Annotated in this window: 47 protein-coding genes, 3 tRNA genes and 1 other RNA gene (2 of these 51 running past the window's edge); 37 read left to right on the top strand and 14 right to left on the bottom strand. The window is 70.5% G+C overall.

Annotated elements, in window-relative coordinates:
* A protein-coding gene (locus ASF75_RS09210) for an amino acid permease (protein WP_056070694.1) crosses the window boundary here: on the bottom strand, positions 1-749 show its 5' portion. The gene continues 676 nt to the left of window position 1, outside the view; the window shows 749 of its 1,425 coding nt (coding positions 1-749); the start codon lies at positions 747-749; its stop codon lies off the left edge, out of view.
* 126 nt (positions 750-875) lie between these two features.
* Between ASF75_RS09210 and ASF75_RS09215 the strand changes: the two genes are divergently transcribed.
* The 5 genes from ASF75_RS09215 to ASF75_RS09235 all read left to right on the top strand — a co-directional run bounded on the left by ASF75_RS09215 (position 876) and on the right by ASF75_RS09235 (position 7,654).
* Positions 876-2,750 (top strand): ABC transporter ATP-binding protein, encoded by a 1,875-nt coding sequence (locus tag ASF75_RS09215; protein WP_056070697.1) that lies wholly within the window; start codon positions 876-878, stop codon positions 2,748-2,750.
* A 174-nt stretch (positions 2,751-2,924) separates the two neighbouring features.
* On the top strand, positions 2,925-4,289 hold the full coding sequence (locus tag ASF75_RS09220; RefSeq protein ID WP_056070705.1) for a cystathionine beta-synthase: 1,365 nt from the start codon (positions 2,925-2,927) through the stop codon (positions 4,287-4,289).
* A 13-nt stretch (positions 4,290-4,302) separates the two neighbouring features.
* Positions 4,303-5,448, top strand: a complete 1,146-nt coding sequence (locus ASF75_RS09225; RefSeq protein WP_056070707.1) for a cystathionine gamma-synthase — start codon at positions 4,303-4,305, stop codon at positions 5,446-5,448.
* Positions 5,449-5,620: 172 nt separating this feature from the next.
* Positions 5,621-7,051: an MFS transporter gene (locus tag ASF75_RS09230; protein WP_056070710.1), complete on the top strand. Its 1,431-nt coding sequence runs from the start codon at positions 5,621-5,623 to the stop codon at positions 7,049-7,051.
* 30 nt (positions 7,052-7,081) lie between these two features.
* Entirely contained in the window at positions 7,082-7,654 is a 573-nt protein-coding gene (locus ASF75_RS09235; RefSeq protein ID WP_042541130.1) for a substrate-binding domain-containing protein, read from the top strand.
* 11 nt (positions 7,655-7,665) lie between these two features.
* On the opposite strand, the gene ASF75_RS09240 is transcribed toward ASF75_RS09235, so the two are convergent.
* Positions 7,666-8,247, bottom strand: coding sequence for a TetR/AcrR family transcriptional regulator (locus ASF75_RS09240; RefSeq protein WP_152427349.1), 582 nt, complete (start codon positions 8,245-8,247; stop codon positions 7,666-7,668).
* Positions 8,248-8,474: 227 nt separating this feature from the next.
* Here ASF75_RS09240 and ASF75_RS09245 point away from each other — a divergent pair, with 227 nt between their 5' ends.
* Together ASF75_RS09245 and ASF75_RS09250 are read left to right on the top strand one after the other, a co-directional pair.
* Positions 8,475-9,731 carry a multidrug effflux MFS transporter gene (locus tag ASF75_RS09245; protein WP_017888673.1) on the top strand — a complete coding sequence of 419 codons (1,257 nt, stop codon included), beginning with the start codon at positions 8,475-8,477 and terminating at the stop codon, positions 9,729-9,731.
* Positions 9,732-9,770: 39 nt separating this feature from the next.
* Positions 9,771-11,783 (top strand): helicase HerA-like domain-containing protein, encoded by a 2,013-nt coding sequence (locus tag ASF75_RS09250; RefSeq protein WP_056070712.1) that lies wholly within the window; start codon positions 9,771-9,773, stop codon positions 11,781-11,783.
* A 19-nt stretch (positions 11,784-11,802) separates the two neighbouring features.
* Here ASF75_RS09250 and ASF75_RS09255 read toward each other — a convergent pair whose 3' ends face one another.
* Both ASF75_RS09255 and ASF75_RS09260 read right to left on the bottom strand, forming a co-directional pair.
* Positions 11,803-12,447: a hypothetical protein gene (locus tag ASF75_RS09255; protein WP_042541123.1), complete on the bottom strand. Its 645-nt coding sequence runs from the start codon at positions 12,445-12,447 to the stop codon at positions 11,803-11,805.
* A 299-nt stretch (positions 12,448-12,746) separates the two neighbouring features.
* Positions 12,747-12,831 (bottom strand) — tRNA-Ser (locus ASF75_RS09260).
* A 121-nt stretch (positions 12,832-12,952) separates the two neighbouring features.
* On the opposite strand from ASF75_RS09260, the gene pta reads away from it, so the two are divergent.
* Together pta and ASF75_RS09270 are read left to right on the top strand one after the other, a co-directional pair.
* A complete protein-coding gene (pta, locus tag ASF75_RS09265; RefSeq protein ID WP_056070714.1) occupies positions 12,953-15,061 on the top strand; it encodes a phosphate acetyltransferase in 2,109 nt (702 codons plus the stop codon).
* 49 nt (positions 15,062-15,110) lie between these two features.
* Positions 15,111-16,307, top strand: coding sequence for an acetate/propionate family kinase (locus tag ASF75_RS09270; RefSeq protein ID WP_056070717.1), 1,197 nt, complete (start codon positions 15,111-15,113; stop codon positions 16,305-16,307).
* Positions 16,308-17,072: 765 nt separating this feature from the next.
* On the opposite strand, the gene ASF75_RS09275 is transcribed toward ASF75_RS09270, so the two are convergent.
* A complete protein-coding gene (locus ASF75_RS09275) occupies positions 17,073-17,747 on the bottom strand; it encodes an SDR family oxidoreductase (RefSeq protein ID WP_017888678.1) in 675 nt (224 codons plus the stop codon).
* Positions 17,748-17,784: 37 nt separating this feature from the next.
* On the opposite strand from ASF75_RS09275, the gene ffs reads away from it, so the two are divergent.
* The 12 genes from ffs (at position 17,785) to ASF75_RS09330 (ending at position 32,222) form a co-directional block, all read left to right on the top strand.
* An RNA gene (gene ffs / locus ASF75_RS17345) (signal recognition particle sRNA small type) lies at positions 17,785-17,881 on the top strand.
* A 185-nt stretch (positions 17,882-18,066) separates the two neighbouring features.
* A complete protein-coding gene (locus tag ASF75_RS09280) occupies positions 18,067-20,892 on the top strand; it encodes a DNA polymerase III subunit gamma and tau (protein WP_056070720.1) in 2,826 nt (941 codons plus the stop codon).
* Positions 20,892-21,491, top strand: a complete 600-nt coding sequence (recR, locus tag ASF75_RS09285) for a recombination mediator RecR (RefSeq protein WP_017888680.1) — start codon at positions 20,892-20,894, stop codon at positions 21,489-21,491. The genes ASF75_RS09280 and recR overlap by 1 nt, the downstream gene beginning before the upstream one ends.
* 116 nt (positions 21,492-21,607) lie before the next feature.
* Complete coding sequence (locus tag ASF75_RS09290) at positions 21,608-22,873, top strand: aspartate kinase (RefSeq protein WP_017888681.1); 1,266 nt, start codon at positions 21,608-21,610, stop codon at positions 22,871-22,873.
* 43 nt (positions 22,874-22,916) lie between these two features.
* Positions 22,917-23,969, top strand: coding sequence for an aspartate-semialdehyde dehydrogenase (locus ASF75_RS09295; RefSeq protein ID WP_017888682.1), 1,053 nt, complete (start codon positions 22,917-22,919; stop codon positions 23,967-23,969).
* Positions 23,970-24,067: 98 nt separating this feature from the next.
* Positions 24,068-25,555 carry a malate:quinone oxidoreductase gene (locus ASF75_RS09300; protein ID WP_017888683.1) on the top strand — a complete coding sequence of 496 codons (1,488 nt, stop codon included), beginning with the start codon at positions 24,068-24,070 and terminating at the stop codon, positions 25,553-25,555.
* Positions 25,556-25,613: 58 nt separating this feature from the next.
* Complete coding sequence (locus ASF75_RS09305) at positions 25,614-26,744, top strand: Rv2578c family radical SAM protein (protein WP_056070722.1); 1,131 nt, start codon at positions 25,614-25,616, stop codon at positions 26,742-26,744.
* Positions 26,745-26,914: 170 nt separating this feature from the next.
* Complete coding sequence (locus ASF75_RS17655; RefSeq protein ID WP_056070725.1) at positions 26,915-28,135, top strand: sensor histidine kinase; 1,221 nt, start codon at positions 26,915-26,917, stop codon at positions 28,133-28,135.
* Positions 28,132-29,397, top strand: coding sequence for a hypothetical protein (locus ASF75_RS09315; protein WP_056070726.1), 1,266 nt, complete (start codon positions 28,132-28,134; stop codon positions 29,395-29,397). The genes ASF75_RS17655 and ASF75_RS09315 overlap by 4 nt, the downstream gene beginning before the upstream one ends.
* Positions 29,398-29,458: 61 nt before the next feature.
* Entirely contained in the window at positions 29,459-30,085 is a 627-nt protein-coding gene (locus tag ASF75_RS09320; protein ID WP_017888687.1) for a response regulator, read from the top strand.
* The gene (locus ASF75_RS09325) at positions 30,085-30,711 is read left to right on the top strand and encodes a thymidine kinase (RefSeq protein WP_056070729.1); all 627 of its coding nucleotides are present in this window, start codon (positions 30,085-30,087) and stop codon (positions 30,709-30,711) included. Before ASF75_RS09320 ends, ASF75_RS09325 begins: the two co-directional genes overlap by 1 nt.
* 449 nt (positions 30,712-31,160) lie before the next feature.
* Positions 31,161-32,222, top strand: a complete 1,062-nt coding sequence (locus tag ASF75_RS09330) for an LLM class flavin-dependent oxidoreductase (RefSeq protein WP_056070732.1) — start codon at positions 31,161-31,163, stop codon at positions 32,220-32,222.
* A gap of 86 nt (positions 32,223-32,308) precedes the next feature.
* Here the strand turns inward: ASF75_RS09330 and ASF75_RS09335 are convergent, their stop codons facing one another.
* From ASF75_RS09335 to ASF75_RS09355, 5 genes are all read right to left on the bottom strand, one after another.
* Positions 32,309-32,926 carry a response regulator gene (locus ASF75_RS09335; RefSeq protein ID WP_017888690.1) on the bottom strand — a complete coding sequence of 206 codons (618 nt, stop codon included), beginning with the start codon at positions 32,924-32,926 and terminating at the stop codon, positions 32,309-32,311.
* Positions 32,923-33,948 carry a sensor histidine kinase gene (locus ASF75_RS09340; RefSeq protein WP_056070735.1) on the bottom strand — a complete coding sequence of 342 codons (1,026 nt, stop codon included), beginning with the start codon at positions 33,946-33,948 and terminating at the stop codon, positions 32,923-32,925. The genes ASF75_RS09335 and ASF75_RS09340 overlap by 4 nt, the downstream gene beginning before the upstream one ends.
* Before the next feature lie 96 nt (positions 33,949-34,044).
* Positions 34,045-34,275, bottom strand: a complete 231-nt coding sequence (locus ASF75_RS09345) for a hypothetical protein (protein WP_056070737.1) — start codon at positions 34,273-34,275, stop codon at positions 34,045-34,047.
* A 268-nt stretch (positions 34,276-34,543) separates the two neighbouring features.
* Positions 34,544-34,942, bottom strand: a complete 399-nt coding sequence (locus ASF75_RS09350) for a hypothetical protein (RefSeq protein WP_017888693.1) — start codon at positions 34,940-34,942, stop codon at positions 34,544-34,546.
* 98 nt (positions 34,943-35,040) lie between these two features.
* Positions 35,041-38,988 carry an SGNH/GDSL hydrolase family protein gene (locus tag ASF75_RS09355; RefSeq protein ID WP_156463833.1) on the bottom strand — a complete coding sequence of 1,316 codons (3,948 nt, stop codon included), beginning with the start codon at positions 38,986-38,988 and terminating at the stop codon, positions 35,041-35,043.
* A gap of 423 nt (positions 38,989-39,411) precedes the next feature.
* Between ASF75_RS09355 and ASF75_RS09360 the strand changes: the two genes are divergently transcribed.
* Complete coding sequence (locus ASF75_RS09360) at positions 39,412-39,951, top strand: hypothetical protein (RefSeq protein ID WP_156463834.1); 540 nt, start codon at positions 39,412-39,414, stop codon at positions 39,949-39,951.
* A gap of 177 nt (positions 39,952-40,128) precedes the next feature.
* Complete coding sequence (locus tag ASF75_RS09365) at positions 40,129-40,578, top strand: hypothetical protein (protein ID WP_152427353.1); 450 nt, start codon at positions 40,129-40,131, stop codon at positions 40,576-40,578.
* Positions 40,579-40,841: 263 nt separating this feature from the next.
* On the opposite strand, the gene ASF75_RS09370 is transcribed toward ASF75_RS09365, so the two are convergent.
* From ASF75_RS09370 to ASF75_RS09380, 3 genes are all read right to left on the bottom strand, one after another.
* A tRNA-Pro gene (locus ASF75_RS09370) sits at positions 40,842-40,915 on the bottom strand.
* A gap of 93 nt (positions 40,916-41,008) precedes the next feature.
* Positions 41,009-41,965 carry a metallophosphoesterase gene (locus ASF75_RS09375; protein WP_056070742.1) on the bottom strand — a complete coding sequence of 319 codons (957 nt, stop codon included), beginning with the start codon at positions 41,963-41,965 and terminating at the stop codon, positions 41,009-41,011.
* Positions 41,962-44,523: a transglycosylase domain-containing protein gene (locus ASF75_RS09380; RefSeq protein ID WP_052481775.1), complete on the bottom strand. Its 2,562-nt coding sequence runs from the start codon at positions 44,521-44,523 to the stop codon at positions 41,962-41,964. The genes ASF75_RS09375 and ASF75_RS09380 overlap by 4 nt, the downstream gene beginning before the upstream one ends.
* A 50-nt stretch (positions 44,524-44,573) precedes the next feature.
* Between ASF75_RS09380 and ASF75_RS17660 the strand changes: the two genes are divergently transcribed.
* Complete coding sequence (locus ASF75_RS17660; RefSeq protein ID WP_017888699.1) at positions 44,574-44,732, top strand: DUF4177 domain-containing protein; 159 nt, start codon at positions 44,574-44,576, stop codon at positions 44,730-44,732.
* Positions 44,729-45,190: a RidA family protein gene (locus ASF75_RS09385; RefSeq protein ID WP_056070744.1), complete on the top strand. Its 462-nt coding sequence runs from the start codon at positions 44,729-44,731 to the stop codon at positions 45,188-45,190. Before ASF75_RS17660 ends, ASF75_RS09385 begins: the two co-directional genes overlap by 4 nt.
* A gap of 79 nt (positions 45,191-45,269) precedes the next feature.
* On the opposite strand, the gene acs is transcribed toward ASF75_RS09385, so the two are convergent.
* Positions 45,270-47,222 carry an acetate--CoA ligase gene (gene acs / locus ASF75_RS09390; protein ID WP_056070749.1) on the bottom strand — a complete coding sequence of 651 codons (1,953 nt, stop codon included), beginning with the start codon at positions 47,220-47,222 and terminating at the stop codon, positions 45,270-45,272.
* A gap of 760 nt (positions 47,223-47,982) precedes the next feature.
* On the opposite strand from acs, the gene ASF75_RS09395 reads away from it, so the two are divergent.
* From ASF75_RS09395 to ASF75_RS09450, 12 genes are all read left to right on the top strand, one after another.
* Positions 47,983-48,912, top strand: coding sequence for a CpaF family protein (locus ASF75_RS09395; protein WP_056070752.1), 930 nt, complete (start codon positions 47,983-47,985; stop codon positions 48,910-48,912).
* Positions 48,909-49,742, top strand: a complete 834-nt coding sequence (locus ASF75_RS09400; protein ID WP_082509584.1) for a type II secretion system F family protein — start codon at positions 48,909-48,911, stop codon at positions 49,740-49,742. The genes ASF75_RS09395 and ASF75_RS09400 overlap by 4 nt, the downstream gene beginning before the upstream one ends.
* Positions 49,743-49,826: 84 nt before the next feature.
* Positions 49,827-50,066 carry a DUF4244 domain-containing protein gene (locus ASF75_RS09405; RefSeq protein WP_071251849.1) on the top strand — a complete coding sequence of 80 codons (240 nt, stop codon included), beginning with the start codon at positions 49,827-49,829 and terminating at the stop codon, positions 50,064-50,066.
* Between the two features lie 10 nt (positions 50,067-50,076).
* A complete protein-coding gene (locus ASF75_RS09410; RefSeq protein WP_052481773.1) occupies positions 50,077-50,382 on the top strand; it encodes a TadE family type IV pilus minor pilin in 306 nt (101 codons plus the stop codon).
* A gap of 1 nt (position 50,383) precedes the next feature.
* Entirely contained in the window at positions 50,384-50,863 is a 480-nt protein-coding gene (locus ASF75_RS09415; protein WP_056070758.1) for an Rv3654c family TadE-like protein, read from the top strand.
* Entirely contained in the window at positions 50,839-53,655 is a 2,817-nt protein-coding gene (topA, locus tag ASF75_RS09420) for a type I DNA topoisomerase (RefSeq protein WP_056070761.1), read from the top strand. Before ASF75_RS09415 ends, topA begins: the two co-directional genes overlap by 25 nt.
* Complete coding sequence (tmk, locus tag ASF75_RS09425; protein ID WP_056070764.1) at positions 53,652-54,287, top strand: dTMP kinase; 636 nt, start codon at positions 53,652-53,654, stop codon at positions 54,285-54,287. Before topA ends, tmk begins: the two co-directional genes overlap by 4 nt.
* 25 nt (positions 54,288-54,312) lie before the next feature.
* Positions 54,313-55,455, top strand: a complete 1,143-nt coding sequence (locus tag ASF75_RS09430; protein ID WP_017888709.1) for a DNA polymerase III subunit delta' — start codon at positions 54,313-54,315, stop codon at positions 55,453-55,455.
* A gap of 24 nt (positions 55,456-55,479) precedes the next feature.
* Positions 55,480-56,115, top strand: coding sequence for a TetR/AcrR family transcriptional regulator (locus ASF75_RS09435; protein WP_017888710.1), 636 nt, complete (start codon positions 55,480-55,482; stop codon positions 56,113-56,115).
* A gap of 44 nt (positions 56,116-56,159) precedes the next feature.
* Positions 56,160-56,232 (top strand) — tRNA-Thr (locus ASF75_RS09440).
* A 181-nt stretch (positions 56,233-56,413) separates the two neighbouring features.
* Positions 56,414-57,211: a glycoside hydrolase family 16 protein gene (locus ASF75_RS09445; RefSeq protein ID WP_017888711.1), complete on the top strand. Its 798-nt coding sequence runs from the start codon at positions 56,414-56,416 to the stop codon at positions 57,209-57,211.
* A gap of 188 nt (positions 57,212-57,399) precedes the next feature.
* Positions 57,400-57,671, top strand: partial view of a BLUF domain-containing protein gene (locus ASF75_RS09450; RefSeq protein ID WP_071251891.1) — the 5' portion only. Its footprint extends 169 nt past the window's final position; the window shows 272 of its 441 coding nt (coding positions 1-272); the start codon lies at positions 57,400-57,402; its stop codon lies beyond the right edge, outside the window.

Raw genomic sequence — 57,671 nt, forward strand, 5'->3', positions numbered from 1 at the left:
GCCGCGTCGAAGCCGATGTACGAGAAGAACAGCCGTGACGCCGCTGCGGTGACCCCGGCGGCGCCCATCGGTGCGAGCGGCTCGAAGTTCTGCGCCCGGAACGCCGTGAACGCCACGACGACGAAGAAGACCAGCAGGGCGATCTTCACGACCACCATTACCGTGTTCACCCAGGCGCTCTCGCGGGCTCCTGGCAGCAGCACGACGGTGGCGAGCAGGACCAGGACCGCGGCGGGCAGGTTGACCACGCCGCCGTCGACCGGGGGAGCGGCGAGCGCGGTGGGCAGGTGCAGCCCGAACACGCGGAGGGTCTCGTCGACGTACTCGCTGGCACCCACGGCGACCGCGGCCACCGAGACGGCGTACTCGAGCACCAGGCACCAGCCGCAGATCCAGGCGATGCCCTCGCCCATCGTGGCGTAGGTGTACGAGTAGCTGGACCCCGAGGTCGGGACGGCACCGGCCATCTCGGCGTACGACAGCGCCGAGAGCAGCGCGGCGATCCCCGCGACGACGAACGAGATCCAGACCGCGGGACCGGCGAGCGGGACCGCGGTACCGAGGACGACCAGGATGCCGGTGCCGAGCGTGGCCCCGACGCTGATCATCGTCAGCTGCCAGACCCCGAGCGACCGACGGAGCGGTTCACCGTTCACCCCGCGGGAGGCTTCGGCCTGCAGCTGCTCGATCGGCTTGCGGCGGGCGAGCTGCGCCCCCAGGGACGTGGGACGTGACGGCGCGGACGACATGGGACCTCGGTGGTGCGGGGACGGGGACGGCACATGCTCGCACGCCCCCTGAACGGGGTCAAATACTGCGGTGCTGTGGAGAGGACGGTCGATGTCCGAGCGCGGGGCTACGGTGGCTCCATGAGCATGGGACACAGCGGGCGGGGTGGTGGTCCGCGCGGGAGCGGACGCATCTCGAGCGGTGACTTCCGCGCGCAGAAGGCCGCCAACGCCGAGGCGCCGAAGATCCCGCACCTGGTCCGTCGCATCGCCGCGCTCTTCGAGCCGCACCGCCGGGCGATCGGGCTCACGATCGTCCTCGTGCTGGTCGGCGCGGCCATCTCGGTCGTGCCACCGCTGCTCACCCAGCAGGCGTTCGACCGCGGGCTGTTCCCGCCGTCCGGCCGCCCCGACGTCCCGGTGCTGGTCGAGCTCGTGTCCGCCATGGTCCTGCTCTGGATCGCGAGCGCCGGGGTCGGCGTGTGGCAGACGTACCTGACCGCGACCGTCGGCAACAAGGTCATGGGTGCGATGCGGATGCGCCTGTTCGCGCACCTGCAGCGGATGGAACTCGCGTTCTTCACCCGCACCAAGACCGGCGTCATCCAGTCGCGCCTGCAGAACGACGTCGGCGGTGTGGCGAGCGTGCTGAACAACACGATCTCGTCGGTGCTCGGCAACACCGTGACCGTGATCGCCGCCGTGGTCGCGATGCTGCTGCTGAGCTGGCAGATGACGCTTGTCGCGGTGGTCTTGCTCCCGCTGCTCGTCATCGCGCAGCGGCGGGTCGGGCAGGTGCGGGCGCGGATCGCCGGGCAGACGCAGGAATCGCTGTCCGACATGACGGCCATCACGCAAGAGGCCCTGAGCGTCTCCGGCATCCTGCTCGCGAAGAGCTTCAACCAGCAGGCCAGCGAGACCCGCCGCTACGGGGACGAGAACCGCAACCAGATCACCCTGCAGGTTCGGCAGCAGATGTCGGGGCAGTGGTTCTTCGCCATCGTGCAGATCTTCCTGTCGATCATCCCGGCGATCATCTACGTCGTCGCCGCGTACCTGATCCTCGGCGACGTCCCGATCACGGCCGGCACGATCGTCGCGTTCACGACGGTGCAGTCCCGCCTGCTGTTCCCGACGGTCGGGCTGTTGCGCGTGGTCCTCGACCTGCAGACCTCCGGTGCGCTCTTCGCCCGCATCTTCGAGTACTTCGACCTCGAGCCGGCCATCACGGACTCGCCGACCGCGCAGCCCGTGGACGAGTCGAAGGTCGGCCACGTCGCCTTCGAGGACGTCGTCTTCACCTACCCCGACGGTGAAGCCGACAAGCCGACCCTGCGCGGGGTGTCGTTCGAGCTCCACCCCGGGCAGTTCGCCGCCTTCGTCGGGCCCTCCGGCGCCGGCAAGACGACGGTGTCCTACCTGGTGCCCCGGCTGTACGAGGCCACCGAGGGGTCCGTGCGGTTCGCCGGCCAGGACGTCCGCGACCTGGTGCACGAGGACCTCATGCGGCACGTCGGCATCGTCAGCCAGGAGACGTACCTGTTCCACGCCACGATCGGCGAGAACCTGCGGTACGCCAAGCCCGACGCCACCGACGACGAGCTCGAGCGAGCGGCCCGCGCGGCGAACATCCACGACACGATCGCGTCGTTCCCGGACGGCTACGACACCGTCGTGGGGGAGCGCGGCTACCGGCTGTCCGGTGGCGAGAAGCAGCGCATCGCCATCGCCCGGGTCATGCTCAAGGACCCGCCGGTGCTCGTCCTCGACGAGGCCACCAGTGCGCTCGACTCCATCTCCGAACACGTCGTGCAGACGGCCCTCGACACCGCGGCGGCCGGTCGGACCACCATCTCGATCGCGCACCGGCTCTCCACGATCCGCGACGCCGACGTCATCTTCGTCCTCGACCACGGCCGGATCGTCGAGCAGGGCACACACGACGAACTCCTGGCCCTCGACGGCACGTACGCGCAGCTGCACCGGCAGCAGAACACGACGGCGGACGTCGTCCGCCCCTGACGGCGGCGGTCCGGACCGGGGGCCGGACAGGAGGCCCGGGGAGGCGTCCGCACGGGCCTCCCGTCCGCCGCGCAGCGCGACCAGGGCGGGGCAACCGGCGGGGCGATCAGGATGCGTTTTCCGCGCACGACACATCCCAGCGCGACGCGGGGACCGCGTCCTAGACTCCATGCCGTGCGTTACGCGAACTCCGTCGTCGACCTGGTCGGCGACACCCCGCTCGTCAAGCTCAACCGGGTGACCGAGGGGGTGCGGGCGACCATCCTTGTGAAGGTCGAGTACCTGAACCCCGGTGGGTCGTCGAAGGACCGCATCGCCACCCGGATCATCGACGCGGCCGAGGCCTCCGGCGACCTGCGTCCCGGCGGCACCATCGTCGAACCGACCTCCGGCAACACCGGCGTCGGCCTGGCCCTGGTCGCACAGCAGCGCGGCTACCGGTGCGTGTTCGTGCTGCCCGACAAGGTCGGCGAGGACAAGCGCAACGTCCTGACGGCGTACGGCGCCGAGATCGTCGTCACCCCGACCGCGGTCGCGCCCGAGGACCCCGAGTCCTACTACTCGGTGTCGGACCGGCTCGTGCAGGAGATCCCGGGCGCCTACAAGCCGAACCAGTACGCCAACCCGAACGGCCCCCGCAGCCACTACGAGACCACCGGTCCGGAGATCTGGCGCGACACCGAGGGGCAGATCACCCACTTCGTCGCGGGCGTCGGTACCGGCGGCACGATCTCGGGCACCGGACGGTACCTGAAGGAGGCGTCCGGCGGCGGCGTCCGCATCGTCGGGGCCGACCCCGAGGGCTCCGTGTACTCCGGCGGCACCGGTCGTCCGTACCTGGTCGAGGGCGTCGGCGAGGACTTCTGGCCGAGCGCCTACGACGCCGGCGTGCCGGACGAGATCATCGCCGTGTCGGACGGCGACTCCTTCGCGATGACCCGTCGTCTGGCGCGCGAAGAAGGACTGCTCGTCGGCGGGTCGAGCGGCATGGCCGTCGTCGCGGCACTCCGCGCGGCCCGTGACCTGACCGAGGACGACGTCGTGGTGGTGCTGCTGCCGGACGGCGGACGTGGGTACCTCGGCAAGATCTTCAACGACCGGTGGATGCGCTCGTACGGGTTCGCCGAGACCGACGACGAGCGCACCGTCGGCTCGCTCATCGCCGGCAAGGACGGCCGCCTGCCCGACCTGGTGCACGCGCACCCGACGGACACCGTGCGCGACGTCGTCGACATCATGACCACGTACGGCGTCTCGCAGATGCCCGTGCTCAACGCGGAGCCGCCGGTCGTCATCGGCGAGGTCGTCGGTGCCGTCGAGGAGAAGGCACTGCTCGAGCAGGTCTTCACCGGTACCGCGAAGATGTCGGACGCCCTGTCGGACTTCGTCGGCGACCCACTGCCGCTCATCGGCGTCGGCGAGTCGGTGTCAGCGGCTCGCCGTGCGCTCGAGTCGGCCGACGCGTTCCTCGTCGTCGCGGACGGCAAACCCGTCACCGTGCTGACCCGGCACGACCTCCTCACCTACCTCTCCGAGTAAGGAACCACCGAGCATGACCGAGTTCAGCACCCGGGCCGTCCACGCCGGCCAGGAGCCCGACGAGACCACCGGCGCCGTCATCCCGCCGATCCACCTGACGTCGACCTACGTGCAGGACGGCGTCGGTGGCATGCGCAACGGCTACGAGTACTCCCGCGCCGGCAACCCGACGCGTGACTCGCTGCAGGTGCTCCTGGCCGATCTGGACGGTGGCGTCGCGGCGTCGTCGTTCGCGTCCGGACTCGCCGCCGAGGACGCCCTGCTCCGCGCCGCGCTGGTCCCCGGTGGCCGCGTCGTGATGGGCAACGACGTGTACGGCGGCACCCACCGCCTGGTGAGCCGGCTGCACGTGCCGTGGGGCGTCGAACTCGTCGTCGTCGACATGAGCGACCTCGACCAGGTCCGGGCAGCGCTGCAGGGCGCACCGGCCACCACCGTGCTCTGGGTCGAGACGCCGACGAACCCGCTCATGAAGATCGCCGACATCGCCGCGCTCGCGACCCTCGGGCACGAGTCGGGCGCGCTGGTGGTCGTCGACAACACCTTCGCGTCGCCGTACCTGCAGCAGCCGCTGTCGCTCGGCGCCGACGTCGTCGTGTACTCGACCACGAAGTACCTCGGCGGACACTCCGACGTCGTCGGCGGCGCCGTCGTGCTCGCGGACGAGGAGCTCGCGGCGAAGGTGCAGTTCCTGCAGTTCGGCGCCGGTGCGATCTCGTCGCCGTTCGACGCCTACCTGACCACCCGTGGCATCAAGACGCTCGCCGTGCGGATGGAGCGGCACTCGCGGAACGCGCAGGCCGTCGCCGAGGCCCTCGTCGTCGCGCCGGGTGTCGAGCGCGTCTACTACCCGGGCCTGCCCGACCACCCGGGGCACGACGTCGCCGCCCGTCAGATGCGCGGGTTCGGCGGGATGCTCTCGGTCGCCCTGTCCGGTGGTGCCGAGGCCGCCAAGCGGTTCGCGGAGTCGACGGAGCTGTTCGCCCTGGCCGAGTCGCTCGGCGGTGTGGAGTCGCTCATCGGGTACCCGAGCGAGATGACCCACGCGTCGGTGAAGGGCACCGAACTGGCCGTGCCGGAGAACGTCGTGCGGCTGTCGGTGGGCATCGAGGACGCCGGCGACCTGGTGGCAGACCTGGAGCAGGCGCTGGCGCGCTGACGCTGACGCTGACGCTGACGCTGACGCTGACGCTGACGCTGACGCGCTGACGCTGACGCTGACGCGCTGACGCGGGGCCTGCTGCCGCGCTGACGGGGGACCTGCTGCCGCGCTGACGCGCACCCGCGGGACACGCTGACGCGTCGTCGGCGGCCGCCCCTACGATGATCGGGTGAGCACGACGGCGTCGCGGACCAGCCTGTTGAGCGGGCCGTACGCCCTGGCGACGATCGGCATGGTCGCGATCGTCGGCGTCGCGGCGTTCCAGAACCTGGCGATGACGACGATCATGCCGGTGATCAGCCGCGACCTGGACGGCGAGACCCTGTACGCGCTCGCCTTCGCCGCCCCGCTCGCCGCCGGGGTGCCCGGCATGGTGCTCGCCGGCAACTGGAGCGACCGCGCGGGCGGCCGGATCGTGGCCTGGGTGTCGGCGGTGTTCTTCGCGGTGGGGACCGCCGTGGTGATGCTCGCGCCGACCATGGAGGTGTTCCTGGCCGGGCGGCTCATCGAGGGCTTCGGCGCCGGGGCCATCGACGTGGTGCTGTACGTGCTGGTCGCCCGGATCTTCCCCGCGGAGCTGCACGGACCGGTGTTCGCCGGGTTCGCCGCCGCCTGGGTGGTACCGGCACTGATCGGCCCTGCCCTGGCCGGCATCGTCACCGACACCTGGAACTGGCACTGGGTGTTCGCCGGGGCCCTGGTGATCGCGCTCGCCGCGTTCGTCCTGCTCGTGCCGACGCTCGGCCGGCTGCACCCTCCGGCGGCGGCGCTCCGCCCACCGTGGCAGCGGGCCCGGATCAGCTGGTCGGTGGCCGCGGCCGTGTCGATCCTGCTGCTCAACGTCGCGCCCGACCTGACCCCGTGGGGCATGGTCGCGGCCGTCGTCGTCGGGCTGGTCGGCACCTGGTTCGCCTTGCGGCCGCTGCTGCCGACCGGCACGTTCCGGGCCGCGGCCGGGTTGCCGTCGGTCGTGCTGCTGCGGGGGCTCGTCGCCGCGTCCTTCTTCGGGAGCGAGGCGTACGTGCCGTTCCTGCTGCAGGCCGAACACGGGCTGTCACCGTCGGCTGCCGGACTCGCCTTGACGGTGGCGGCGATCAGCTGGGCCGCGTCGAGCTGGGCGCACGGCCGCCTGGGGGAGCAGCGGCTCACCGCTCGTCGGACCTTCGGGGTCGGACTCGCACTCGTGCTCGTGAGCCTGGTCGCAGCGCTCGCGGTGGCCACGTTCGACCTGTCGTGGTGGGTGCTGGTCGCCGGCTGGTTCGTCGGCGGCGCGGGCATGGGGGCGATCTACCCCCGCGCGTCGATGCTGACCCTGCGCTTCTCGGGTGAGGGCGACGACGGGTTCGCGAGCTCGGCCCTGACGATCGCGGACGCCGCGGGCAGCGTGATCGGCCTCGCGGTGACCGGCCTGCTCTTCACCGCGACCGGCGGAGCCGACGGGACGGTGTCGTTCCCGCTGGTGTTCGCGGCGATGATCGGCTTCGCTGGCGTCGCGATCGCGGCCGTCCGAAGGCTCGGTCCCGTGCCGGCACCAGCGACGACGGCCTCGGCGGGCCCGGGCGGAGCCGTGTCGTCGTCGCAGGGCCCGGCCGCCGGGTAGCGTGGCAGACCGGACCGAAGAGGAGACACCGTGCTGCGCATCGTCGCCGTGACCGTCGCCCTGGCGGCGGCCCTGACCCTGGCCGGGTGCCAGGGGACGACGTCGGCTGCCCCCACGCCGGTGCAGAGCACCGACCTGACGAGCTCCGACGGGGGCTTCGACCAGCAGGCAGTGATCGGTGTCGTCCTGGTCCACGACGACGCGGCCCTGGCCGACCGGCTCCGCACCGACCTGGCCGACGCCGGGTTCCGGCCCGACGTCCGCGTCGCTCCGGCATCGGGTGCCGCTGCATCCCAGCGGACCGCGGTCGCCCAGCTCGTCCGCAAGGGCGCCAAGGCTCTGCTCGTGCACCCCGCCCGGGCCTCTGCACTGACCGGCGTGGTCCAGACCGCCCACGACGCCGGGGTCGTGGTGGTGTCACTCGGGGATCCGCTGCCCGCGACCGGCACCGGTGGCGACGGGGTGTCCGCCGACTACCGCGTGCCGTCAGAGGGCGACGACGCGGCCACCGCGGCGGCGGCGGTCCAGGTCGTGCAGTCCCTGCAGCGTGGTGAGAAGCCGGAGAGCGAGCCCACCGACGGCGAGACGGCCGACGCCGAGTAGGAGCAGTCCGCTCAGCTCCACCACGCCGGGAACGACAGCGTGATCGTCTCCACCAGCGCCTTCCGCGACCGTCGGGGCCCGGCGAGCCAGGCCTCGATCGCCCCGACGAACCCCTGCGCCACGAACCCCGCGGCGACGTCGTCGAGCAGGTCAGGCCGACGGGCGGGGTCGAGCTCGCGGATGTGCAGGGCGCTCGACACCGTGAAGTGCTCGACGAGCAGCCGGTGCAGCGAGGCGTCGTTCGGGTCGGGGAGGGCCTTGCCGTAGATGTCGCGGTGCGTCATCACGTGCTCGACGACGGCGTTGATGCCGCGCCGGGTGATGGTCGCGAGTTCGTCGGCTCCGGCGCCGCGGTCGGCGGCGGCCCGGCGGTCGTCGGCGTCCTCCTGCCGGATGCGGTCGAGCTCCGGCGTCAGGACGTCGGCGAGCAACGACCCGGGGGAGACCGCGTGCGAGTAGAACGTGGCGCGGTTGATCCCTGCGGCACGTGTGACGTCGGCGACGGTGATCTCCGAGACCGGTCGGTCTGCGGCGAGACGCAGGATCGCCTCGCGCAGTGCTGCTGTGGTGTGCAGGATCCGGGCATCCACCATGACGCCCACCCCCTTCTGATCCGCTTCACCCGGAAGGCCCCCGAGCAGTCCGACGCTACCGCATGGTCCGCGCGCGGCAGCGGGACAGCACGAGCCGCTTCACGCGGGCGGCCGGCACCGGCGGCGCCGAGCACACACGGGCAACCGTAGGATGGTTCCGCGGACGAATCGATTCGATCGGCCCGCGATCACCCTCCGCCCCCTCATCGTCGAAGGACTCCTGTCTCGTGACCGCGCCCGCCACCACCGGTTCGCTCCGGGTCGTCCTGCACCCGGGAGACTCGCTCTCCCGCAGGCAGCGGCTCGTCTACGTCTTCGTCCTGGGCGCCCTGACGGCGCTCGGTCCGTTCACGATCGACCTCTACCTGCCGGCGTTCCCGGCGATCAAGGACCAGTTCGGCGTCACCGACGGCGCGGTCCAGCTGACGCTCACCGCGACGACGCTCGGCTTCGCCATCGGGCAGCTCCTGGTCGGCCCGTGGAGCGACAAGGTGGGCCGCCGCCTGCCGCTGATCATCGCGACGACGGTGCACATCGCCGCCTCGATCGGTGCGGCGACCGCACCGGACATCGAACTGCTCGCGGTGTTCCGCGTGCTGCAGGGCATGGGTGCCGCGGCCGGTGGTGTGGTGGCGATGGCGACGGTGCGCGACCTGTTCGGCGGCAAGCCGCTGGTGCGCATGTTGTCCCGGCTGGCGATGGTGAACGGCCTCGCGCCGATCCTCGCGCCGCTCATCGGTTCGCAGATGCTGCAGTTCACCAGCTGGCGCGGCATCTTCGTCTTCCTCGCCTGCTACGGCCTCGCCGTGGTGATCGCCTCGGTCCTGCTCATCGTCGAGACCCTGCCGCCGGCCCGCCGGCACGAGGCCGGGCACTCCACCATCGGCCAGCGCTACAAGGCGCTGTTCTCCGACCGGATCTTCGTCGGCGTCGCGCTCATCGGCGCGATGGTGTTCAGCGGCCTGTTCTCGTACCTCAGCGCGTCGCCGTTCCTGTTCCAGCAGGTCTACGGTCTCGACGCGCAACAGTACGGACTGCTCTTCGCGGTCAACTCGGTCGGGGTCGTCCTCGGTGTGCAGATCTCGTCGCGGCTCGCCCAGCGTGTCGGTCCGCAGTGGATCCTGGCGTGCTCGACCGCGACCCTGCTGCTGGCGTCGCTCGCGATCATCGTCCTCGACCAGCTCGGTGCCGGTCTGGTCGGCGTGCTCGTGCCGCTCTGGTTCTTCATCGCCGCGTGCGGGTTCTCGTTCCCGCTCGTCCAGGTCATCGGTCTCGCCGCCCACGGGAAAGAGGCGGGGACCGCCGCCTCGGTACTCGGCGCCCTGAACTTCGGCGTCGCCGGGCTCATCTCGCCGGTGGTCGGCTGGCTCGGCATCACGACGGCCAGCCCGATGGCGATCGTGATGGCGTCGACCGCCGCCGTCGCGATCCTCGTGCTCTGGTTCGTGGTCCGCCCCAGGACGGTCCCCGCGCTCACGCACTGACCCCGAACCGCCGCGGGTCAGACTCCCTAGGCTGTGCCCATGAGCGACGCGACGGAGCGGGCACGGGCGGCTGCCGAGGCAGCGAGGCAGGCTGCCGACGAGGCACGTCGGCTCGCCGACGAAGCGGTGCTGCGCGCCGAGGAGCTCGCCGCCGCCCTGACGGCGGAGGAACAGGCGAGCCTGACCGCCGACGCGGAACCCGCGGTCGTCGGGTCCCCGCCACCCACCGGCCAGGAGGCGCGGCTCGCGCCCGACGCGGAGCCCACCGCTCCGGTCGCACCGGTTCCCACCACCCCTGGCGCGCGGGTCGACGCGACCGCCCCTGCCGGGGCGGTCGACGCGACCGCCCCGGATCCGGTGGCGACGACGGCGACCGGCACCGTGCCTCCCGTCCGTGCCGAAGCCGGCCCGCTCGGACCGGACGCGGTCGCCGCGATCCGCGACGGCTACGCCGTCGACGGCGGCGCGATCGAACTCGGCGCCCTGGTCAACGGCGCAGCGGTGCCCGACGTGCAGGTCCGGATCCCGCTCGCGATGCTGAACCGGCACGGGCTGGTGGCGGGGGCGACCGGCACCGGCAAGACCCGGACGCTCCAGGTGCTCGCCGAGCAGATCGCGGCGAACGGGGTGCCCGTGTTCGCCGCCGACGTCAAGGGCGACCTGTCGGGTCTGGCCGTCGCGGGGCAGGCGAACGACAAGCTCCTCGACCGCACCGCGGGCATCGGTCAGCAGTGGCAGGGCGTCGCGAGCCAGGCCGAACTGTTCTCGCTGGGCGGGCAGGGCACCGGCGTGCCGATCCGTGCCACCGTGTCGGGCTTCGGACCGCTGCTGCTGTCGAAGGTGCTCGGGCTGAACGACACGCAGGAGTCCTCGCTCGGGCTGGTGTTCCACTACGCCGCGCAGCAGGGCCTCGCGCTGGTGGACCTCGACGACCTGCGGAGCGTGCTGACGTTCCTGGTGAGCAACCAGGGCAAGGGGGAACTCGCCGAGCTCGGGGGCCTGTCGAAGCAGACCGCCGGGGTGATCCTGCGCGAGCTCGTCACCTTCGCCGACCAGGGTGCCGACCAGTTCTTCGGCGAGCCCGAGATCGACACACAGGTGTTCCTGCGGACGGCGGCGGACGGGCGGGGGATCGTCAGCCTGCTCGAGGTGCCCGGTGTGCAGGACCGGCCGGAGGTCTTCTCGACGTTCCTGATGTGGTTGCTGGCCGACCTGTTCAACGAGCTGCCCGAGGTCGGCGACCAGGAGAAGCCGAAGCTCGTGTTCTTCCTGGACGAGGCGCACCTGTTGTTCAGCGGTGCGTCGAAGGACTTCACCGAGCAGATCGTGCGGACCGTTCGGCTCATCCGGTCGAAGGGCGTCGGGGTCTTCTTCGTGACGCAGACCCCGAAGGACGTGCCGAACGACGTGCTCGCGCAGCTCGGATCGCGCATCCAGCACCAGCTCCGCGCGCACACGCCGGACGACGCGAAGGCGCTCCGGGCGACGGTGTCGACGTACCCGACGAGCGACTACGACCTGGGGGAGGTGCTCACGTCGCTCGCGACCGGTGAGGCGATCGTCACGGTGATGAACGAACGTGGTGCTCCGACCCCGGTCGCGTGGACCCGGCTGCGCGCACCGCAGGGGTCGATGGACCCGATGCCGGCCGACGAGATGGCCGCCCGGGTGCAGGCCTCACCGCTCCTGGCGACCTACGGCACCCGCGTCGACCCGGACTCGGCCCACGAGGTGCTCGCGCGTCGCATGGAGGCCGCGGCCGCCGAGGCCGCTGCTGCTGCCGAAGCCGCCGCTGCCGACACCGCCGCGGACGCGTCGGCGGTCGAGGCCCAGCGGGAGTTCGAACGGCAACAGCGGGAGTTCGAGCGTGCCGAGCGGGCGTCGGAGTCGCGGCGTTCCGGTCGGACCGGTGGTTCCGGTCGGACGACCCGGCCCGGGACGCGGCGCTCCGCGGACGACCCGCTGACCGATCTGCTCGGCGCAGGGCTCGGCGGGACCATCGCGAAAGAAGTGGTCCGGGGGATCTTCTCGACGCTGCGGCGGCGACGCTGACCGTTGCCGTGCGGCTGGTTCAGCGGGCGTCGAGGCCGGCGAACTCGACGGCGAGCAGCCCGCCGACGACCAGCACGACGAGGCCGCCGACGAGCAGGAACGCCGCACGCTGCTCGTACCAGGCGCGGCTCGTCGGGTACCGCTTCGCGAAGGTGCGGACCGAGACCGGCCGAGCGTCCTCGACGACCTGCACGCCGAGCGCGTCGACCACCCGGTCGAGTCCGTCGTCGCCCCAGACGTCGGCCCGGAGCCGGAACAGGTGGGTGCCGATCCGGTCGAACGCGACGAGTTCTCGCACGGTCCGGTCCACCGACGAGCCGAACGTCGTGGCGAGGACCAGGCTGTGCACGCGGTCACGGGGGATCCGGCGGTGCGCGGTGAGCACCCCGCGGATCGTCACGCCGTCGTCGTCGATCCCGATGAACGCGGTGTGCAGCCGGACGAACACGACGCCGACGGCCGCGGCCATCGCGACGACGATGCCGGCGAAGACAGCCCAGGTGCGGAACGGGAACGAGACCCAGACCAGGGCGACGGCGAGCGGCACGGCCGAGAAGGCGATGCTCAGCGCCGTGGAGCGGACGAGCGAGCGGCGCGGGCGGAGGACCGTGTCGAAGACGGACAGGCGAACGGGCACGGCCGCCGGCACGGTGGTTTCCCCCATGGCGCGTCTCCTCGTCCCCTCGGGTGTTCCGGGCACGCTGACCAGCACGCCTTCCGAGCGACGCCCCTGCCGCTCGATGCACCGCGGTCGGCTCGTCCCGGAGCCGTTCGCTCGGCCAGCATAGGCGACCGACGGGTATCGGGGACAGCCCGTTCCACCCCTGATCAGCGTTTCCCGGCCAACGCAGGGGCACCAGGGCACGTGCTGGTCCGCCGGGTGGGGGACCACTGCGCCTGCGGAACGACGAAGGACCCACACCGAGCCGGTGCGGGTCCTTCGTTCGTGCTGTTCGTTCGCTGCGGAGAATGGGGGATTCGAACCCCCGAGGGCTTGCACCCAACACGCTTTCCAAGCGTGCGCCATAGGCCACTAGGCGAATTCTCCTGACACCGTCTCGCGACGGCGACACCCAATGGTACAGGTTCTGCGCGGTGCTCACGACCGCGTGTCGTCGGTGCCGGTGCTCCCAGATGTCGTGACATGTCCGACGACTACCCTGGGCGTCGTGTCGACCCGCATCTACATCACGTCAGCAGAAGGGCACACGGGCAAGAGCACCGTCGCCCTCGGTGTCCTCGAGACCCTCGCCCGGTCCGTCGGCCGCGTCGGCGTGTTCCGGCCCGTCGCCCGCTCGGTGGTCGAGCCCGACTACGTCCTCGAACTGCTGCTGCAGCACACGGCCGTCGGTATCTCCTACGACGACGCCGTCGGGGTCACCTACGACGACGTGCACGCCGACCCCGAGGCGGCGCTCGGCACCATCGTCACCCGGTTCGCCCAGGTGGAGCGGCAGTGCGACGCCGTCGTGGTGCTCGGGTCCGACTACACCGACGTGGGCAGCCCCACCGAGCTGTCCTTCAACGCGAAGGTCGCCGCGAACCTCGGCGCCCCGGTGCTCCTCGTGCTGGGTGGCCGCGACGCCGCCGAGCGTGCGGCCCGCACCCCTGAGGGCATGGCGCAGGTCGCGGACGTCACGACCAGCGAGCTGCGGGCGGCACACGCGCAGCTGTTCGGCGTCGTGGTGAACCGCGCCGACCCGGACGCCCTCGCCGCCATCGTGACGAGCGTCGAGCAGGCCGTGCACGACGACCACCCCGACGTCCCGGTGTGGGCGATCCCCGAGGACCGCGTGCTCGTCGCCCCGACGGTCCGCGCTCTGCTGCAGGCCACCGGTGCCACCCTGGTGCGCGGTGACGACGCCCTGCTCGACCGCGAGGCACTCGGCACCGTGGTCGCGGGCATGAGCATGGAGAACGTCCTGCCCCGGCTGATCGAGGGCGGCATCGTCGTGGTCCCCGGTGACCGGAGCGACGTCCTCATCGCCACGCTGCTCGCCAACCAGTCCGAGACGTTCCCGAGCCTGGCCGGCGTCATCCTGAACGGCGGGTTCGAGATCGCCCCGCAGGTGTCCCGGCTGCTCGAGGGCCTGTCGAGCTCGCTGCCGATCGCGCAGAACGACCTCGGGACGTACGACACCGCCCTGCGCATCACCCAGACCCGTGGCCGTCTGGCCGCGGACTCGCCCCGGAAGGCCGACCTGGCGCTCGCGCTGTTCGAGCAGCACGTCGACGCTGAGGCCCTGCGCGACCGCCTGCAGCTCGCCCCCTCCGGCGTCGTCACCCCGCTGATGTTCGAGCACGGCCTGCTCGACCGGGCCCGCAGCTACGGCAAGCGCATCGTCCTGCCCGAGGGCGAGGACGACCGCATCCTCCGCGCCGCCTCCACCCTGCTGCAGCGCCAGGTCTGCGACCTCACGATCCTCGGCGACCCCGCCGCCATCCGCACCCGGGCGACCGAGCTCGGCCTCGACCTCGAGGCCGCGCAGCTCGTCTCGCCGTTCGACCCCGAGCTGCGCGAACGCTTCGCCGAGGAGTACACCCGGCTCCGCGCCCACAAGGGGATGTCGATCGAGCTCGCCCGCGACACCGTCACCGACGTCTCGTACTTCGGCACGATGATGGTGCAGCTCGGGCTCGCCGACGGCATGGTCTCCGGCGCGAAGCACACCACGGCGCACACCATCCGACCGTCGTTCGAGATCATCAAGACCCGTCCGGACACCTCGATCGTGTCGAGCGTGTTCCTGATGGCGCTCGCCGACCGCGTGCTGGTCTACGGCGACTGCGCGGTGATCCCGGACCCGACGAGCGAGCAGCTCGCCGACATCGCGATCTCCTCCGCCGAGACCGCGACCCAGTTCGGCATCGACCCGCGCGTCGCCATGCTCAGCTACTCCACCGGCGACAGCGGCTCCGGCGCCGACGTCGACAAGGTGCGCGCCGGCACCGCGTTCGTGCGGGAACGCCGCCCCGACCTGCTGGTGGAGGGCCCGATCCAGTACGACGCCGCGGCCGACCCCACGGTCGCGTCGACCAAGATGCCGGACTCCCCGGTGGCCGGCCGGGCGACGGTGTTCATCTTCCCGGACCTCAACACCGGCAACAACACGTACAAGGCCGTGCAGCGCTCGGCCGGTGCCGTGGCGATCGGCCCGGTCCTGCAGGGTCTGCGCAAGCCGATCAACGACCTGTCGCGCGGCGCCCTGGTGGGCGACATCGTGAACACCGTCGCGATCACCGCGATCCAGGCCGGCACCGCGACCGACGTGGCCTGACCGCCCGACCCGCACCGCGCCTCCAGGCCCGACAGAAAGTGACCACCCCGTGACCGCAGCCCTCGTCGTCAACTCCGGCTCGAGTTCGTTCAAGTACCAGCTCATCGAGCTCGAGGATGAGCGCACGCTCGCCTCCGGCCTCGTCGAGCGCATCGGCGAATCCGCCGGGGCCTGGAAGCACACCAACGCGCTGACGGGGGAGTCGTCGTCCAACGACGCCGCGTCGGTGCCCGACCACGCGGCCGGGTTCCAGGCGATGATCGACGCGTTCGCGAAGGTCGGCCCGTCGTTCGACGAGCACCCGCCCGCCGTCGTCGGCCACCGCGTCGTCCACGGCGGCACCACCTTCGACCGCGCGACGGTCGTCACCGACCAGGTCGAGCAGCAGATCGAGGACCTCAACAGCCTCGCGCCGCTGCACAACCCCGCCAACCTCGAGGGGATCCGGGCCGCGAAGCAGGTGTTCTCGGACGTCCCGCACGTCGCCGTGTTCGACACCGCGTTCCACCAGACGATGCCGCCGCACGCCTACACGTACGCGATCCCCGCCGACCTGGCCGCCGAGTACGGGATCCGCCGCTACGGCATGCACGGCACCAGCCACAAGTACGTCTCCGAGCAGGCCGCGGAGTTCCTCGACCGGCCGCTCGGCGAGCTCAAGACGATCGTGCTGCACCTGGGCAACGGCGCCTCGGTCGCAGCCATCGACGGCGGGAAGTCGATCGAGACCTCGATGGGGCTCACCCCGCTCGAGGGGCTCGTCATGGGCACCCGCTCCGGCGACCTCGACCCCGCGGTGCTCATCCACCTGCACCGCGAGGCCGGGATGACCTTCGACGAGCTCGACACCATGCTCAACAAGCGTTCCGGCCTGCTCGGCCTGACGGGCAGCGGCGACATGCGCGACGTGCAGGACGCCGCCACCAAGGGCGACGAGCAGGCGGAGGCGGCGCTCGCCGTGTACCGCCACCGCATCCGTCGCTACGTGGGCGCCTACACGGCACAGCTCGGCGGGCTCGACGCGGTCGTGTTCACCGCGGGGGTCGGCGAGAACAACGCGCTGCTGCGGCGCCGCGTGCTCGCGGGGCTCGAGCACCTGGGCATCGAGGTCGACCCGGACCGGAACGAGCTGGCGTCGCGGGACGCCCGCCGCATCTCGACGGACGGCTCGCGGGTCGCGGTGCTCGTGATCCCGACGAACGAGGAACTCGAGATCGCTCGGCAGTCGGCTGCGGTCGCGCTCTGAGGGGTGCCGCCGAGGCGTCGCGCGTCGCACGTCGCGGTGTCGCGGCGGCACGGTGCGGTGTTCGTCGGCTGGTGCGGGGTTGGCTGCTGGGTGTGCGTTTGCGGCGCGGCACGGGGCGCGGAAGTCCGCACGGGKTGAGYAGGYGCGCACGGTGCGGACGGGAGGCGCGGGGYGGGTTGGCTGCGTGCCTCCYGTCCGTCGGTGGGTTGCGTCGCGGCGGCACGGTGCGGTGTTCGTGGGTNGCACGGTGCGGACGGGAGGCGCGGGGYGGGTTGGCTGCGTGCCTCCYGTCCGTCGGTGGGTTGCGTCGCGGCGGCACGGTGCGGTGTTCGTGGGTGGGTGCGGGGTTGGCTGCTGGGTGCGCGTTTGCGGCGCGGCACGGGGCGCGSAAGTCCGCACGGGKTGAGCAAATGCGCACGGTGCGGACGGGAGGCGCGGGGTGGGTTGGCTGCGTGCCTCCTGTCCGTCGGTGGGTTGCGTCGCGGCGGCACGGTGCGGTGTTCGTGGGTNGCGCACGGTGCGGACGGGAGGCGCGGGGTGGGTTGGCTGCGTGCCTCCTGTCCGTCGGTGGGTTGCGTCGCGGCGGCACGGTGCGGTGTTCGTGGGTGGGCGCGGGGTTGGCTGCTGGGTGCGCGCTTGCAGCGCGGCACGGGGCGCGCAAGTCCGCACGGGGTGAGCAGGCGCGCACGGTGCGCGGCCCGGCACCTTCGGCGAGGAGCTCGCACGGGGTGACGAAGCGCGCACGGTGCGGGCTGCACCGACGGGTCAGGTGAGGGCGTTCAGCGCCGCCGGGATCGGGGTGTCGCCGCTGGTGAGCTCGAACTGCACGCCGACCGCGGCATCGTCGAGCAGCGCGTGCAGGACGACGGTCGCGACGTCCGCACGGGGGATCGAGCCCCGTGGCACCGTCCGGCCGACGTCGACGGTTCCCTGCGGGGGAGTGTCCAGCAGCCCGCCGGGACGCACGATCGTCCAGCGGAGGCGTCGAGCCCGCAGGTTCGCGTCGGCCTCGGCCTTCGCCCGCAGGTAGACCTGGAACACCGCGGCGTCGTCCTGGGCGGGCACGACCGCGAGCTGGGGGTCGTAGGTGTCGGCCGCCATCGCGGAGATCATCACGTAGCGCTCGATGCCGGCGCGCTCGGCGGCGTCGGCGAGCAGGATCGCGCCGTCGCGGTCGACCGTGAGCTTCCGTTCGGCGCCGCTGTTCGGTCCGGCACCGGCGGCGAAGACCACGGCGTCCACCCCACGCAGGCGCAGCGCCAGGTCGTCGTCGCCGAGCTGCTCCAGGTCCGCGACGATCGCACGGGCCCCCTGTTGCTCGACATCGGCCACGTGCGCGGGGTTGCGGACGATGGCGACGGCGTCGTGGCCGGCGTCGGTGATCTGGCGGGCGAGGAGCAGGGCGATCTGGCCGTGTCCTCCGGCGATGGCGATCTTCATGTGTTCGAGTCTGCCCGTCGCGTCCGGTAGACTTCTCGGCGGCTCCTCACGTGACGCCATCCAGGCCAACTCCCCCAGGGCGGAAACGCAGCAAGGGTAACCAGGCTCTGGCGGGTGCGTGAGGAGTCTTCTTCGTTCCCGGAGGGTAACCAGGGCTGCGCTGATCTCGTGTGCGGGTGCGTGAGGAGTCTTCTTCGTTCCCGGAGGGTAACCAGGGCTGCGCTGATCTCGTGTGCGGGTGCGTGAGGAGTCTTCTTCGTTCCCGCCGGGCCTGTGGACGGGCACGCGGGTTGTCGGTCGTGACGGCTACCCTTGTCGCGTGGTCACCGCCCTGTATCGCCGTTACCGGCCCGAGAACTTCGCCGAGCTGATCGGGCAGTCGCAGGTCACCGACCCGCTCCGCACGGCGCTCCGCACGAACCGCGTCAACCACGCCTACCTGTTCAGCGGCCCCCGTGGCTGCGGCAAGACGACCTCCGCCCGCATCCTCGCGCGCTGCCTGAACTGTGCCGAAGGTCCGACGGACACCCCGTGCGGTGTCTGCCCGAGCTGCGTCGAACTCGCCCGCGACGGCAGCGGATCGCTCGACGTCATCGAGATCGACGCGGCGAGCCACAACGGTGTCGACGACGCACGTGACCTGCGCGACCGTGCCGTGTTCGCCCCGGCTCGCGACCGCTACAAGATCTTCATCCTCGACGAAGCGCACATGGTGACGCCGCAGGGCTTCAACGCGCTGCTCAAGCTGGTCGAGGAACCCCCGGAGCACGTCAAGTTCATCTTCGCGACGACCGAACCCGAGAAGGTCATCGGCACCATCCGGTCGCGCACCCACCACTACCCGTTCCGGCTCGTCCCGCCCGCGGTGATGCTCGAGTACATCGAGCAGCTCTGCACGCAGGAGTCCGTCTCCGTGGCACCCGGCGTCCTTCCCCTGGTGGTGCGCGCGGGTGGCGGGTCGGTCCGTGACACCCTCTCGCTGCTCGACCAGCTGATGGCCGGCAGCGAAGACGGTGCGATCGCCTACGAGCGTGCCGTCGCCCTGCTCGGCTACACCGACGCAGCCCTGCTCGACGACGTCGTCGACGCCCTGGCCGTCGCCGACCCGGCTTCCGCCTTCGCCGCGATCGACCGCGTCGTGCAGACCGGGCAGGATCCCCGCCGCTTCGTCGAGGACCTGCTCGAGCGCCTGCGCGACCTGATCGTCGTGGCGGCGACGAACGAGAGCGCCGCCGCCGTCCTGCGCGGCGTCTCGCCGGAAGAGCTCGACACCATGAGCCGCCAGGCCGGGGTCTTCGGTGCGACGGGGCTCTCCCGCTCCGCCGACATCGCGAACCGTGCCCTCACCGACATGACCGGTGCGACCTCGCCCCGGTTGCACCTCGAACTCATGACGGCCCGGATGCTCGTGCCCGAGGCCGACGACACCCAGCGCGGAGCCCTCGCCCGGGTGGAGCGCCTGGAACGTCGTGTCGGTGTCGGTGACGTCGGTGGACACGACGCCGGTGGGCACCAGGTCGGCGCCGGTGAGCAGTCCGCTCCGGCCGTCGCCGCTGCACCGCGTCGTGAGCAGCCGGCGGCCGCGGCTCCCGCAGCTCCTGCTCCCTCCCTCGCGCCGACGCCCGTTCCGGCACCGGGTGCGGCTCGCACGACGGCCCCCGAGCGTCCGGCTGCACAGCAGAGCGCGCCCCAGGCCGATTCCGGGGCCGTTGCTCGCGACGCCGCGGCGTCCTGGGCCGCGGTCGCTCCGAGCGCTCCGGAAGCGCCCGCACAGACGCCGACCTCGACCGGGGCCTCGAAGCCCCAGGACGCGAAGTCGACGGCCGAGCCGGTCAGTCCGTCGTCCACCGGTCAGGGCACGACGATCGGCGACGAGCCCGCCGTCCGGACCGTCGGTGCCGTCGGCTTCCAGCAGATGCGTGACTCCTGGCCGCAGATCGTCGAGCACGTGCAGCACGCCAAGCGTTCGGCGTGGTCGGTGGTCGTCACGGCGCAGGTCACCGCGCTCCGCGACGACGTCCTGACGCTGACGTTCCCGAGTCAGCAGGACGTCGCTTCGTTCAAGGAGATGTCCGATCCCTCGGCCAGCGTCAGCGAACTGCTGCGCGCCGCCATCGTCGACGTGCTCGGGCTCCGCGTGAAGTTCGTCGCCCGCGGGCCGGGTCAGCAGCAGCGTCCGCAGCAGCAGCAGCAGTCGGCTCCGGCCCAGCAACCGGCTCCGGCCCAGCAACCTGCTCCGGCGCAGCAGGCTGCGCCGGCCCAGCGTCCGGCTCCCGTTGCCCAGGCCCCCGCCGCCGCGGCACCGGAGTCCCCGGCGCCGAAGTCTGCTGACGCGCCCGCGCCCGCGACAACGGCTGCTCCGGCGCCGGAGTCGCAGGCAGTGCCCGCTGCAGCTGCGGAGCCGGAAGCAGCCCCTGCGGCAGCAGCGGTACCCGAGGCTGTGTCGGAACAGCAGGCGGCGAAGGCCGCGCCGGCACCGGAGGCCGCGCCGGCCCCCGGAGCACCGACCTCGCCCGCGCCGCAGCGTGACGCGGCACCCGCCGATCCCACCCCTGCTCCCTCGGGCGCACCGGTGACCGACTGGGCGGTCGCGACGATCCCCGCCAACGACCCCACCGCCGACGCCGTCCCGGAGTCCGTCGAGCCGAGCTGGGCAGCACCGTTCGGCACCGCACCGGCGTCCGCACCGGTCGCCCCCGCCGAGACCACCACGACGGAGCCGACGCAGCCAGCAGCACCCGCGCGACCTGCTGGTGCCACGGGTGGGCAGCCCGACCAGCCGACCAGACCGGGGCAGCAGGCGGCGTCCGGAGCGGCAGCCGTGCCTCCCGGCGGTCCCGTCGTGCCGGGCGTCCCCGTCGACGACTACCCGCTCGACGACGAACCGTACGACGACGGCGCACCGTTCCCCGACCCGGGGATCGGTCGCGGCGCGGCGACCGCAGCCGCCGCGCCGGCGGCCCCGGCGCAGCAGGCCGCGCCGCAGCGCGCGTCCCAGCCGTCGGCACCTGCCGCCGCTGCTCCGCGCACCGCGCCGCCCGCGCGCCGCGCGCCGGTCGCGGGTCGGTACGGCGAGGCGGTCGTGCGTGAGATCCTCAACGCTCAGTTCATCGAGGAGACCGCCCTCCACCAGGACGGTGCCTGATGTACGACGGGATCGTCCAGGACCTCATCGACGAGTTCGGCCGCCTGCCCGGCATCGGCCCGAAGTCGGCGCAGCGCATCGCCTTCCACATCCTGCAGACCGAGTCGTTCGACCCGAGCCGGCTGTCCGAGCTGCTCGCCGACGTCAAGGAGCGGGTCCGCTTCTGCGAGATCTGCGGCAACGTCACCGAGAACGTGCAGTGCAGCATCTGCCGTGACCCGCGTCGTTCGCCCGCCACCATCTGCGTGGTGGAAGAGGCGAAGGACGTCGCGGCGATCGAGCGGACCCGCGAGTTCCGCGGGCTGTACCACGTGCTCGGCGGGGCGATCAGCCCGATCGACGGCATCGGCCCGGACGACCTGCGCATCCAGCAGCTCATGACGCGCCTGGCCGACGGCACCGTGGCCGAGGTCATCATCGCGACCGACCCCAACCTCGAGGGCGAGGCGACGGCGACCTACCTCAGCCGGCTGCTCGTCCCGATGGGCATCCGCACCACGCGGCTCGCGTCGGGGTTGCCGGTCGGTGGCGACCTGGAGTACGCCGACGAGGTCACGCTCGGTCGTGCCTTCGAAGGCCGCCGCGTCGTCGGCGGCTGACCCCCGCGCAGGATCCTTGCGTCGGGGCCCACTCGCACGCAACATCCCCGAAACACCCTCTACCATTGTGAGACCGCGTGACCTCGCGGTGTCGCCGTCTCCGGGAGTACCAGCCAGTGGCCTTGATCGTGCAGAAGTTCGGTGGTTCATCCGTCGCGGACGCCGAGAGCATCAAGCGCGTGGCGAAGCGGATCGTCGAGACGAAGAAGGCCGGCAACGACGTGGTCGTGGCGGTGTCGGCGATGGGCGACACCACCGACGAACTCGTCGACCTGGCGCACTCCGTCACGCCGATCCCCGCCGGCCGTGAACTCGACATGCTCCTGACCGCGGGGGAGCGCATCTCGATGGCGCTGCTCGCGATGGCGATCAAGAGCCTCGGGGTCGAAGCGTCGTCGTACACCGGCAGCCAGGCCGGCATGCTCACCGACGCCCAGCACGGCAAGGCCCGCATCGTCGACGTCACCCCGAAGCGCGTGCGTGAGGCGCTCGACTCCGGCCACGTCGCGATCGTCGCCGGGTTCCAGGGCTTCAACCGCACCACGGGCGAGATCACCACGCTCGGTCGCGGCGGCTCCGACACCACGGCCGTCGCCCTCGCCGCAGCACTCGACGCCGACGTCTGCGAGATCTACACCGACGTCGACGGCATCTTCACCGCCGACCCCCGTGTCGTGCCGAAGGCCCGCAAGGTCGACCGCGTCACCAGCGAAGAGATGCTCGAGCTCGCAGCCTCGGGTGCCAAGGTCCTGTACATCCGCGCCGTCGAGTATGCCCGTCGGCACGGGGTCACGCTGCACGTCCGGTCCTCGTTCAACAACAACGAGGGCACCATCGTCTACAACCCTGCCGAGGGGGAAACCGTGGAAGAACCGATCATCACCGGGATCGCCGGAGACCTCTCCGAGGGGAAGATCACCGTCGTGGGGGTCCCGGACCAGCCGGGCAAGGCCGCCGAGATCTTCACCAACGTCGCGCGCGCCGGGGCGAACATCGACATGATCGTCCAGAACGTGTCGGCTGCGTCGACCGGGCGGACGGACATCTCGTTCACCCTGCCGAAGGACCAGGGCCAGACGGTGCTGACGGCACTCGAGGTCGCAAAGGCCGACATCGGCTACGAGAGCATCCAGTACGACGACCAGATCGGCAAGCTCGCCCTGGTCGGCGCCGGGATGCGCACGAACGCCGGTGTCTCGGCGCAGCTCTTCCGCGCCCTGCACGACGCGTCGATCAACATCGAGATGATCTCCACGTCCGAGATCCGCATCTCGGTCGTGACCCGCGCCGACACCCTGAACGAGGCGATGCGGGTCGTGCACAGCGCGTTCGGCCTCGACGCCGACGCCGAGGCCGTCGTCTACGCCGGCACCGGCCGCTGACACCCGCCGGCTCGTTGATCCGCTGAACCACCAGGAGCACCGCATGACCACCCTCACCGTCGCCGTCGTCGGCGCCACCGGCCAGGTCGGCGCCGTGATGCGCCGCCTGCTCGAGGAGCGCGCGTTCCCGGCCGACCGGGTCCGCTTCTTCGCGAGCGCCCGTTCCGCCGGCACGACGCTGCCGTTCCGCGGCGAGCAGATCGTGGTCGAGGACTCCGAGCTCGCCGACCCGTCCGGCATCGACATCGCGCTGTTCTCCGCCGGGGCCACCGCCTCGCGGGCCCTCGCGCCGAAGTTCGCCGCCGCCGGGGCGCTCGTCGTCGACAACTCGAGCGCCTGGCGCATGGACCCCGACGTCCCGCTCGTCGTGAGCGAGGTGAACCCGCACGCCATCGACCAGGCGCCCAAGGGCATCATCGCGAACCCGAACTGCACCACCATGGCGATCATGCCGGTGCTCAAGGTGCTCGACACCGAGTCCGGGCTCCGTCGCCTCGTCGCCACGACCTACCAGGCGGTCTCCGGCTCCGGGCTCGCCGGCGTCGAGGAACTCCTGGGCCAGGCGAAGGCCGCCCTCGAGCAGGACACCGCTGCGCTGACGCACGACGGATCCGCCGTGACGTTCCCCGAGCCGGTCAAGTACGTCCGCCCGATCGCGTTCGACGTCGTGCCGCTCGCCGGCAGCATCGTCGAGGACGGCCTGGGCGAGACCGACGAGGAGAAGAAGCTTCGCAACGAGAGCCGGAAGATCCTCGAGCTCCCCGACCTGCTCGTCGCGGGCACGTGCGTGCGCGTCCCCGTGTTCACCGGTCACTCCATCTCGGTGCACGCCGAGTTCGAGCGTCCGCTGTCGCCCGAGCGCGCGACCGAGATCCTGTCGAGCGCGCCCGGCGTCGAGCTGTCCGACGTCCCGACCCCGCTGCAGGCCGCGGGCCAGGACCCGGCGTTCGTCGGCCGCATCCGCGCCGACCAGTCCGCGCCCGAGGGCCGCGGCCTGGTGCTGTTCGTCAGCAACGACAACCTGCGCAAGGGCGCCGCGCTCAACGCGGTGCAGATCGCCGAGACCATCGTCGCGCGTCGCTCCGTCGACGCGTAGCGCGCGCCGAGCGCGACCAGCAGACGGACGGGAGGCCCGTGGCGACACCGCCACGGGCCTCCCGTCCGTCTGTCGGGGGACGCCGGTAGGATCGACGGGTGGCAGAGAAGCAGGTGGACCCCATCGACGTCGTCCTGATCGGCGGAGGCATCATGAGTGCCACGCTCGGGGCCATCATCCACAAGCTCGAACCGAGCTGGAAGATCCGCGTGTACGAGCGGCTCGGCACGGTCGCGCAGGAGTCCTCGAACCCGTGGAACAACGCGGGGACCGGGCACTCGGCGCTGTGCGAGCTGAACTACACGCCCGAACTGCCGGACGGCCGCGTCGACATCGCGAAGGCGGTCACGGTCAACGAACAGTTCCAGGTCTCTCGACAGTTCTGGGCGCACCTGGTCGAGACCGGCGTGCTGCCGGAACCGACGAACTTCATCAACCCGACGCCGCACATCTCCTTCGTCTGGGGCGAGGCCAACGTCGCCTACATGCGTGCGCGGTACGAAGCGATGCGCGACCACCCGCTCTTCGCCGGCATCGAGTTCTCCGACGACCCCGCACAGATCCGGCAGTGGGCACCGGCGCTCATCCCCGGTCGCAAGAAGGACCAGCCGATCGCTGCGACGTACTCAGCGGCCGGCTCGGACGTCGACTTCGGGTCGCTCACCCACCAGCTCTTCGACCAGCTCGAGCTCGACGGCGTCGAGATGGAGCCCTCGCACCAGGTCACCAACCTGACCCGCTCGAAGGTGTCCGAGGGCTGGGTGCTCAACGTCCGCAACGAGATCGGTCGGTCGACGCAGCGGATCGCCGCGAAGTTCGTCTTCGTCGGCGCCGGTGGTGGCGCCCTGCACCTGCTGCAGAAGTCCGGCATCCCCGAGATCCGCGGCTACGGCGGTTTCCCGGTGTCGGGGGAGTTCCTGCGGACCGACGACCCCGAGGTGGTGCAGAAGCACTCGGCCAAGGTCTACGGCAAGGCGAGTGTCGGTGCCCCGCCGATGTCGGTGCCGCACCTCGACACCCGCATCGTCGACGGTGGTTCGTCGCTGATGTTCGGCCCGTACGCCGGGTTCAGCCCGAAGTTCCTGAAGCAGGGATCGGTGCTCGACCTGTTCCGCTCGATCCGACCGCACAACCTCCGCCCGATGCTGAGCGTGGCGTTCTCGAACTTCGACCTGGTCCGCTACCTGGTCGGTCAGCTCCTCGCCTCGAAGCGCACCAAGTTCGAGGCGCTCCGTGACTTCATGCCGAGCGCCGAGCCCGAGAACTGGCACCGCATCACGGCCGGGCAGCGCGTCCAGGTGATCAAGCCCGACAAGGACAAGGGCGGCGTGCTCCAGTTCGGCACCGAGGTCATCACCGCCGCCGACGGCTCCATCGCGGGGCTGCTCGGGGCGTCACCGGGTGCGTCGACGGCCGTGCCGATCATGCTCACGATGCTGCACCGGTGCTTCCCCGACCGGTGGGACGGCTGGCAGGACGACGTCCGCGCCATGGTGCCGACGTACGGGCAGGACCTCGGTGACGACCCGGAGCTGGCCGACGCCACGCTCGAGCGCACGGCGAAGGTGCTCGGCCTGCACCACTGAGGCCTGCAGCGATCCGCTCCGGCTTGCAGTCCGTTCGAACGTGTGTTCGAATGACGACATGCGGTGGAGTGGACAGGCGATCGACGCGGAGCAGAGCGACGCGCTGCCCGGGATGGAATCGAACAGCGGGTTCGTCCGGAGCGTGACGACGCCCGAGTTCACCGGGGTGACCTTCCACGAGGTCCTGGCGAAGAGCGCCCTGAACCGGGTGCCGAGCGCAGACGGGTCCGGCACGTACGGCTGGACGATCAACCCCTACCGCGGGTGCAGCCACGCCTGCGTGTACTGCTTCGCCCGCCCGACGCACACGTACCTGGAGTTCGACGGCGGCGCCGACTTCGACCAGCAGATCGTGGTGAAGACGAACGTCGCCGACGTGCTGCGTCGTGAGCTCGGCAAGTCCACGTGGGACCGCCACCCGGTGGCCCTCGGCACGAACACCGACCCGTACCAGCGGGCCGAGGGACGCTACCGGCTGATGCCCGGGGTGATCGAGGCGCTGGCGGAGTCGCGCACCCCGTTCAGCATCCTGACGAAGGGCACGCTGCTGCGGCGCGACCTGCCGCTCCTGGCCGAGGCGGCGAAGGTCGTGCCGGTGGACCTCGCGATGTCGATCGCCGTGTACGACGACTCGTTGCAGCAGTCGGTCGAGGCGGGCACCCCGACGACGTCGGCGCGGCTCGCGACCGTGCGTGCCATCCGTGACGCGGGGCTCGACTGCTCCGTGTTCCTGATGCCCGTGCTGCCGTACATCACCGACACCCGGGCGCACCTCGACGACGCCGTCGGTCGGTCGGTCGCGGCCGGAGCGACGAGCATCACGTACTCGGCGCTGCACCTGCGGCCGGGTGTGAAGCCGTGGTGGTTCGAGTGGCTCGGCCGTGAACGGCCCGACCTGGTGCAGCGGTACCGCGCGATGTACCTCGACAACACCTACGCCCCCAAGGACTACCGGCGGTGGTTGTCGGAGCGCATCCGGCCGATCCTGGCGGCGCACGGGGTGGGGCTCGGGCGGGTGGACCCGGCCACGGGGTCGATGGGGTTCTCGGGGCCGCGTGCGCTGCCGCCGGGTGTGCCGGACGGCCCGCCGCAGGAGCAGTCGGTGCCGACGGTCTCGCCGCTGAAGCGTGCCGACCCCGGGTTCGACCGACGGTCGCTCCGGCCCCGGGTGTCCCAGACGCTCTTCTGATCGGTGATCCGCCGGGCGCTGGCCGGTCCACGTTCGGGGGACAGCAAGACCCGGGGTCGGGTGGCTATCATCGAGCGGGTCGCCGTACGGCCCGGGTTTCGGGGTACACGGCCGCTGCTCCGGTGGTTGGATCGTGGACGGCGCCCTCGCCACCCGGAAGGACTCACCTCGTGCTCGGCATCCCCACGCACCTCGCGCCGCGAGTGAACGCGTGGTCGACCGTGCGCGCCTTCCACGCCGGCGCCGTCGGGTCCCTGCTGGCCGCGGTGATCACGCTCGTGCTCTACGGCCTGTCCGAGCCCGGGGTGCAGGTGGTCGGCACCGCGCTGGCGGTCGTCCCCATGCTCGCCATGATCGGCGTGCACGTGCAGTTCGGCACCCGGCTCTCGGCGATCGCGTTCCTGGCGGTCGGCGGCGTCTGCGCCTGGTGGTTCGCCGTCGGGGTCCAGCAGCAGGTCCCGACCGGCTGGGTGACCTCGTACCTGATGTCCCTCGCGGTGATCCCGCTCATCCTGGTCGGGGGAGCCGGTGCCGTGCCGCGACGCGTCGTGCTGTGGTCGTTCGTGGGCTTCCTGACCGGGCGACTCGCCACCTGGATCGCCATCGCGCAGGACGGTGCGCCGCCCCGGCCGCTCATCCTGGCCTGGATCACCCTGGGCTTCGTGGTCTCGCTCGTGCTCTTCACGACCCGCAGCACGGGGCGGAGCGAACGGGTGCAGCCCGAGCTCCTGCGCTCGGCCCGCGAAGAGCACGTCTCCGCCTACCGTGCCGGGGTCGAGGCCGAGGCGTCCGCGATCCTGCACGACACGGTGCTCAACCACCTCGGCGCCATCGCGCTGGCACCGGACGGTCCGATGGACCTGCACCTCGCCGAGACCGTCGACGCCGACGTCGCGGTGCTCACCGGCAAGGGCTGGCTCGCCCCGGCTGCCCGTCCGCGCCCGGGTGCGGCGGCCGAGACGTTCGGCAGCATGGTCGACGAGCACCGTGCGCTCGGACTCGACGTCACCGTGTCCGGTGACACCTCGGCGCTCGACCGCCTCGACCAACGCGCACTGTCGGCGATCGTCCGGGCCGTCGCGCAGTGCCTGGCGAACGTGCGGAAGCACGCCGGCACCGACGCAGCCGAGGTCAGCGTGTTCGACGACAGTGCGTCCTGCACCGTCATGGTCGTGGACGACGGTCGTGGGTTCGACGAAGACGCCACCGGCGCCGACCGGATGGGGCTCCGCGGGTCGGTCCGCGACCGCATCGGACGGGTCGGGGGTGACGTCCAGATCTGGTCGTCGCCGGGTTCCGGGACGAGCGTGATGATGACGGTGCCGTACGTGCCGGTCACCGGTGCCGTCACCGTGCCGGCCGCCGCCGACGAACGAGGGGCTGTGCGGTGACCGCGGTCCGTCCGGGCCGGGCGACCCGCCCTCGTCCCCGCCGCACCGCGCAGCAGTACGACCCGCTCGGCGCGATGGGGTCCCGCCCGCTCGTCGTCGTGCTCGGGGCGGGCAGCGTCGTCTGGGCCCTGCTCGTGTCGATCTTCGACCGCGACGTCGTGGGCAGCCCCACGCTGAGCGCCCTCACGGTGCTGCTCGTCGCGGCCTCGGCGGTGGTGGTGTTCACCGCCTCGAGTCCGTTCCGCGCGCCGTTCCCCCGTTGGGCCTTCATCGCACACGTCGGGTTGCTCGGCCTGGCCTCGGTCGCGAGCATCGCCGCGCAGTGGGGGCCGGACCGCAGCGCCCTGAACGACTTCATGTCCCTGCTCACCGCGACGGGCATCGTGATGGTCGCCTCGTACCGTCCGTGGACCGACCTGACGATCGGCGGGCTCGTGCTGGCCGCGGTGAACGCCGTCGCCTGGGGGGCGGGCGCAGCGGAGTTCCCGCACGAGGTGCCGGTCGCCGTCGCGGCGTTCCTGGCCGCGGCCCCGACACTCGTGCTGACCGCTGCTGCGGCGGTGTTCGCACGGACCTTCGCGGGGCTCGCCGAGCGGGTGCAGATCCGTGCCGGGTCGTACTCCGTCGCTCGCGCCGAGCGGGACGGCATCGCGGCGAGCGTGCAGCAGGACCGTTCGACCATCCTGTCCCGTGACGTCGCCCCGTTCTTCGCCGAGCTCCGCACGCGCGACGTCATCACCGACGCCGACCGTGCCCGTGCGCGTGCGATCGCCGACGGCATCCGGGCGTCGATGGTCGCCGACGCGGACCGCACCTGGTTCGAGCTCGCCGTCCGGGTGGACGGCGGTGCAGCACCGCTGGTCGACGACCCCGACGGCCTCATCGCGACGCTCGACACCGACCAGCGGACGGTGGTCCGCACCTTCGTCCGAGCGGCCCTGCGCGCCTCGACGGTCGACCCCGCCGGGTTCCGGACGACGGTGCGACGAGCCGACGCTGCGTCAGGCTCCGCGTCAGGCTCCGCGTCAGGCCCCGCGTCAGGCCCCGCGTCGGGCCCCGCGTCGCCGGCTGGCGCGCCGACGCCGGCCACGCCACCAGCCCGCGTGGAGGTCGTGATGGAGCTCGCCGTCGCGGACTCCGACATCGGCATCCACCGCACCTTCGACCCGTACTTCGCCGTCCTCCGCGTGACGTTCCCCGACCTCGACGTCGCAGTCCGTCCTTCCGCCCTCGCACTAAGGTTCTCCTATGACCAGCACTGACCCGAACAGGCTCTCGGAGGGGTCGCCGTCCCTCCCGAACCCGGGAGCACGACGTGTTCGGTTGGCCATCCTCGACGACCACGAGGTGCTGCTGGACAGCCTGTCGAGCTGGATCGCGGTGAACGCGTTCGACTTCGACCTGGCCCTGACCGCGCACACCTGGCTCGAGATGGTCCACAGTGACAGCTTCCCGACCGACCTGGTGTTCCTCGACTTCCAGCTCAAGGAACCCGTCTCCATCGAAGCCCGCGTGCGCACCTGCCGTGCCGCCGGAGCGAAGGTGATCGTGCTCTCGAGCGTCGACAGCCGTGAGTCCCGCGACCGCGCCCTGGCCGCCGGCGCCGCGGCGTTCCTGTCGAAGTCGCTGCCGATGCGCGAGGTCATGGACGTCGCGCGCGAGATCATGGGCGTCGCCCGCGAGACCCCGCAGCCCCGCGAGTGGCGTCCGCTGCCGACGGGGGCCACCGCGCACCAGCGGCCGAAGCTCAGCGCCGGTGAGGAAGAGGCGCTGCGGCTCTACGTGTCCGGCTACTCGACGAACGAGGTCGCCGCGCAGATGAACGTGCAGTACGAGACCGCCAAGACCTACCTGCGTCGCGTGCGCGAGAAGTACAGCAAGGTGGGCCGCCCCGCCTCGAAGAAGTCCGACCTCATCCGTCGGGCCGCCGAGGACGGGTTCCTCGCGTAGTGGCGAAGCTCTACTTCCGCTACGGCGCGATGAACAGCGGCAAGAGCACGGGCTTGCTGCAGGCCGCCTACAACTACGAGGAGCGCGGGCACCGGGTGCTGCTCGCCAAGCCGGCGGTGGACACCAAGGGCGACCGTGAGATCGTCTCCCGCCTCGGCGTCACCCGGACTGTCGACATCGTGTTCTCGCCGGATGCCGACGTCCGCGACGCCGTCACCGCCGCCGGAGCCGTCGACCCCGAGTCGGACCGCCTGGACGGCATGGTGCGGCCCGTCAGCTGCGTGCTCGTCGACGAGGCGCAGTTCCTCACCCCGCGCCAGGTCGACGACCTGCTGCGCATCGCGGTGCTCGACGAGATCCCGGTCATCACCTACGGCATCCGCACGGACTTCCGCACCGAGGCGTTCCCCGGCAGCGCCCGCCTGCTCGAGGTCGCGCACTCCCTCGAAGAACTCAAGACCATCTGCCGCTGCGGCCGCAAGGCGGTCTTCAACGCCCGCACGGTCGACGGCCGCTTCGTCTTCGACGGCTCCCAGGTCGCGATCGACGGTGTCGACGTCGCCTACGAGTCGCTCTGCGCCAACTGCTACCTGACGGAGTCCGGCGGCCGCCTCGACGGCGCCTGACCGCTCGCGCTGGCTGGCGACGACACGAGGTCGGATTCGTCGAGTGGTCGCGTCCCGTCGGTGATGCGCCCTGATCGTGTCCACTCGCCGGTCACGACACCCCGCTTCGGTTCGCCGCGCGGTCACGCCGCGTCGGCGGTGCGCCCGTCGAGCGACCGTCCGTGACCGGTCCGAAAGGCGCGCGCGGCACGTCGTGACCGCTCGGCGTCCGAGACGGAACCGAAGGCCGGCCGGGAGGCGCGGCGCGGCCCCGCCACGGGCCTCCCGGCCGTCGCATCGCGCGTCCAGGGCACGCCGCGTGCGTCAGCCGAGTGGTCGCGGACTGTCGGTGCCGCAACCTCCAAGCGTCACCTGGTGACCGGTCGGCGGCGGTGCGGCGGCATGTCCTGACCGGTCGAGGTCCCGGTGCCGCGTGGAATGCAGGTGCGCCGGAGCGCGTTGGTGACCACATGACCGACGACACCCTGCACCTGTCCGTCCTCGACCTGGCCACACGCGAGTACGGCCAGTCCAACACCGAGGCCCTGCAGGGGTCCGTCGACATGGCCGTGCACGCCGAGCAGCTCGGGTACGAGCGGTTCTGGGTCGCCGAGCACCACGGGATGCCGGGCATCACGTCCTCGGCCCCGGCGGTGCTGCTGAGCGCGGTGGGCGCGGCCACCTCGACGATCCGCATCGGATCCGGTGGCGTCATGCTGCCGAACCACGCACCCCTCGTCGTCGCCGAGCAGTTCGGCACCCTCCGTGCCCTGTACGGCGACCGTGTCGACCTCGGGCTCGGGCGCGCTCCCGGCACCGACGGCGCGACCGCCATGGCGCTGCGCCGAACCGACCGACTCGACGTCGACGACTTCCCGCAGCAGCTTGCCGACCTCATCGGTTTCTTCACCGGGATGGACGAGGCGAACCCGCTGTCCCGCATCCGCGCCGTGCCCGGGTACGGGGACGTGCCGGAGTTCTGGCTGCTCGGGTCCTCCGGCTACAGCGCCCAGGTCGCGGGTGCGCTCGGCATCTCGTTCGCCTTCGCCCACCACTTCGCGTCGGACAACACCGAGGCGGCGCTCGCCCTGTACCGCGACTCGTTCCGTCCGTCGCGCTTCCGGCAGACGCCGAACGCGCTGATCGGCGTGCAGGTCGTCACCGACGAGGACCCCGCCGTGATCGAGGAGCAGAGCGCGCCGGGCATGATCTCCTTCATCCGGATGCGCTCCGGCCGGAAGCCCGAGCCGGTGTCGATGGACGAGGCGCGTGCGTACGAGTTCAACGACCTGGAGCGTCGCTTCATCGCGGCTCGCACCGAGCGTCAGGCCTACGGCAACGCCGAGCAGGTCGCGGAGAAGATCAACGCGCTCGTGGCGTCGACGGGGGCGAACGGTGTGATCGTGTCGCCCGGCGCTGCACAGGCGCGGTACCGGCACCAGGCGCTCGACGTCGTGGCCGGGCTGCACGCCGCCGGCACGCTCGTGCCCGCGGGTGCGTCAGCTGGCGCCGGGGCGTCGTCCGTCGGCTAGTCCGGGCTCGTTCGTCGAGTGAGCAGAAGATGTCGGGCTCCCCGCTCGGGACTCGACTTCTTCTGCTCACTCGTTCGTGTGGCCCCTCAGGTGAGCAGGCCCAGGCGCGTGGCTGCAGCGACCGCGCCGACGCGGGAACCGACGTCGAGCTTGCGGAAGACGTTGTAGACGTGCCGCTTGACGGTGCCGATCGCGAGTTGCAGGTCGGCGGCGATCTCAGCGTTGGTGCGTGCAGCGGCGAGGAGTCGCAGGACCTCGAGCTCGCGGTCGCTCAACGGTGAGCCGGCACGGGCCTCGGTGACCAGGTCGACGGGGAACGTGACGGGTGCCGCATCGGCCTGGGCTGCCCGGGCGATGCGGTCGACGAGTTCGCGGCTCGGGGTGTCCTTCGTGACGAAGTCGACCGCACCGGCGTCGAGCAGGGTACGACGGAGAACGGCGTCGCGGTGCATGGTGAGCACCACGACGCGGATGTCCGGGCGGGTGCGGCGTACGGTGGCGATCGTGGTGCGCGCCGGCGGGCCGTCGAGCTCGACGTCGAGGAGCAGGACGTCGATGGCGGCGGCCTCGGGGGAGTCGAGGACGTCGGACGGTCGTTCGCCGTGTGCGACGACGCGGATCGTGGGGACGGCGGCCAGGATCGTGGCGAGTCCTTCGCGGAACAGCCGGTGGTCGTCGACGATGGCGACGTGGGTGACGGTCACAGGGTGCCCTTCGGGATCGTCAGGCGGACGGTGGTGCCGGTGCCCGGGGAGCTCTCGACGGCGAACCGAGCGCCGATCACCGCGGCGCGCTCGCGCATCGTCTGCTGCCCGAGGCGACCGCCGGCGTCGCCCTGCACGTCGAAGCCCGGGCCGTCGTCGGCGACCGTCACGACCGCGGCGGCGGGGGACCACGCGAAGCGCACCGAGGTCGTCGAGTCCGGGGCGTGCTTGCTGCGGTTCGTGAGCGCCTCGAGCAGGATCGTCAGCGCTTCCTCGGCCTGCCAGTTCGGCAGCGCAGCGGGCGTCCCCGTCGACTCGATGGACAGCCGGTCGTCGTCGGGGAACAGGTCGTGCACGTGCCGGCGCAGCGCGTCGTCGAGCAGCGCGTCACCGACCCGGGCGTGCAGGCTCACCGCGAGGTCCTGTACGTCACCGAGGGCGCTCCGGAGCAGCCGTGCGGCGTCCTCGAGCTGGTCGGCGCGCTCGTCGGACGGCGGGTCCGTCAGCAGGACGAGGTCGAGGCGCTGCAACCCGGCGAGGATGCCGTGGGCGACGCGGTCGTGCAGGTCCCGCGCGATCTGGGTGCGGGAGTCCAGGTGCGCCGTGGTGAGGCGTTGGCGCAGTGCCTCCGTGTACGCGACTGCCCCGGCCGGGAACCGGCTCCAGATGCCGGCGTGCAAGGCCCTCGTGGCCCGCAGGACCTCGGCGGTGGACGTCGCACCGACCTCGTCGACGAAGACCGGCAGGTAGGCGTCGAACAGCATCTCCGCCGCGAGCATGGCACCGGCCGGGTGCTGCGCCTGCTCGGCGTGCAGACTGCCGGTCGCCAGGTGGTCGGGATCCAGGTAGGCGTTGCTCACCACGCTGGCCTCGGCTCCAGCTGCGTAGCGCTCGTGCGCCTCGGCGATCATCGACGTCACGTTCTCGACCAGGTTCTGCGTCAGCACCGGGTCGTCGGCGATGTCGGGGAACTGCGCGGCGATCTGCGCGAGGAGGGCAGCGAGTCGATCGGGGATGTCCATGACGGTCGCGAGCGTATCGGCCGTGGTGCCGCGCGGATGTGTCGCACGCCGCACGATGGGCCACCGGACACATCGCCGCGACGATGAGCGCCCCGATCACGGACGGAGTCGGACCTCGACCCAGGGGGCGGCGACCACCGCCCACACGGTGTCGCCGCGCTGCATGCCCGATGCGTTGACGGACTCGTCGCCGAACGAGCTCGCGCCGAACGAGCCCTGCCCGGTCGTGTACATCTTGACGTTGACGTTGACGTTGACGTTGACGTTGACGTTGACGTTGACGTTGACGCGGTTGCCGTCACGGCGGAGGTCCGTAATCACCGTCACCGGGAACGATTCCGTCGTCCGGATCTCCTCCGGAGTCGTGTCGAGCAGGAGCAGCGTTGACCCGGTGCGGTCACGTTCTCCATCGGAGCGTCGTCCAACGGCCCGTGCGGAGCCTCTGACTCTGAACATTTTTTTAGGGGGGGGGGAGCCTTGGAAGGCCTCAAGCATCCACAACGGGCGTTGGGTCCCTGGCCTGACCGGCGACGAGCCGGACGGGGTGCGGCGCCCGGTCTTCTAGGAGCATGCAGGCTTCCACGTCCTCGCGACGTCAGGGGTGAAGTCTGACCTGTTCCCATGGTTCGGGGAACACCTCCAGCACTGTGCGACCGCAGGTCGTGCCGCGCGCCGAGGCGCCCCCACCGGGCTCCGCTGTCACCCGGGCGCACCCGAAAACGTTGATCGCCTCGTCACCGAACCAACCGGTCTGGCGTGACCCGTGGCCGGTGGTGAACAGCTCGAGCTCGAGTCGGCCACCGGTTGAGTGCAGCGCGGTGATGGCCGTCGTCGGGAAGGGCTCGGTCGTCCGGATGTCTTCGGGGTTGGCGTCCGGGAGGAGCAGCGTGTAGGCCTCGCCAGCTATTACCCGACGGCGCAGCTCGGTGAGGCTCCCACTCTCGTCGGCCACGACCGCCACGCGCTCCCGCACCTGCCGTGCGGCGTCGTCCATGTTAGAAGTGACCTTCGCCTCAGCGCTGCATCCTGTCACGGCCAAGAGGAATGCGAGGGCGAAACCAGCCCTGGCGGAACGAGCCTGCGATTGAGTTGTCAATAGCGTCCCCTGAGTGTGTCCTGCAGGACGGTGGCGTACAGCCCTGTGCCGACGGTATTTGGGTGGAAGCTCTGCTGCGACACGCCCCACTGCACGTTGTCACCGGGCCAAGGGAAGTCGACCAAGGGCTTGTCCCCGTTCCAAGGGGTACCCCCATTCTTCGCGTCGTACTCTACGAGGCCGTTGATCGCAGGGCTGCTCGAACAGATGTTCCGGCCGGAGAAGGTGGTCTTGGGGTCGCCGAAGTAGACGGCATGTCCCGCTCGGTTAGCCCGTGCTGCGGCGGCTTTCACCGTCGCGTTGAGGTGTTCGGCCGCGGCATCGAGCCACTCTTGGTCGACGGCCTTGATGCTCACGCAGGAAACGCCGTTCGAGAACATCGGCGGGTACCCGAGGATTGCGATCTTCGCATTGGGCGCGGCTTGCTGGATCGAGGAAAGTACCTCAAGGACCTTGTCTTCGGACGCGTCCGTGAGGTCCTTGGTCTTGTTCTCCAAGCTCTTGCCGTTCGATAGCTGTGGGAGCTCGCGGCATGGGGTCTGAAGCTTGCCCGCGACGACGCACTGTCGGACCACGTCGGAAAACCCGATGTCGTTCCCACCGATCGTGATCGTGACGAGGGTCGTGTTCTCGTCCAGGTAGCCCTGTTCGATCTGCGGGAGTTCCCTGGTCTTCGTGCCTCGCTCTCCGGCCGCATTAGCGCTGACATCGGCTGCGACAGCGCCGCTGCAGGCGATGAAATGGTAGTCGAGTGTGGGGTCATTCGCGTCAGCCCGGGCACCAATGGACATCGTCGACGTTGAGACGGCTGCCTTGCGCGACCACGACGCATCCGAGCGGTGGCAGGCGTTCCTGGAACGCTCCTCGGTGCCGAAGTTGTCTGTCTCCGCGTAGTAGGGGTTGCCGTTCTTCGTGCCCCGCGCGCCCTCACCCGAGGAAAACGAGTCGCCCATGCTGACGATGATGTCCTTCGGCTTGGCGCTGAGTGGCTCGAACGCGACCGCATCCCAGGCGATGTCGTCGAGGTAGTCTTCTCCGTCAGCGGTCAGATTTGTCAGTGTGACCTTCGGCGTGCCACTGAACTGGAAGACACCGATGGACCGCCACGTGTTGGCGTAGGTCCGTTGGGGGAGCGCACGACTCACCGGCTTCCCGTCCCCGCGGTCCACCTGGTAGACGGCTTGCTGCGTCCAGGCGGCATGGTCCGGAGTATGGACGTAAACGCGTCCCCACTTCCCAGCCATCGATTCGCCGAGGTTCCATGTCCCGCTGACTCGGGACGGGTAACCAGCGGCGTCGGCCCTCGTATGCGTGAAGAAGAAATGCCCGTTGAAGCCGCCGCCGAGCTGATGCGTGTCGATCTTCGATGGGTATGACCCGTCGGAGGCACGACCGAAGTCGAACCGGAATGATCCTTGCGACGCGACGGGGCTCCCGCATGCTGGGTTCACGGGCTTCTGGGACATAGTCGAACTCTCGACCGAGAGACTGAGGTCGTCCACGATCTTCGCCACGGACGGCAGCTCGGCGGTCCTCGCGCAGGCCGGCGGGAAGCTCGGCGACTTGCCGACGGACGCGCTTGCCTCGGTCATATAGGACGATGCCGGCGAGAAGCGGTGGAACGCGACGCCGCAGGTGGTCGCGCAGTCCTGCTTCCAGACCGCCTTGGCCTCCCACCAGCAGTGCGAGTCGACCCGGGTGCATCCGGGAGCGGCGCCGGTGTTGCACGCGTTAACCTTCGGGTTGCAGAAAGTGTCCAGCGGAGGCTTCACCTTGCTGCGGTTGCGCGGGCCTTCCACATCGCCACCGTTCCACGATGCAGTCCGAAACCCACCGACCTCCTCAGGGCCACCGCGCGCCGTCTGTCGTTCGATCAGGCCCTGGGAGAAGGCGGCGAAACCCATGACCTTCTCGGGGTACGGCCAGTTCTGCGGCTTGGAGGCGTCGGACGGACGTCCGTCCAGGAAAGGTAGCCGGTTCTGCGGGTAGTTGGGGTTGCCCGGGTTGTTCGACCAGCCGAGACCCTCATACCCCTTGTCATCCGGGCCCTGGTAGCCAGTGTTGTAGATCCACACTGCCCCGAACCAGTTCTCGATTTTCGAGGGGTCGTTGTTGTTGATCGTGATGCCCTTGGCCTGGAGCTGATTCCACTTGGCCGCCAGCATCTGCTGCGCACGTGCGATGTTCGCCTGGTAGTCCACCGCGACCGCCTGCTGCTTCGCTGCGGGCATCGCCGGGTTGTTCGCCGGCGACGAGCTCGAGACGCGCATCCCGTCCGTGATCTGGCCCACGCCGTACCCGCAATCGGCATTGTCGAACGCGACCTTCCAGAACGAGGCCTCGCTGGTCGAGGCGTCGCGGTCAGTACCGTAGAAGTTCCCGATGAGCGGGTTCCCGGTCTCCCCGGGGCTCGTGTATCTCGATGCTTGCCACAGGTTTGACTCCTGCATGAGGACGCCCAGCAGCACCTGATCCGGGATCTGGCCACCGCCCGTCAACGCGGTGCGGGGAAACATGCCCTGTGGCGTGTACGCGGACATCGCGAGGTTACGCCAGTTCGCCGGTCGTGCTTCGGTGAGTTCGCCGCGCACGGCCCGGTTCACCGCCCACTCCACCTGCCGTGGCATAGGTTGTGCGGCCTGCATGCGGACGTCGTTCCGCGCGACAGCACAGGTGCGCTCGGCCTCGGCTGGGTTGCTCGCCGAACCGACAGTTGTCGCGGCGAGACCGGTGGCTGCCGCCGGCGTGACGCGAGCGGTGCGCGCGGGAGTTGCGACGGAGCGGCGCGGACCGTCGATGCGGGTGCCGTCGATGCTCTGAGTGACTGCTGGGACCCCGTCAGGAGTCGTGGTCGCGCGGACCTCCGCGGTTGCCCCGCTGGCAGTGCTCGTGAGTGGGACAACTACTTGCGCCCCGCCGTTCGTTTCGAGAGCCTCCGGAGTCTCGGAAGCTACCGCTCCCTCGGTGGACAGTTCGCTCGTCGGGGCGACATCAGGAGCGAAACGCAGTGAAGTGTGTGTGGCCGAGCGTCGGTCGTTCGATGCGCCCAATACCCACGTGCGACCCGCAGCGTCGGAACGGACGCCGACTCGATTGACCGTTCCGGACGCAACTACTTCCGGTGTGGCAGGTCCGGACGGATCGACGGCGTCGTGAAGCCGCCGGACCGTGGCGACGTCGCCCTTCCGGTCGATCCAGGAGAGGGCACCGTCCTCGGCGAGGGAGAGGTCGTACGCAACACCCTGCGTCTTCACCAGCGACCGAGCGCCGTCCTCGCTGATGTCCAGGATGCCGTGAGGGCCAGCGGCGAGCACGCGCCCGCCTTCCTGTGCGATCGGCGAGGTCACCTGACCATCGACTGCGACGTCGAGGAGATGCCGTCCGGTCGCGGCGTCGGCGGCACCGATGTGCGTGCGGATGCCGTCGAAGCGTGAGAACGCCACGGTGCTGGTCGAACTGCAACCAGGGTTGAAGTACGCCATCGAGTAGCCCCGACCGAGCGACTGGACAGAGCCGTCTGCGGTGTCGACGATGGCGGCCCATCCACCCTCGTTAAACGCGTGGTCGTCGTTCGTGAACTCACGCGGCCCGTAAACCACGCCGACGTACTCGCCGTTCTCAGTGACGCACGTGTTCCCGATCCACTGGTCGGTCTCAACCCCCGGCACTGCAAGCGTGGTCAATGTTTGCATCGCGTACCCGCTCTTCGCCGTGCCCCGCAGTACCGAGAAGCCGTCGGCATCCCCGGTGGAGGTCACCACGGCGTCGGTGCTCCGCTTCCAGCTCTTCCCGGAAAATGAGTCACGGGATCGCTCGGGTAGCGCCGAAGGTGCGGCTGCGCTGCTGTCGCTGCGCGGGACCGGGAGATCCGCGGATGGATCCGTGACGGCTTGCGCCGTATCGGGCTGCAAGGTGAGCGTACTCACGGTGATGGCAGCGACCAACGCAGCGGCGTATAACGATCGAGTCGAGCGCAAGATTTCCCCCAGGTTAGCGGTGTGAATCCGCTGTGTATTCTCCGATGCTCGCTCACGCTAGCGGCGCGCAAAGCGCGATGTCTGTCCTCTCTTCGGCGGACGGTGGTACCGCGGTTCTATTTGCGAAGGGCTCGAGGTCAGTCGACGAGCGCGGCGGGGTCATTACATCGACCAAAGGGCGTCGCCAGCGAGCTTCTGGTGAAGCGCGAATCTTCGGTGGCGCAGACCCCCCGGAGGCCTCGTCGTGATGCGGCGAGTGATCGGGGGACAGGAGAGTCCTGCGAAGAACCGACAGCGCACTTCCTCGGCCGTTCACTAGGTTGAGCCCAGGAAAACGCAAGGTTGAGCGGGGAAACCTTTCCCGCACCGTTGCCGGGCCAGGGGGTTGGCGTGCAGAAATCGACGAAACTCATGTTTGCGCTCGGAGCGCTGTTGGTCGTCGCGGTCGGGTTCAGTGCGGTGCGTTCACAGGAACGCTCGGCCGCCGAGGCTGCTCCATCAGCCCAGCCGTCGATCATCACTCAGCACGACGTTGCGGGGGCATGGACAGCTGCCACTGCCGCGATCCGGCAGCCGCTGCCCAATGGCATGGAGTTCCAGACGGACCCGCCGCCCTTCTTTGACGACGAAGCGAGCGGCCCTGAACCGGTTTACTCGCCGATGCTTCCTGCGCAGATCGCAGCTCGGTGGTGGCGTTGCGCCTGGATCGACGCGTCGCTGCACCCCGGATCCAGTAGGGCGACTGTCGCGCCGGAAGAAGCTCGTTCGGTGGTGGACGAGTGGAACGACATGCCTGGCATGCGGGGGAACGAAGCGTTCGTCGACTACGACGCGCGCATGGCGTCGGCAGCTCGCGAAGCGGGCAAGACCCCATTTGCCCTCGAATACGAACTCGACTGCGGGAAATTAGTTTACACGCCGGAGTCTTAATCGCCGCCCCGCTGGGCGGCACGATGAGCCGTTGGTGCTCGTCGACGGCACCCCGCTGTTCGCGGGCCAGAGCATCCGCCAATCGAGCGGTTGGAAGGTGTCGGAGCCACTGCTCCGACGCCTAGTACAAGAGGTATCGCTCACCAGTGCTACCTCGACCATCACCTAGGGGACAACATGTTCAAGAAATTCGGCCGTCGTTCGGCAATGATGACGCTCGCCGCCATCGTCGGGACGCTCGGCCTCGTACTGACGGCGGCTCCGGCCCAGGCAACCACCACCACGCTCAGTGGGCCGATCTCCGAATGCAACTTCACGCTGAAGTACGGCGTCGCGCGGACGAACAGCAACGCGCAGAACGCGGTCTCGTTCCGTCCGACGAACACCGGTGGGTGCGGAGCACCGCTGACGCTTGCTCTCCGCAACTCTTCCGGTTCGACTTTCGCTCGTGGGACGGCGAACTCTGGCAAGACCGTCGCCATCAAGGCTGACAACGGCAAGTACTGGGTGGGAGCGGGAACCTTCTACATCAACGCGGGCATCAATGGTGCTTGCGGTTCGTCGACTTGTGCGCAGGGGCATTCCTGGTCGGCTTCGTTCACCTACAACGTGCGCTGGACCCCCTGATCTGATGCGTGCGGTGCTCCTACGGCGGCCGATACAACGCCGGCGGAACGCCGCACGCACCGAGCACAGGGGAGCTGATCATCGCTACTGCAGCCCGCGAGAAGTGGTTCTCCGACTGATCGCAACGGATCCGTCGAGTGGAGTCTCCTGGGCAACCAGTCGGTGCCCCTCGATGCCCTATGGGTCTCGAACTTCAGCCATGCAAGCGAAGGCCCCGATCCTGATGGATCGGGGCCTTCGCTGTCCACTGTCTCAACACAGTGTCGGGGTGACAGGATTTGAACCTGCGACCTCCTCGTCCCGAACGAGGCGCGCTACCAAGCTGCGCCACACCCCGCGGTGTGGTCACCCCGTACCGGAGCAACCAGTCAATAGTATCCGATGATCCAGGGTGCTCACGACCATCCGGCGAACTCCCGGGCGCGTCGGTTCAGGAAGCCCGCGCGGTGAGGGTGACCACAACGGCCTCGGGTCGGCAGGCGAACCGGACGGGCGCGTAGATCGAGGTGCCGAGGCCTGCCGAGACCTCGAGCCACGACCAGTGGTTGCGGTGCTCCCACTTGTGCAGCCCGCTGGCGTACCGGCGGGGGAGGTCGCTGTTCGTGACGAGCGCGCCGACCCCGGGGACCGCGACCTGGCCGCCGTGGGTGTGCCCGGCGAAGATGATGTCGGCACCCTGGGTCACGAAGGCGTCGAGCACGCGACGGTATGGGGCGTGCGTGACACCGATTGCGACGGGAGCGGGGCCGTCCTCGTCCTCGGACCACGGCACGTCGCTGCGCATCTCGTCGACGTTGGTGGGGAGCAGGTCGAGGCGGTCCCAGTCGCGGTGTGCGTCCGAGGTGCCGAACAGTTCGAACCGGGAGCCCCGGAGTTCGATCGCGTGCGCCTGGTCGTTCAGGTCGAGCCAGCCGAGCGACTCGAAGAACGCCGTCTGCCGGTCGATGTCGAGACCGACGGGCTCCGCAGCCTTGTGCATCCGGCTCGGCCCGGAGAAGTACTTGAGCGGGTTGCGCGGGGAGGGCCCGAAGAAGTCGTTCGACCCGTAGGCGAAGACACCGGGCACCCCGCGGAACGGCTCGAGCGCGTACTCCACAGCGGCGTTCGCCGTCGCGTGCCCGAGGTTGTCCCCGGTGTTCACGATGAAGTCCGGTTCGACCAGGCTCAGGTCGCGCAGCCACTGCTGCTTGTCGGCCTGCCACGGGGCCATGTGGATGTCGGAGAGGTGCAGGACGGTGACGTCACGGGAACCCGGCGGGAGCACCGGAACGGTCTCCCACCGGATCCCGAAGCGACGACGCTCGACGAGCGAGCCCCACGCTGCCGAAGCAGCCCCGACGGCCGCGCCTGCAGCGAGGACGCCGAGTGCGGCGCGGCTGAGGGTCACTTGCAGTCCTTGGGCGCCTTGCCGTCCTTGTCGCCGTAGAGCTTGATCCGCACCTGGTCGTCCTTGTTCGCCGTGGAGCTGATCGCCGGGTCGACCGCGGCGACCTTGCAGGTCTTGCCGCCGCCGCCCTTGGCGTAGTCATCGGTGATGCTGACGTTGGTGAAGCCGGCGTCGTTCAGGGCCGAGCGGGCATCCCCGAGGGAGTTGCCGCCGATCTCCGGAACGGTCGCCTGGGTGCCGTCCGACGTGTAGACCGTGACGCTCGAGCCCGAGGACAGGAGCGCACCCGCCGCCGGGGAGGTGGAGGTCACGGAACCGGGGTTCCCCGGGCCGGGGCGTGCTCCGCCGTCGACGTAGGTGAACCCGGCGCCCGAGATCGCAGCGCGGGCCTCGTCCGCCGTCTTGCCCTGCAGGTTCGGCAGTGCCTTGGCGTTGCCGCGGATCGCGGTCTGCTGTGGGTCCGTGAACGGGCCAGCGGGGTAGATCGCGTTGATCGGGGTCATGGCCTCGCGCCACACCTTGGCGCGGTCTCCGGCGTACGTACCGCCGACACCGTTGCTGTAGTGACGGAGGTTGTTCTTCTTACCGTCGGTGTTGCCCTGCCAGTAGGCGGTGGCGACTCGCGAGCTCGCACCGACGAGCCAGATCTGGTCAGCCTCGTCGGTGGTACCCGTCTTGCCGAACAGCTGGGTTCCGTCGGGCGTCTGCGCGCCCACTGCCGTTCCGCTCCTGATCGTGCCCTTCATCGCGTAGATGGCCGCCTGGGCGAAGGCCGGATCGACGGCCTGCTGGCAGTCCTTGGTCTGACCGCCCAGCTTCTTGCCGGACGGGGAGGTGATCTCGTCGATGGCGATCGGCTTGCAGTAGATGCCGTTGTTCGCGACGGCGGCGTAGGCAGCTGCCATGGTCATCGGAGCGATCTCGTTCGTGCCGAGGATCGCGGAAGGGTTCTGGTACTGGAGCTCTCCGCCGTCCGCCCGGTGGACACCGAGCGACTGCGCGATGTCACGGATGTCGCAGAGGTCGAGCTTCTGGGCCATCGAGGCGAACGCACCGTTGATCGAGCCAGCAGTGGCTCCCATCACGCTCCAGTTGCCGCCCTCGCCCGGAGCGTCGTTCGACACCGGGAAGGGGGTTCCAACGGTTTCCCCACAAATGGTCCAAGGGGAAATGGTCCGTTCCGCGCCGCTCACGGTTTCGTTCAAGCCGTGTCCGGCCTTGACCCAGTCGAGCAGGGTGAACAGCTTGTACGTTGAGCCCGTCTGGAAGCCGCCCGAGCTGCCGTACTTGTAGTCGACGCTGTAGTTGATGCTGGTCGACGTGGGTGCGGACTTCAGCGACTCGTCGAAGTCCTTGTTCTGCGCCATCGTGATGATGCGCCCCGATCCGGCCTCGATCGAGTTGAGCGTCGACCCCAGGGCCAGGTTCGTCTCGGCCTTGTTGTCGTAGGTGTTCAGCAGGCGCTTCTGCTCGGCGTTCAGATCGATGTTCAGCGTCGTCTGGATCTTGTAGCCGCCGTTGCGCCACGCGGTGTCGCGGGCCTTCTGCGAGGAGCCGAGCTGCGACATCTCGAGCACGACCTTCTTGGCGTAGTCGCAGAAGAACTGCGAGCCGTCGCCGACCGAGGACCGGCACCCCTGCGAGGGCTGCGTCAGGTGCACGTAGTCCGCCGGCTTCGACAGGCGGGCCTTGCGGTACTCGGCCTCGGTGAGGTTCTTCTGGGCGTACATCGATCGGAGCACGACGTTGCGTCTGGCGACGTTGGCGTCGTACTTCTTCGGGTTCGACAGGTTGCGCGCCTCGGGGTACTGCACGATCGCGATGAGCGACGCGGCCTCGGCCGGGGTCAGGTCGGTGGCGCTCTTGTTGTAGTAGTGCTGCGCCGCGGCCTGGACGCCGTACGTCTGGTCGCCGAAGTAGGCGATGTTCAGGTAGGCGGTGAGGATCTCCTTCTTGGAGTACTTCTTCGCCAGCCCGATCGCGAGCTTCATCTCCTCGAGCTTGCGGGGGATGGTCTGCTCGACGGCCTCGTTGTAGGCCTTCTCCTGCTCCTTCTTGGTGGGGAGGTTCAGGGCTTCGTTCATCTTGATGTTGCGGACGAGCTGCATGGTCAGCGTCGACCCACCGCCCGAGTCGCCGAGGCCGCCCGCGATGCTGCCCACACCGGCGCGGATGAGCGACGTCATGTCGACGCCGCCGTGGTCGTAGAAGCGCTTGTCCTCGCCGTCGATCGCCGCGTTCTTCAGCTGGTCGCTGATCTGGTCGAACTTCAGCTCTTGGCGGTTCTGGTCGTACAGGGTCGCGAAGTGCACGGACTTGCCGCCCGAGTACGCGTACAGCTCGTTGCGCTGCGGCAGGTCACCGATCTCGATGTACTCCGGCAGGGACTCGAACACACCGATCGTGGACGTCGTGGTGACACCGGCGACGGCGATGGCCGGGGTGACCCCGATCGTGACGAGCAGGCCGGCGAGGGCACTGAACCCGACGAATCCGATGAAGGCGCCGACTGCTGAGACGGGCTTGGTCCGCGATGCAGACGTCTTCTGGGCAGACATAGGATGCAGCCTAAACGACACCCCCGACTGAAAGGCTGGCAAGGAACCGCATGACTCGCTGGGAGTACTTCACCACGCCGCTGATGATCCACAACACCACCGCGATCCTCAACAACTACGGGGACGAGGGTTGGGAGCTGGTCCAGATCGTCACCGGACCCGAGGGTGGCCTCGTCGCCTACCTGAAGCGCCCCAAGGCCGACGCATGAGCGTCTCGGACCGACTCGCCGAACTCGGCCTGACGATCCCTGCGGTCGCCGCGCCCGTCGCCGCCTACGTGCCCGCCGTCGTGACGGGCCAGTACGTCTACACGGCGGGCCAGCTGCCCTTCGTCGACGGCACCCTGCCCGTGACCGGCAAGGTCGGTGCCGACGTCGACGCGGAGACCGCTGCCGCCCAGGCTCGCGTGGCCGCGCTGAACGCCCTGGCCGCCGTGCAGTCGGTCGCCGGTTCGCTCGACCGCGTGGCCCGTGTCGTCAAGGTCACCGTCTTCGTCGCGTCGGACCCGTCGTTCACCGGTCAGCCCGGCGTCGCCAACGGCGCGTCGACCCTGGTCGGCGAGGTCTTCGGCGACGCCGGCGTCCACGCGCGGAGCGCGGTGGGCGTCGCGGTGCTCCCGCTGGATGCGCCGGTCGAGGTCGAGCTGGTGGTGGAACTGACGTCCTGACGGACCGTCAGCAGTGAAGCGAACGCAGGTGGGGCCTCCCGTCCGACATGGACTGGAGGCCCCACCTGCGTGACACGGACTACATGAGTTCCGCGATGGTCGCCATGATCGCCGGGTCGGCCAGCGTCGTCGTGTCGCCGATGCGACGGCCCTCGGCCGCGTCGCGGAGCAGCCGCCGCATGATCTTGCCGGAACGTGTCTTCGGCAGCTCCGGCACGATGACGACCTGGCGCGGCTTCGCGATCGCGCCGATCCGCTTGCCGACCCAGTTGCGGAGCTCTGCGGCGACGGTCTCGCGGTCGACGTCGGCGGCGGCCTCGGCGGTCAGGATGACGAAGGCGACGACGGCCTGCCCGGTGGTCTCGTCGGCGGCGCCGACCACGGCGGCCTCGGCGACGCCCTCGTGGCCGACCAGGGCGGACTCGATCTCAGCGGTGGACAGGCGGTGTCCCGAGACGTTCATGACGTCGTCGACGCGACCCTGCACCCAGATGTCGCCCTCGCCGTCGAGCCGCGCACCGTCTCCGGCGAAGTAGCGGCCGGGGAACCGGGACCAGTAGGTCTCGACGAAGCGGTCCGGGTCGTTCCAGATCCCGCGCGCCATCGACGGCCACGGCTCGGTGATGGTGAGGTAGCCACTCTCGCCCGGTTCGGCGCGGTTGCCGTCGTCGTCGACGATCTCGGCGACGATGCCGGGCAGTGGCGTCTGCGCGGCACCGGGCTTGAGCTTCGTGACGCCGGGCAGGGCGGAGATCATGATCGCGCCGGTCTCGGTCTGCCACCACGTGTCGACGATCGGCGTGCGGTCGTGGCCGATGACCTGCCGGTACCACTGCCACGCCTCGGGGTTGATCGGCTCGCCGACGCTGCCGAGCAGGCGGAGGGTCTCGAGGCTGCGGGCCTCCGGGATCTGCCGGCCGGCCTTCATCGCCGCACGGACCGCGGTGGGCGCGGTGTACAGGACGGTGACGCCGTACGCGTCGACCAGGTCCCACCAGCGGCCGGGCTTCGGCTCGTCCGGCGTGCCTTCGTAGAGCACCTGGGTGACGCCGTTGGTGAGCGGGCCGTAGACGACGTAGGAGTGACCGGTGATCCAGCCGATGTCGGCGGTGCACCAGTACACGTCCTTCTCCGGGTGCATGTCGAAGACGTTCTTGTGCGTGTACGCCGCCTGGGTCAGGTAGCCGCCGGAGGTGTGCACGATGCCCTTCGGCTTCCCGGTCGTGCCCGAGGTGTACAGGATGAACAGCGGCGTCTCGGCGGGGAACGCCTGCGCCTCGTGGGTCGGTGCCGCCTTCGCCAGCTCGTCGTGCCACCACACGTCGCGGTCGTTCCACGCGATGTCGTTGCCGCCGCGCTTGACGACCAGGACGTGCTCGACCGTGTCGGTGCCCTCGCCGGTCAGCGCCTCGTCGACTGCGGGCTTGAGCGGTGAGACGGCGCCGCGCCGCCAGCCACCGTCGGCGGTGACGACGAGCTTCGCGCCGGCGTCCTCGATCCGGGCACGGAGGCTCTCGGCGCTGAACCCACCGAAGACGACCGAGTGCACGGCGCCGATGCGGGCGACGGCGAGCATCGTCACGACGGCCTCGGGGATGAGCGGCAGGTAGGCGACCACGCGGTCGCCCTTGCCGACACCGAGGTCGGTGAGCATGTTCGCGGCGCGCTGCACCTCGGCGGTCAGCTCGGCGTAGGTGATCCGGCGCGTGTCGCCCGGAGCGCCCTCGAAGTGGATCGCGACCCGGTCGCCGTTGCCCGCGCGGACGTGTCGGTCGAGGCAGTTCTCGGCGACGTTGAGCGTGCCGTCGGCGAACCACTTCGCGAACGGGGCGCCGGACCAGTCCAGGGTCTGCGTGAACGGGGTGCGCCAGTCGAGCAGGGAGCGGGACTGCTCGGCCCAGAACGCCTCGCGGTCGGCCGCTGCTGCGTGGTGGAGGTCCTCGCCGGCGACCGCATCGGCCACGAACTCGGGCGGCGGTGCGAAGGTCGCTCCGTCGTCGCCTCGGGGGTCGGTCTGGGTCGGAGTGGACATCGATGTCCTTTCGCGTCGTTGCGGCCTCTGGTGGCATCCGTCGCCGGTGCCTGCGTGCATCCGGAGACTACCCCTCGGCCGGGTCGGGGAGCGGCACGCCCGGAGGTCGTGTCCGGGGTTGCCCCGGAGGGGTGATCGTGGGGTACAGTAGTTCTCGCTGGACTCGTTTCCGGCGGCATCGAATCGGATTCCCCCCAATCCCTCGATGTCAAGGCGGCACCTGTTCCCCCCAACCGGTGCCGCCTCTTCTGTTTCCCGGGGTCTGACTCGAGCATCGGCCGCTCGTCGGGCTCTGGCATGTGCCCCGATCCGCACAGGGACGCCGGTCGCGTGGACAGACCGGTCCATGCTCGTGCATGCATTCTGCATGTTCTTGCGTAGCAGGTGCTACGTCCAGTCCGGACGCCGGGAGCAGGGGTGGTGGGTGATCCTGGTGGCCTCGGTGTCCGATCATCGACCGGGGTACGGCTTTCCGTTTCGGGGGACAAACCGGTCCGTTGGTGGGGCAGCTCGGTGTTGTCCACAGAAGTGGGGACCGGCCGATCGGCGCCCTCGAGCGTTCCCTACCGTCGGCGGCATGCCACTCCACCGTGCTCCTCCGGTTTCTCCGCTTGCGCGTGGTTCGTCCACGTCCACGTCGGCGTCGCACGCGCTGACGTCGTCTGCGTCTGCGTCTGCGTCGGCAGCGCTCTCGCCACCGCCCCGTCCTTCCGCCCCGTTCCTGCCCGGCGCCGCACCGCCGGCACGTCGCCGTGCGGCCGTGGTCGTCGAGTTCGAGGAACTCGCGGCCCTGGTGGCGGACGCCGCCGTGACGGACGTCCTGGTGCTCGGCGGCGTGGGGACGTGGGTCGACCGCGGCACCGGACTCGAAGCCGTCCAGCCTCGGCTGACCGAGACGCGTGCCCGCGAACTCGCGACCCGCCTCGTCGCGCTCGGTGGTCGTCACGTCGACGAGACCACGCCGTGCGCGGACGTCCGGCACGGTGACGGTGTCCGGGTCCACGTCGTCCTGGCCCCGGTGTCGGTCGGGGGCACCGCGGTGTCGATCCGACTGCCACAGGTCCACCGGCCATCGCTCGCCGCCCTCGAACGCGGCGGGACCTTCGCGTTCGTTCCGCGGTCGGTCGTCGAGGACGCCGTCGCCGCGCGCCGGAACGTCCTGGTCACCGGTGCGACCGGCAGCGGCAAGACCACCCTGCTCGCGGCGATGCTCGGGAGCGTCCCCGTCGACGAGCGCATCGTGACGGTGGAGGACGTCGCAGAGCTCCGGATCGCCCACCCGCACGTCGTCGCGCTCGAGGCGCGGCAGGCGAACGCCGAGGGGGTCGGCGCGCTCGGTCTCGACCGACTCGTGCGCGAAGCGCTCCGGATGCGACCCGACCGGATCGTCGTGGGGGAGTGCCGTGGCGCCGAGGTCCGCGAACTCCTCTCCGCCCTGAACACCGGGCACGACGGCGGAGCGGGCACGGTGCACGCCAACGGCATCGCCGACGTCGCCGCGCGCCTCGAAGCACTCGGAGTGCTCGCCGGCCTCGGTGCCGAGGCGCTGGCCCGGCAGGCCGTCAGCGCCTTCGACCTGGTCCTGCACGTGGAGCGACGAGCCGGACAGCGGCGGCTGGGCGGCGTGGGCACGTTGCACGTCGGTCCGGACGGGAGGCTCGAGGTGCGCCCGGTGGACGGGCTGCGGTGAGCCGACGCACCGCTGACGGCCCCGCTCGGGTGGCGGGGGTGCTCGACCGGGTGGCGACGCTGGTCGCGGCGGGTGTCCCGCCGCCGCGAGCGTGGCAGCTCGTCGGCGGGCTGCCCGGCGCCGGCGGACCGGCCCAGCAGGACGTCGCCGTCGTCCTGCGCGTCGCGGACCGGACGGGAGCACCCGTCGCCGAGACCCTCCGCGGGCTCGCCGGCGCGCTCCGGCGCACCGCCGCCTCGGACCGGGCGATCCGGGTCGCCCTGGCGGGTCCGCGGACGAGCGCCCGCGTCGTCCTCGCGCTGCCGCTCTTCGGGTTGGGCCTCGGGGCGGCCTGGGGTGCGGGCGCCGTCGAGGTCCTGGTCGGTTCGCCGGCCGGCTGGGTGTGCTCGGGCACCGCCGCAGCCCTCGTCCTCGCCGGACGACGGTGGACGGCGCGGCTGGTCCGTTCCGCGACGCCCGACGGCCAAGTCCCCGGGGTGCTCCTCGACGCCTGGGCCGTGGCGGTGGCCGGAGGCGGATCGTGGACCACCGCCGGGCAGGCCGTCGCCGAGGCGTCCGCCGCAGCCGTCCCACCCGCGGGGGACGTCGATCGTCTGCGGGAGGTGCTCGACCTCGCCCGGCGCGCTGGGGTCCCCGCCGCGGGGCTGCTCCGACGCGCTGCCGAGGACGTCCGCGACGAAGCCGCTGCCGACGGGCTCGTGGCGGCGGAACGCCTGGCCGTGCGCCTGGTGCTGCCGCTCGGGGTGTGCGTCCTGCCGGCGTTCGTGCTCGTGGGGGTCGTGCCCGTGGTGGTGGGGGTCCTCTCCTCCACGGTGGGCGGACCGGGGTGACCTCTCCACAGATGCGGTCGGGACACCGTCGTCGCCACCGCAGCCCGGACAGGCTGGTCCCACCGAACAGAAAGGACGGACTCCATGAGCACCACGTCACCTCCCGACCACCGCATCCGTCGGGCCATCCGCCACCGTCGCCACCGTTCCCTCGTCGCACGGTGGCGCGCCCGACTGCGCGACGACCGGGGATCGGCCACCGCCGAGTACGCGGTCGTCATCCTCGCCGCCGTGGCCTTCGCCGGAGTGCTCGTCGCGGTGATGCGCTCGGGCGAGGTCCAGACCATCCTCACCGACCTCGTCCGTGGCGCGCTCTCGCTGTGAGCGTGGCTCGGTGACGGTCGAGTTCGCGGTCGCGCTGCCCGTGGTGGCCCTCGTGCTGACCGCGCTCGTCGCGGCGGTGCTCGTCGTCGATGCGCAGGGTCGGCTGCAACTCGCCGCCGCCACCGCAGCGCGGGCGATCGGTCGCGACGACGACTCCCAGGGGCGGTCCGCGGCCGAACGGATCGCCCCGGGGGCCTCGATCGTCGTCCGGGCCGACGGCGACATGGTGTGCGTCGACGCCACGCGCGGCGGGACCGGTCCCTTCGCGGCGCTCCCGCTGACCGCGACGGGGTGCGCCGTGGCCCGAGGGGGCTGACGTGGTGCGTCCCGACGGTCAACGGGGCTCGGCGACCGTGCTGCTCGTGGCGGTCCTCGGCGTGGGGGTCCTCGTCGGGTCGACGGCGCTCGCCGCAGCCGGCCACCGCACGCAGGCCCTCCGCGCACAGGGTGCCGCCGACGCCGCAGCCGTCGGGACCGCTGCGGCCGCCACCGGGCTCGTGTCGGGGGAGCCGTGCGCGGTCGCCACCCGGATCGCGACGGCGAACGGGGCCACCCTCGACACCTGCGAACTCCTCGCCACCACGGCCCGGGTCCGCGTGGTCGTGGGCACCGGTCCGTTCGTCACCGGCGCGCTCGCGGTGGCCGGTCCGGCAGGCAACCCGCCCGAACACTATGTGTATGGTGTGCCTGTCGGCCCGCGGTCACCGATGTCCCGGTCGACCCGGACACGCTCGTGGACAGGGCCGATCAGCACCATCGATCAAGGAGACACGTGCCAGGCACGAAGAAGCTCGTGATCGTCGAGAGCCCTGCGAAGGCGAAGACGATCGCGCAATACCTCGGTGACGGATACGAAGTCCAGGCCTCTGTCGGACACATCCGCGACCTCGTCGAGCCGAAGAACCTGCCGCCCGAGCTCAAGAAGGGCTCCCTCGGCAAGTTCTCGGTGGACGTCGACAACGGCTTCGAGCCGTACTACGTCGTGTCCGACGCCAAGAAGAAGACCGTCTCCGAGCTGAAGCGCGCCCTCAAGGACGCCGACGAGCTCTACCTCGCAACAGATGAAGACCGCGAGGGCGAAGCCATCGCATGGCACCTGCTGCAGGTCCTGAAGCCGAAGGTCCCCGTCAAGCGGATGGTCTTCCACGAGATCACGAAGGAGGCGATCCAGCGCGCGCAGGAAGCCACCCGTGAGCTCGACACCGCCCTCGTCGACGCACAGGAGACCCGCCGCATCCTCGACCGTCTCTACGGGTACGAGGTCTCGCCGGTCCTGTGGCGCAAGGTCGCCCCCGGACTGTCCGCCGGCCGTGTGCAGTCCGCCGCCACCCGTCTCGTGGTCGACCGTGAGCGCGAGCGCCTGGCGTTCGTGTCCGCCAACTACTGGGACCTGTCCGCCCGGTTCGAGAAGGCCGGAGAGTCCTCCTTCTCCGCGCGACTCGCCCGGATCCACGGCACCCGCGTCGCCTCCGGCCGTGACTTCGACGACCGCGGCACGCTCAGCGGCGACGTCGTCCGCCTCGACGAGGCCGCTGCCGCGTCGCTGACGACCGTCCTCGAGCGCGCCGGTGACGCCACCGTCCGCAGCGTCGACTCGAAGCCCTACACGCGACGCCCGGCCGCTCCGTTCACCACGTCGACGCTCCAGCAGGAAGCCGCGCGCAAGCTCCGTCTGTCGCCGCGACAGACCGCCCGTGCCGCGCAGACGCTGTACGAGAACGGGTACATCACCTACATCCGTACCGACTCGGTCTCGCTCTCGAAGCAGGCGATCGACGCGGCCCGCAAGCAGGCGGCCGACCTGTACGGCTCGGCCACCGTCCCCGACAAGCCCCGCCTGTACGCGAGCAAGAGCAAGAACGCGCAAGAGGCGCACGAGGCGATCCGTCCAGCCGGCGACTCCTTCCGCACCCCGCAGGACCTCCAGGGCACCCTGACCGGTGTCGAGTGGCGTCTCTACGACCTCATCTGGAAGCGCACCATCGCGTCGCAGATGGCCGACGCCAAGGGTTCGACCGCGTCGATCGTGCTCGGCATCGCCTCCACCGAGTCGGTGGAGGGCATCGCGTCGACCGCGAACGGCACCGACGCCGAGTTCACCGCCTCCGGCACCGTCATCACCTTCCGCGGCTTCCTCAGCGCGTACGAAGAAGGCCGCGACGAGGACCGCCACGAGTCCAGCGATCGCGCCGGCCAGGACGTCGCCCTGCCGAACGTGGCCAACGGCGAGCACCTCGCGGTCACCGACGTCGAGGCGAAGGGGCACGACACCACCCCGCCGCCGCGCTTCACCGAGGCGAGCCTGATCAAGACCCTGGAAGAGCTGGGGATCGGACGCCCGTCGACCTACCCCACGATCAGCCCGACGATCATCGACCGCGGCTACGTCTCGCTCCGCGGCACGCAACTCGTGCCGAACTGGATCGCCTTCAGCGTGGTGCGCCTGCTCGAGGAGTACTTCGGCGAGCTCGTGGAGTACGACTTCACCGCCGAGATGGAAGAAGACCTCGACCGCATCGCCCGCGGCGACGCCGACCGGGTGGACTGGCTCAAGGGCTTCTACTTCGGTGGTGGCGACGACGACCAGCGCGGCCTGCGGACGGTCATCGACAACCTCGGTGAGATCGACGCTCGCGAGATCAACTCGGTCGAGCTCGCTCCGGGCCTCACGCTCCGGATCGGTCGGTACGGTCCCTATATCGAGGTGCCGAGCGACGACCCCGAGAAGCCCCGGCGCGTCAACGTCCCCGAGGACCTCGCTCCCGACGAACTGACCGTCGCGAAGGCGAAGGAACTCGTCGACGCTCCGGTGATCGGCGACCGCGTCGTCGGGATCAACCCGGAGACCGGCAAGGAAGTCCTGGCGAAGGACGGCCGCTTCGGTCCGTACGTCACCGAGCGCACCCCGGAGCCCGAGCCCACCGTGGACCCGAAGACCGGCGAGGTCGTCGAGTCGCCTGCACCGGCAGAGGCCCCGGCGACCGAGGCGGCTGCTGCGACCGCGACGAGCGAGACGGCGACGGCGAAGAAGGCCCCCGCGAAGAAGGCCCCCGCGAAGAAGACGACGAAGAAGGCCGCGGCTCCGAAGGAACGCACCGCTTCGCTCTTCAAGTCGATGGACCCGCAGACGGTCGACCTCGAGACCGCGCTGAAGCTCCTCGACCTGCCCCGCGTCGTCGGTCAGGACCCGGAGACCGGCAACGACATCACGGCGCAGAACGGCCGGTACGGTCCGTACCTGAAGAAGGGGACCGACACCCGGACCCTGCCCGGCGAGGACGCGATCTTCGACATCGACCTGCCCGGCGCACTCGAGCTGTTCGCACAGCCGAAGTACGGCGGCCGCACCGCCAGTGCCGCGCTCAAGGAGTTCGACGCCGACCCGGTGTCCGGCAAGGCGATCAAGATGAAGGACGGCCGGTTCGGTCCGTACGTCACCGACGGCGAGACGAACGCGACCATCCCGAAGGGCGAGGACGTCGAGGCCGTCGACCACGCCCGCGCCGTCCAGCTCATCGCGGACAAGCGCGCCAAGGGGCCCGTCAAGAAGAAGACCCCGGCTCGTCGGACGGCGGCCAAGAAGAAGTGACCGGTCGCTTCATCACGCTCGAGGGCGGCGACGGCGCGGGCAAGACGACCCAGGCGGAGCTGCTCTCGGCATGGCTCGGTGCGCACGGCCGGACGGTGGTGCGCACCCGCGAGCCCGGTGGCACCGACCTCGGCGTCCGGATCCGCCAGATGGTCCTGCACGAGCGGGGCCACATCGCGCCCCGGGCCGAGGCGCTGCTGTACGCGGCTGATCGCGCCCAGCACATCGAGACCGTCGTCCGTCCGGCGATCGCACGCGGTGACGTCGTGCTGCAGGACCGCTACATCGACTCGTCCGTCGCCTACCAGGGTGTCGCGCGGGGGCTCGGCGCCGAGCAGGTCCGCTCGGTGTCGGAATGGGCCGCCGACGGCCTGGCACCGGACCTCACGATCCTGCTCGACCTCGACGTCACGCTCGGGCGTGCCCGGGTAGCCGCGGCACGGGGGGACACTTTCGACCGCCTCGAGTCCGAGGCCGCGGCGTTCCACGAGTCCGTCCGGCAGGCGTTCCTCGCCATGGCGGACGCGGAGCCCGCACGCTTCCTCGTGGTCGACGCCGCAGCTCCGACCGATGCCGTGCAGGACGCAGTCCGTCGCGCGGTCGCCCCGCTCGTCGGGATCGACGCAGCGTGACGGTGGTCACTGACAGGATGGTCCCGTGAGCGTGTGGGACGGCCTGACCGGGCAGGAAGAAGCGGTCGCATCGCTGCGCAATGCGGCCGAGTCGACCGACGGTACCGGCGGCATGACCCACTCGTGGCTCATCACCGGCCCGCCCGGCTCCGGTCGGTCGAACGTGGCGACCGCCTTCGCGGCTGCGCTCGTGGGCAACGGCCCCGACGACGACCACACCCTGCGGCAGATCACCGCGAAGACCCACCCCGACGTCTCGGTGCTCACGACCCAGCGCGTGATCATCACGATCGACGAGATCCGGCAGCTCGTCACCTCGTCGTACTACTCGCCGTCGGTCGGGCGCTACCGCGTCGTCATCATCGAGGACGCCGACCGCATGACCGAGCGGACCTCGAACCTGCTGCTCAAGGCGCTCGAGGAACCACCGGAGCGCACGGTGTGGATCCTCTGCGCGCCCAGTGAAGCCGACCTGCTGCCGACGATCCGGTCGCGCGTCCGTTCGGTCCGCCTGCGTGTGCCCGGCATCGAGTCCGTCGCCGACCTGCTCGTGGCCCGGACCGGTGTCGACCGTGCTCTCGCGATGGACGCCGCTCGTCAGGCGCAGAGCCACATCGGCATGGCGCAGCGCCTGGCCACGAGCGAGCCGGCCCGTGATCGTCGACGCCGGACCCTGACCACCGTGCTCGGTGTGCGGAGCGTCGGTGACGCCGTCATGGCTGCCGCCGAGCTCCTCGCCGTCGCCGACGAAGACGCCAAGTCCATCACCGAGCAGCGCGACTCGGAAGAACGCGACGCGGCCCTGCGCTCGCTCGGTGTCGAGCCGGGCGGGACGATCCCGCCGGCACTCCGGTCGCAGCTCCGTGCGCTCGAGGACGACCAGAAACGCCGAGCGACCCGGAGCCTGCGCGACGGGCTCGACCGGATCCTGGTGGACGTCTCGTCCCTGTACCGCGACCTGCTCCTGATGGGGCTCGGTGCTCCGGCGGAACCGGTCAACCTGGCCATGCGTGAGCAGCTCGAGCACGCACTGCCGACGACCCCGCCCGCCGCCGCGCTCCAGGTGCTGGACGCCGTGGCCCTGGCGCGTCAGCGCATCGCTGCGAACGTCGCGGCACTGCTGGCCCTCGAAGCGCTGCTCGTCACGATCGCACGCGCCCGCCGCTGAGGCCGGGCATGCGAGAATCACGGCATGCCCGACGCTGAACCCGGCCTGCGCGAACGGAAGCGCCGCGCCACCCGGCGCGCCATCCAGCAGGCTGCGCTCCGGATCGCCATCGAGGACGGCCTCGGCGCGGTGACGGTGGACGAGATCTCCCGCCGTGCCGACGTCTCGCCCCGGACGTTCTTCAACTACTTCCCGAGCAAGGAACAGGCGATCCTCGGCGACGACCCGCAGCTGCCGGACGACCAGGCGTTGCAGACGTTCGTCGCCGGGGGGCCGAACGGTGAACTGCTCGCTGACATCGGCACCCTGCTCGTGCACTCCACGCGCGAACTGATCGAGGAACGTGGACTCATCGAGGAGCGGCAGCAGGTCCTCCGCGCCAACCCGGAGCTGTTCAGCCGGCGGATGGCGTCGATGAAGGAGTTCCAGGCGGAACTGCAGGCTGCCGTCGCACGTCGGCTCGAGCGCGCCGACCCCGAGCTCGCCGCGGACGCCGATGCGCTCCGTCGCCGCGCCGGTCTCGCGGCCATCGTCGCCCTCGCCGCCCTGCGCCACGCGTGGTGGGAGTGGTCGGGTTCCGAGGCCGGAACCCACCTGGTCGACGAACTCGAACGGTCCTTCTCCGAGCTCGGCGTGCTGGTTTCGCGTTCACTCGTCTGAACCTGTATAGTCATTGCTCGTGCCACTCCGGACATGGAGTGTGCGCCGCCTTAGCTCAGTCGGTAGAGCGATTCACTCGTAATGAATAGGTCGTCGGTTCGATTCCGACAGGCGGCTCCGTGAACACCCCGGTCAGGCCTGCTCGAAGTGGCTCTGACCGGGGTTTTCGTATTCCGGACGAAATCCGTGTCCCTCACCCGAGGGACAGACCCCTGGCGTTCGCGCGGACTAACCTTGTCCGCGATACGGGGGACACCATGACCGAGCGCCAGCTCATCGCACCGACGGCAGTGACGCCGTGTTGAAGCGTGTGCTGGTCGTCGTCCTGGTCGCCGCCACCGCCGGAGCGCTTGCGATGACCGCAGCGGCCGTGCCCGAGTCGCGGGCGACATCTGCGTCGACCGCGTCGCCGGGTGCCCCATCGTCCGCGACGCCGACGGGGTCCTCGACCGGGCCGGCGTACCTGGCCGACCGTGAGCCGACCTTCTCGGAAGACTTCGACACCCCCGCTGCGGCCGGTGGTCCCTTCGCCGAGACGTACCGGAACTCGTGGCAGCCCTACCCCGACGGCGCCGGCGGCAAGTACTACTCGGACGAGCTCATCAGCGCGCACGACAGCTACCTGGACGTCGCGTTGGACGGTGAGCGGGGCGCCGCCGGCACCTTCGGCACCCCCACCGGCGCCTGGTCGCACGTCGGCGGCACCTTCAGCATCCGTGCGCGGGCGACCGGGGGCGACGGCAACGGGATCGCGGTGATGCTCTGGCCGACGTCCAACGCCTGGGCGGACGGCGAGCTGAACTACCCGGAGGGCCAGTTCGACGGCTCCCCGCGGGTCTTCCACCACTCGATGCTCCAGGGACTCGAACGCCGCACCGAGCACTACAACACCCGGGTGTCCTGGAACGACTGGCACACCTACACGACGGAGTGGGTGCCGGGGAAGATCATCCGGTACTACCTCGACGGCAAGCTCGTGTTCACGGTGCCGCGGAACGTGCCCACCACCCCGCACCGCTACATGTTCCAGATCGGCAACTGGGGCGCCCCGGGGCACGTCCAGATCGACTGGGTCCGCACTTACGACGCGGAGTGACCAAACCCCCCGGACGGGGGCTCCGAATCAGTCCGGTCGTACGACCCGACACCCGTGTGCTCGCGTCGATGACCCGAACCTCGACGCGGGTGCGCGGGTGGGGCCGTTCCCCGTTCTGGGGCTGCCCGTCGTCGTCGGGGCGGTCCACGATGAGTGGGAACCCGTTCCGTCGTCACCGAGAGGTCGTCATGCTGCTGTCCCTGGTCTACATGAGCGCGGCGAACCAGGTGTTCGACCAGGAGCTGCTCGACGCGTTGCTCGAGCACGCGCGGGAGCACAACACCGCGTCCGACCTGTCCGGCCTGCTCGTCTACAAGGACGGCCGGTTCATGCAGCTGCTCGAGGGTCCCGAAGCGGCCGTGCTCGAGACCTACCGGCGGATCACCGACGACCCGCGGCACACCGAGATCGGCCTGCTGGTCGAGGAGCGCATCCACACCCGGCGCTTCGGCGAGTGGAA

Source organism: Curtobacterium sp. Leaf154, from assembly GCF_001424595.1.
Classification (GTDB): Bacteria; Actinomycetota; Actinomycetes; order Actinomycetales; family Microbacteriaceae; genus Curtobacterium; species Curtobacterium poinsettiae.

Excerpts from the sequence above, each read along its gene's own strand:
- ASF75_RS09250 (WP_056070712.1), top strand. The coding sequence starts at position 9,771 with ATGAGCGACGCGACGGAGCGGGCACGGGCGGCTGCCGAGGCAGCGAGG.
- ASF75_RS09255 (WP_042541123.1), bottom strand. The coding sequence starts at position 12,447 with ATGGGGGAAACCACCGTGCCGGCGGCCGTGCCCGTTCGCCTGTCCGTC.
- ASF75_RS09240 (WP_152427349.1), bottom strand. The coding sequence starts at position 8,247 with ATGGTGGATGCCCGGATCCTGCACACCACAGCAGCACTGCGCGAGGCG.
- ASF75_RS09225 (WP_056070707.1), top strand. The coding sequence starts at position 4,303 with ATGACCGAGTTCAGCACCCGGGCCGTCCACGCCGGCCAGGAGCCCGAC.
- ASF75_RS09385 (WP_056070744.1), top strand. The coding sequence starts at position 44,729 with ATGAGCGTCTCGGACCGACTCGCCGAACTCGGCCTGACGATCCCTGCG.
- ASF75_RS09340 (WP_056070735.1), bottom strand. The coding sequence starts at position 33,948 with ATGGACATCCCCGATCGACTCGCTGCCCTCCTCGCGCAGATCGCCGCG.
- ASF75_RS17660 (WP_017888699.1), top strand. The coding sequence starts at position 44,574 with ATGACTCGCTGGGAGTACTTCACCACGCCGCTGATGATCCACAACACC.
- recR (WP_017888680.1), top strand. The coding sequence starts at position 20,892 with ATGTACGACGGGATCGTCCAGGACCTCATCGACGAGTTCGGCCGCCTG.
- ASF75_RS09295 (WP_017888682.1), top strand. The coding sequence starts at position 22,917 with ATGACCACCCTCACCGTCGCCGTCGTCGGCGCCACCGGCCAGGTCGGC.
- ASF75_RS09350 (WP_017888693.1), bottom strand. The coding sequence starts at position 34,942 with ATGGACGACGCCGCACGGCAGGTGCGGGAGCGCGTGGCGGTCGTGGCC.
- ASF75_RS09365 (WP_152427353.1), top strand. The coding sequence starts at position 40,129 with ATGTTCAAGAAATTCGGCCGTCGTTCGGCAATGATGACGCTCGCCGCC.
- acs (WP_056070749.1), bottom strand. The coding sequence starts at position 47,222 with ATGTCCACTCCGACCCAGACCGACCCCCGAGGCGACGACGGAGCGACC.
- ASF75_RS09330 (WP_056070732.1), top strand. The coding sequence starts at position 31,161 with ATGACCGACGACACCCTGCACCTGTCCGTCCTCGACCTGGCCACACGC.
- ASF75_RS09275 (WP_017888678.1), bottom strand. The coding sequence starts at position 17,747 with ATGAAGATCGCCATCGCCGGAGGACACGGCCAGATCGCCCTGCTCCTC.
- ASF75_RS09215 (WP_056070697.1), top strand. The coding sequence starts at position 876 with ATGGGACACAGCGGGCGGGGTGGTGGTCCGCGCGGGAGCGGACGCATC.
- ASF75_RS09380 (WP_052481775.1), bottom strand. The coding sequence starts at position 44,523 with ATGTCTGCCCAGAAGACGTCTGCATCGCGGACCAAGCCCGTCTCAGCA.
- ASF75_RS09435 (WP_017888710.1), top strand. The coding sequence starts at position 55,480 with ATGCCCGACGCTGAACCCGGCCTGCGCGAACGGAAGCGCCGCGCCACC.
- ASF75_RS09305 (WP_056070722.1), top strand. The coding sequence starts at position 25,614 with ATGCGGTGGAGTGGACAGGCGATCGACGCGGAGCAGAGCGACGCGCTG.
- ASF75_RS09405 (WP_071251849.1), top strand. The coding sequence starts at position 49,827 with ATGAGCACCACGTCACCTCCCGACCACCGCATCCGTCGGGCCATCCGC.